The organism is Dehalobacter sp. MCB1, assembly GCF_003590275.1.
Taxonomy (GTDB): Bacteria; Bacillota; Desulfitobacteriia; order Desulfitobacteriales; family Syntrophobotulaceae; genus Dehalobacter.
Window position 1 is genome coordinate 114,654 of record NZ_LXPC01000009.1, and the last position, 57,671, is coordinate 172,324.

General features: G+C 45.1%; 57 protein-coding genes and 1 other annotated feature (2 of these 58 cut by a window edge). Of the genes, 40 read left to right on the plus strand and 17 right to left on the minus strand.

The genetic code is table 11. The features are described from left to right. The 3 genes from hydG to hydF form a co-directional block, all read left to right on the plus strand. Positions 1-658, plus strand: the 3' end of a protein-coding gene (gene hydG / locus A7K50_RS06045) for a [FeFe] hydrogenase H-cluster radical SAM maturase HydG (protein ID WP_119775061.1). 794 nt of this gene lie to the left of the window's left edge; 658 of the gene's 1,452 nt are visible here — the last part of the coding sequence; the start codon falls outside the window, past its left edge; the stop codon is at positions 656-658. Between the two features lie 9 nt (positions 659-667). Then, positions 668-1,756 (plus strand): [FeFe] hydrogenase H-cluster radical SAM maturase HydE, encoded by a 1,089-nt coding sequence (gene hydE / locus A7K50_RS06050; RefSeq protein ID WP_119775001.1) that lies wholly within the window; start codon positions 668-670, stop codon positions 1,754-1,756. Positions 1,757-2,035: 279 nt separating this feature from the next. Further along, entirely contained in the window at positions 2,036-3,283 is a 1,248-nt protein-coding gene (gene hydF / locus A7K50_RS06060; protein WP_119775002.1) for a [FeFe] hydrogenase H-cluster maturation GTPase HydF, read from the plus strand. 29 nt (positions 3,284-3,312) lie between these two features. Here hydF and A7K50_RS06065 read toward each other — a convergent pair whose 3' ends face one another. The 6 genes from A7K50_RS06065 to A7K50_RS06085 all read right to left on the minus strand — a co-directional run bounded on the left by A7K50_RS06065 (position 3,313) and on the right by A7K50_RS06085 (position 7,459). Beyond that, the gene (locus tag A7K50_RS06065; RefSeq protein ID WP_119775003.1) at positions 3,313-3,981 is read right to left on the minus strand and encodes a DUF6320 domain-containing protein; all 669 of its coding nucleotides are present in this window, start codon (positions 3,979-3,981) and stop codon (positions 3,313-3,315) included. A gap of 26 nt (positions 3,982-4,007) precedes the next feature. Next, positions 4,008-5,291, minus strand: a complete 1,284-nt coding sequence (locus A7K50_RS06070; RefSeq protein WP_119775004.1) for a hypothetical protein — start codon at positions 5,289-5,291, stop codon at positions 4,008-4,010. Between the two features lie 56 nt (positions 5,292-5,347). Further along, the gene (locus tag A7K50_RS06075) at positions 5,348-6,259 is read right to left on the minus strand and encodes an alpha/beta hydrolase (RefSeq protein ID WP_119775005.1); all 912 of its coding nucleotides are present in this window, start codon (positions 6,257-6,259) and stop codon (positions 5,348-5,350) included. Positions 6,260-6,463: 204 nt separating this feature from the next. Beyond that, complete coding sequence (locus tag A7K50_RS14160; RefSeq protein ID WP_020491167.1) at positions 6,464-6,607, minus strand: hypothetical protein; 144 nt, start codon at positions 6,605-6,607, stop codon at positions 6,464-6,466. A gap of 19 nt (positions 6,608-6,626) precedes the next feature. Next, positions 6,627-6,821, minus strand: coding sequence for a hypothetical protein (locus A7K50_RS06080; protein ID WP_015043826.1), 195 nt, complete (start codon positions 6,819-6,821; stop codon positions 6,627-6,629). Positions 6,822-7,135: 314 nt separating this feature from the next. Beyond that, entirely contained in the window at positions 7,136-7,459 is a 324-nt protein-coding gene (locus tag A7K50_RS06085; protein WP_020491165.1) for a nucleotide pyrophosphohydrolase, read from the minus strand. A 126-nt stretch (positions 7,460-7,585) separates the two neighbouring features. On the opposite strand from A7K50_RS06085, the gene cdaA reads away from it, so the two are divergent. The 5 genes from cdaA to glmS all read left to right on the plus strand — a co-directional run bounded on the left by cdaA (position 7,586) and on the right by glmS (position 15,265). Beyond that, complete coding sequence (cdaA, locus tag A7K50_RS06090; RefSeq protein WP_119775006.1) at positions 7,586-8,413, plus strand: diadenylate cyclase CdaA; 828 nt, start codon at positions 7,586-7,588, stop codon at positions 8,411-8,413. Beyond that, positions 8,400-9,647: a CdaR family protein gene (locus tag A7K50_RS06095; RefSeq protein ID WP_026156216.1), complete on the plus strand. Its 1,248-nt coding sequence runs from the start codon at positions 8,400-8,402 to the stop codon at positions 9,645-9,647. Before cdaA ends, A7K50_RS06095 begins: the two co-directional genes overlap by 14 nt. 11 nt (positions 9,648-9,658) lie before the next feature. Beyond that, on the plus strand, positions 9,659-11,266 hold the full coding sequence (locus tag A7K50_RS06100) for an FAD-dependent protein (protein ID WP_199698241.1): 1,608 nt from the start codon (positions 9,659-9,661) through the stop codon (positions 11,264-11,266). Between the two features lie 98 nt (positions 11,267-11,364). Next, entirely contained in the window at positions 11,365-12,711 is a 1,347-nt protein-coding gene (gene glmM / locus A7K50_RS06105; protein ID WP_119775007.1) for a phosphoglucosamine mutase, read from the plus strand. Positions 12,712-13,435: 724 nt separating this feature from the next. Next, positions 13,436-15,265: a glutamine--fructose-6-phosphate transaminase (isomerizing) gene (glmS, locus tag A7K50_RS06110; protein WP_119775008.1), complete on the plus strand. Its 1,830-nt coding sequence runs from the start codon at positions 13,436-13,438 to the stop codon at positions 15,263-15,265. Between the two features lie 25 nt (positions 15,266-15,290). Here the strand turns inward: glmS and A7K50_RS06115 are convergent, their stop codons facing one another. After that, positions 15,291-16,280, minus strand: a complete 990-nt coding sequence (locus A7K50_RS06115; protein WP_119775009.1) for a sigma 54-interacting transcriptional regulator — start codon at positions 16,278-16,280, stop codon at positions 15,291-15,293. 187 nt (positions 16,281-16,467) lie between these two features. On the opposite strand from A7K50_RS06115, the gene A7K50_RS06120 reads away from it, so the two are divergent. Next, positions 16,468-16,821 carry a hypothetical protein gene (locus A7K50_RS06120; RefSeq protein ID WP_119775010.1) on the plus strand — a complete coding sequence of 118 codons (354 nt, stop codon included), beginning with the start codon at positions 16,468-16,470 and terminating at the stop codon, positions 16,819-16,821. A 184-nt stretch (positions 16,822-17,005) separates the two neighbouring features. On the opposite strand, the gene yedF is transcribed toward A7K50_RS06120, so the two are convergent. The 3 genes from yedF to A7K50_RS06135 form a co-directional block, all read right to left on the minus strand. Continuing rightward, positions 17,006-17,344 (minus strand): sulfurtransferase-like selenium metabolism protein YedF, encoded by a 339-nt coding sequence (yedF, locus tag A7K50_RS06125; protein WP_119775011.1) that lies wholly within the window; start codon positions 17,342-17,344, stop codon positions 17,006-17,008. Positions 17,345-17,454: 110 nt separating this feature from the next. Continuing rightward, on the minus strand, positions 17,455-17,685 hold the full coding sequence (locus A7K50_RS06130; protein WP_083916708.1) for a DUF3343 domain-containing protein: 231 nt from the start codon (positions 17,683-17,685) through the stop codon (positions 17,455-17,457). Beyond that, a complete protein-coding gene (locus A7K50_RS06135) occupies positions 17,682-18,824 on the minus strand; it encodes an aminotransferase class V-fold PLP-dependent enzyme (RefSeq protein ID WP_119775012.1) in 1,143 nt (380 codons plus the stop codon). The genes A7K50_RS06130 and A7K50_RS06135 overlap by 4 nt, the downstream gene beginning before the upstream one ends. A gap of 327 nt (positions 18,825-19,151) precedes the next feature. Between A7K50_RS06135 and A7K50_RS06140 the strand changes: the two genes are divergently transcribed. From A7K50_RS06140 to A7K50_RS06160, 5 genes are all read left to right on the plus strand, one after another. After that, positions 19,152-20,045, plus strand: a complete 894-nt coding sequence (locus A7K50_RS06140) for an RluA family pseudouridine synthase (RefSeq protein ID WP_119775013.1) — start codon at positions 19,152-19,154, stop codon at positions 20,043-20,045. Between the two features lie 214 nt (positions 20,046-20,259). Then, positions 20,260-20,829: a LemA family protein gene (locus A7K50_RS06145; protein ID WP_119775014.1), complete on the plus strand. Its 570-nt coding sequence runs from the start codon at positions 20,260-20,262 to the stop codon at positions 20,827-20,829. A gap of 10 nt (positions 20,830-20,839) precedes the next feature. Further along, on the plus strand, positions 20,840-21,604 hold the full coding sequence (locus A7K50_RS06150) for a TPM domain-containing protein (protein WP_119775015.1): 765 nt from the start codon (positions 20,840-20,842) through the stop codon (positions 21,602-21,604). Between the two features lie 71 nt (positions 21,605-21,675). Beyond that, a complete protein-coding gene (gene cysK, locus A7K50_RS06155; protein WP_119775016.1) occupies positions 21,676-22,605 on the plus strand; it encodes a cysteine synthase A in 930 nt (309 codons plus the stop codon). Between the two features lie 66 nt (positions 22,606-22,671). After that, complete coding sequence (locus tag A7K50_RS06160; protein ID WP_119775017.1) at positions 22,672-23,955, plus strand: homocysteine synthase; 1,284 nt, start codon at positions 22,672-22,674, stop codon at positions 23,953-23,955. A 166-nt stretch (positions 23,956-24,121) separates the two neighbouring features. Here A7K50_RS06160 and A7K50_RS06165 read toward each other — a convergent pair whose 3' ends face one another. Beyond that, positions 24,122-25,042, minus strand: coding sequence for a selenium metabolism-associated LysR family transcriptional regulator (locus A7K50_RS06165; protein WP_119775018.1), 921 nt, complete (start codon positions 25,040-25,042; stop codon positions 24,122-24,124). A 230-nt stretch (positions 25,043-25,272) separates the two neighbouring features. Between A7K50_RS06165 and A7K50_RS06170 the strand changes: the two genes are divergently transcribed. The 18 genes from A7K50_RS06170 to A7K50_RS06260 all read left to right on the plus strand — a co-directional run bounded on the left by A7K50_RS06170 (position 25,273) and on the right by A7K50_RS06260 (position 42,822). After that, positions 25,273-26,037, plus strand: a complete 765-nt coding sequence (locus A7K50_RS06170; protein WP_119775019.1) for an acyl-CoA dehydratase activase — start codon at positions 25,273-25,275, stop codon at positions 26,035-26,037. 19 nt (positions 26,038-26,056) lie between these two features. Continuing rightward, positions 26,057-27,199 (plus strand): double-cubane-cluster-containing anaerobic reductase, encoded by a 1,143-nt coding sequence (locus A7K50_RS06175; protein WP_119775020.1) that lies wholly within the window; start codon positions 26,057-26,059, stop codon positions 27,197-27,199. Between the two features lie 229 nt (positions 27,200-27,428). Continuing rightward, entirely contained in the window at positions 27,429-27,695 is a 267-nt protein-coding gene (locus tag A7K50_RS06180; RefSeq protein WP_020491146.1) for a metal-sensing transcriptional repressor, read from the plus strand. 50 nt (positions 27,696-27,745) lie between these two features. Beyond that, positions 27,746-29,998, plus strand: coding sequence for a heavy metal translocating P-type ATPase (locus A7K50_RS06185; RefSeq protein ID WP_243103660.1), 2,253 nt, complete (start codon positions 27,746-27,748; stop codon positions 29,996-29,998). A 28-nt stretch (positions 29,999-30,026) separates the two neighbouring features. Continuing rightward, positions 30,027-30,242: a heavy metal-associated domain-containing protein gene (locus A7K50_RS06190; RefSeq protein WP_119775022.1), complete on the plus strand. Its 216-nt coding sequence runs from the start codon at positions 30,027-30,029 to the stop codon at positions 30,240-30,242. A gap of 3 nt (positions 30,243-30,245) precedes the next feature. After that, complete coding sequence (locus tag A7K50_RS06195; RefSeq protein ID WP_119775023.1) at positions 30,246-30,974, plus strand: tRNA threonylcarbamoyladenosine dehydratase; 729 nt, start codon at positions 30,246-30,248, stop codon at positions 30,972-30,974. Positions 30,975-31,093: 119 nt separating this feature from the next. After that, positions 31,094-31,555, plus strand: a complete 462-nt coding sequence (locus tag A7K50_RS06200; protein WP_119775024.1) for a MarR family transcriptional regulator — start codon at positions 31,094-31,096, stop codon at positions 31,553-31,555. Between the two features lie 283 nt (positions 31,556-31,838). Then, complete coding sequence (gene larE / locus A7K50_RS06205) at positions 31,839-32,654, plus strand: ATP-dependent sacrificial sulfur transferase LarE (protein WP_119775025.1); 816 nt, start codon at positions 31,839-31,841, stop codon at positions 32,652-32,654. 146 nt (positions 32,655-32,800) lie between these two features. Continuing rightward, entirely contained in the window at positions 32,801-33,754 is a 954-nt protein-coding gene (gene epsC, locus A7K50_RS06210; protein WP_119775026.1) for a serine O-acetyltransferase EpsC, read from the plus strand. A gap of 67 nt (positions 33,755-33,821) precedes the next feature. Continuing rightward, the gene (locus tag A7K50_RS06215) at positions 33,822-34,268 is read left to right on the plus strand and encodes an Rrf2 family transcriptional regulator (protein WP_119775027.1); all 447 of its coding nucleotides are present in this window, start codon (positions 33,822-33,824) and stop codon (positions 34,266-34,268) included. 274 nt (positions 34,269-34,542) lie between these two features. Beyond that, entirely contained in the window at positions 34,543-35,472 is a 930-nt protein-coding gene (cysK, locus tag A7K50_RS06225) for a cysteine synthase A (protein WP_119775028.1), read from the plus strand. A gap of 154 nt (positions 35,473-35,626) precedes the next feature. Continuing rightward, complete coding sequence (locus A7K50_RS06230) at positions 35,627-36,907, plus strand: O-acetylhomoserine aminocarboxypropyltransferase/cysteine synthase family protein (RefSeq protein WP_119775029.1); 1,281 nt, start codon at positions 35,627-35,629, stop codon at positions 36,905-36,907. 67 nt (positions 36,908-36,974) lie between these two features. Then, positions 36,975-38,051 carry a tRNA 2-thiouridine(34) synthase MnmA gene (mnmA, locus tag A7K50_RS06235; protein ID WP_119775030.1) on the plus strand — a complete coding sequence of 359 codons (1,077 nt, stop codon included), beginning with the start codon at positions 36,975-36,977 and terminating at the stop codon, positions 38,049-38,051. Positions 38,052-38,706: 655 nt separating this feature from the next. Next, entirely contained in the window at positions 38,707-39,906 is a 1,200-nt protein-coding gene (locus A7K50_RS06240) for a saccharopine dehydrogenase family protein (RefSeq protein WP_119775031.1), read from the plus strand. A 14-nt stretch (positions 39,907-39,920) separates the two neighbouring features. Further along, complete coding sequence (gene nspC / locus A7K50_RS06245; protein ID WP_119775032.1) at positions 39,921-41,114, plus strand: carboxynorspermidine decarboxylase; 1,194 nt, start codon at positions 39,921-39,923, stop codon at positions 41,112-41,114. A 104-nt stretch (positions 41,115-41,218) separates the two neighbouring features. Beyond that, entirely contained in the window at positions 41,219-42,148 is a 930-nt protein-coding gene (gene metA / locus A7K50_RS06250) for a homoserine O-succinyltransferase (RefSeq protein WP_119775033.1), read from the plus strand. A 116-nt stretch (positions 42,149-42,264) separates the two neighbouring features. Beyond that, on the plus strand, positions 42,265-42,525 hold the full coding sequence (locus A7K50_RS06255; RefSeq protein WP_199698239.1) for a GIY-YIG nuclease family protein: 261 nt from the start codon (positions 42,265-42,267) through the stop codon (positions 42,523-42,525). A gap of 129 nt (positions 42,526-42,654) precedes the next feature. Beyond that, positions 42,655-42,822 (plus strand): DUF1540 domain-containing protein, encoded by a 168-nt coding sequence (locus tag A7K50_RS06260; RefSeq protein ID WP_083916705.1) that lies wholly within the window; start codon positions 42,655-42,657, stop codon positions 42,820-42,822. Positions 42,823-42,920: 98 nt separating this feature from the next. Here A7K50_RS06260 and A7K50_RS06265 read toward each other — a convergent pair whose 3' ends face one another. Both A7K50_RS06265 and typA read right to left on the minus strand, forming a co-directional pair. Next, on the minus strand, positions 42,921-43,235 hold the full coding sequence (locus A7K50_RS06265) for a hypothetical protein (RefSeq protein WP_119775035.1): 315 nt from the start codon (positions 43,233-43,235) through the stop codon (positions 42,921-42,923). A 192-nt stretch (positions 43,236-43,427) separates the two neighbouring features. Then, the gene (gene typA / locus A7K50_RS06270) at positions 43,428-45,257 is read right to left on the minus strand and encodes a translational GTPase TypA (protein WP_020491131.1); all 1,830 of its coding nucleotides are present in this window, start codon (positions 45,255-45,257) and stop codon (positions 43,428-43,430) included. Between the two features lie 354 nt (positions 45,258-45,611). On the opposite strand from typA, the gene A7K50_RS06275 reads away from it, so the two are divergent. From A7K50_RS06275 to A7K50_RS06285, 3 genes are all read left to right on the plus strand, one after another. After that, positions 45,612-46,316 (plus strand): CHAP domain-containing protein, encoded by a 705-nt coding sequence (locus A7K50_RS06275; protein ID WP_119775036.1) that lies wholly within the window; start codon positions 45,612-45,614, stop codon positions 46,314-46,316. 288 nt (positions 46,317-46,604) lie between these two features. After that, entirely contained in the window at positions 46,605-47,246 is a 642-nt protein-coding gene (gene uppS / locus A7K50_RS06280; protein ID WP_020491129.1) for a polyprenyl diphosphate synthase, read from the plus strand. Positions 47,247-47,334: 88 nt separating this feature from the next. Continuing rightward, positions 47,335-47,596: a binding site (T-box leader), on the plus strand. A gap of 142 nt (positions 47,597-47,738) precedes the next feature. Further along, complete coding sequence (locus A7K50_RS06285; protein ID WP_119775037.1) at positions 47,739-49,232, plus strand: 2-isopropylmalate synthase; 1,494 nt, start codon at positions 47,739-47,741, stop codon at positions 49,230-49,232. A 79-nt stretch (positions 49,233-49,311) separates the two neighbouring features. Here the strand turns inward: A7K50_RS06285 and speD are convergent, their stop codons facing one another. Further along, on the minus strand, positions 49,312-50,127 hold the full coding sequence (gene speD / locus A7K50_RS06290) for an adenosylmethionine decarboxylase (protein WP_020491127.1): 816 nt from the start codon (positions 50,125-50,127) through the stop codon (positions 49,312-49,314). A gap of 216 nt (positions 50,128-50,343) precedes the next feature. Here speD and murI point away from each other — a divergent pair, with 216 nt between their 5' ends. Beyond that, the gene (gene murI / locus A7K50_RS06295) at positions 50,344-51,111 is read left to right on the plus strand and encodes a glutamate racemase (RefSeq protein ID WP_119775038.1); all 768 of its coding nucleotides are present in this window, start codon (positions 50,344-50,346) and stop codon (positions 51,109-51,111) included. A gap of 15 nt (positions 51,112-51,126) precedes the next feature. Here murI and A7K50_RS06300 read toward each other — a convergent pair whose 3' ends face one another. Together A7K50_RS06300 and crcB are read right to left on the minus strand one after the other, a co-directional pair. Beyond that, entirely contained in the window at positions 51,127-51,465 is a 339-nt protein-coding gene (locus A7K50_RS06300) for a DUF190 domain-containing protein (protein WP_020491125.1), read from the minus strand. Between the two features lie 14 nt (positions 51,466-51,479). Further along, positions 51,480-51,866, minus strand: coding sequence for a fluoride efflux transporter CrcB (gene crcB / locus A7K50_RS06305; RefSeq protein ID WP_119775064.1), 387 nt, complete (start codon positions 51,864-51,866; stop codon positions 51,480-51,482). 288 nt (positions 51,867-52,154) lie between these two features. On the opposite strand from crcB, the gene A7K50_RS06310 reads away from it, so the two are divergent. The 3 genes from A7K50_RS06310 to A7K50_RS06320 all read left to right on the plus strand — a co-directional run bounded on the left by A7K50_RS06310 (position 52,155) and on the right by A7K50_RS06320 (position 54,902). Then, positions 52,155-52,403, plus strand: a complete 249-nt coding sequence (locus tag A7K50_RS06310; RefSeq protein WP_119775039.1) for a FeoA family protein — start codon at positions 52,155-52,157, stop codon at positions 52,401-52,403. Between the two features lie 180 nt (positions 52,404-52,583). After that, positions 52,584-54,605 carry a ferrous iron transport protein B gene (feoB, locus tag A7K50_RS06315; protein WP_119775040.1) on the plus strand — a complete coding sequence of 674 codons (2,022 nt, stop codon included), beginning with the start codon at positions 52,584-52,586 and terminating at the stop codon, positions 54,603-54,605. 24 nt (positions 54,606-54,629) lie between these two features. Beyond that, a complete protein-coding gene (locus A7K50_RS06320) occupies positions 54,630-54,902 on the plus strand; it encodes a FeoC-like transcriptional regulator (protein WP_119775041.1) in 273 nt (90 codons plus the stop codon). Positions 54,903-54,908: 6 nt separating this feature from the next. On the opposite strand, the gene A7K50_RS06325 is transcribed toward A7K50_RS06320, so the two are convergent. Continuing rightward, entirely contained in the window at positions 54,909-55,634 is a 726-nt protein-coding gene (locus A7K50_RS06325) for a DUF4412 domain-containing protein (RefSeq protein ID WP_119775042.1), read from the minus strand. Positions 55,635-56,026: 392 nt separating this feature from the next. Here A7K50_RS06325 and htpG point away from each other — a divergent pair, with 392 nt between their 5' ends. Then, positions 56,027-57,671: the 5' portion of a molecular chaperone HtpG gene (htpG, locus tag A7K50_RS06330; protein ID WP_119775043.1), read on the plus strand. It continues 236 nt past the right edge of the window; the window shows 1,645 of its 1,881 coding nt (coding positions 1-1,645); the start codon lies at positions 56,027-56,029; the stop codon falls past the right edge of the window.

Sequence of the window (57,671 nt, forward strand, 5' to 3'; positions counted from 1 at the left end):
CCATACCATTTATTTGGAGGAAACATTCAACGGTGTGGGACCACACACGATTTCATTCCCCAGAATCACTCCGGCGACCGGTACGCCATTCTCCGATCACTCCGAGTATGCGGTCAGCGACAGCGACTTCAAAAAACTTGTTGCCGTCTTGCGCCTGTCCGTCCCATATACCGGCATGATTTGTACTGCACGTGAACCGGAAAAAGTGCGTAGGGAGGTAATCTCGTTTGGGGTTTCACAGATCGATGCTGGAACGCGCATTGGCGTCGGTGCTTATGCACAGTCCAAGGATGCAAACCAGCTTCCCGACAAAGAGCAGTTCTCCATTGCTGATTCGCGTGCACTGGATGATGTTGTCGGCGAAATATGCGATATGCAGTTTATCCCCTCTTTTTGCACGGCATGCTACCGTGCAGGCCGTACGGGAGAACATTTTATGAAGGTCGCAAAATCCAGGTTCGTACATAACTACTGCATACCGAATGCGATTTTCACGCTGAAGGAATACCTGCTCGACTATGCGTCGGATGAAACAAGGGCCAAAGGCGAAAAAGTTCTCAAACAGCATGTCGAGCGGTTTAAAGGCGATCCAGTCTACGACACGATACTTGAGAATTTAAAGCGGCTGGAAAACGGCGAACGTGATTTACGCCTGTAGGAGAAGTCTATGGATTTAAGTCTAAAAGACCCGGAAGGATTCTCAAAATGGATGAATTCAGCCGGAAGAAAGGAACTTTCCGAGATTATCCAGTATTTTTTTGAGGAAGCAACAGCAGAAGAATGGTCGGTGATGTCCTCTTATGCAAATGAGCTGCGGGAAAAGTATTATGGCAGAAAGGTTTACTTTCGGGGGCTGATCGAGTTTTCCAGCTTTTGCAGGAACGATTGTTTCTACTGCGGACTTTGCAGAAGCAACCGAAGTGTCAAAAGGTACCGTTTGACGCCGGAGGAAATTCTTGATTGCTGCCGGACGGGCTATGATCTGGGTTTTCGCACCTTTGTGCTGCAAAGCGGCGAGGATAAGTATTTTACAGACGCGCGGCTGTGCAACATCATATCAGGGATCAAGGAGTTTTTTTCGGATTGTGCGGTGACCCTCTCAATAGGAGAGCGAAGTTTCGCTTCCTATAAACACCTATTCGATGCTGGGGCTGACCGGTACCTTTTGCGTCATGAAACGGCCGATCAGTCCCATTACGTCAAACTACATCCGCCGGAACTCAGCTTAAAAAATCGCAAACAGTGCCTATATCATCTAAAGGAGATCGGCTATCAGGTCGGAGCCGGCTTTATGGTAGATTCCCCTTTCCAGACCTTCGATACACTGGCGGAGGATTTTCTGTTTCTGAGGGAACTGAAACCCCAAATGATCGGCATCGGTCCGTTTATTCCACAAAAAGATACAAGGTTTCGAGGTTACTGCACGCCGTCCTCCGGCCGGACTTTGACCTTGTTGTCGCTTATCCGGATTATGTTGCCGAAAACATTGCTGCCCGCTACAACAGCGCTCGGCACAGTTGACCCTCTGGGGCGTGAAAAAGGTCTGAAAGCCGGCGCCAATGTCGTTATGCCTAATCTTTCCCCGGTTAAGCACCGCAAGGATTATGACATATATGATCACAAAATTTGTATCGGTGAAGAGGCGGCCGAGTGTCTTTCTTGTCTTGCACGGCGTATTACGTCAGTCGGTTATATACCTGATTTTTCACGCGGGGACTATATAGACTTTTTGGGAAAGGATTCATCATGCGGATAGAACAAGATATGCTGGGTGAGATGCAAATCAGTGACGGCGCGTATTATGGAATTGACATTGCGAAAACTGAATGGTAGCTTCACCCTGGCAACGGTCCTAACCGGATACATCGGTTAGGATAAGGCATCAGAAGTCGCCGCCCTCTGCCGAAAAACAGGCAGACCGGTAGAGGAAATCGTCTTAGAACAACGTCTGATGGATAAACAGACGCTGGATGAAATTTTAAAACCGGAACGGCTTACGTCACCTAGAGCCGCAATGGAAAAGGAGAAAAGGGCAATGGAAAATATGAACGCAACACCTATGGCAAGCCGGTTTGCTATAGGGCTTTTCGGAAAACGGAATGCCGGGAAATCCTCTCTTATCAACGCTATCACCGGGCAGGACATTGCGATTACTTCCGATGTGCCGGGGACGACGACGGACCCCGTTTACAAAGCCATGGAGCTTTTGCCGATCGGGCCGGTCGTATTGATTGATACCGCGGGACTCGATGACGTGGACGGACTTGGAGCGCTACGTGTTGAGAAAACCTATGAAGTTCTGCGGAAATGCAACCTCGCAATTGTTGCCGTTGATGTGCAGTTAGGAATCTCGGAGTTTGAGGCGGAATTCATTGAACAACTCAAGCGAAGGAAGGTCCCGTCCGTTTGCGTACTGAATAAATGTGACAAAGGAGTGCTGGACGCGGGCGAACTTGAGAAGCTGAAAGAGCTTACCGGGATCCCGCTGATATGCGCAAGCACAATAAACGGATTTGGGATTGATGAAATAAAAAAGCAAATCATTGCAAATTCTGGATTTGAGGATGCGGAACCGGCGCTGGTCAGCGATTTGATCCACGCGGGTGACATTGCCGTACTCGTGACACCCATCGACAAGTCGGCTCCCAAAGGCAGGCTGATACTTCCTCAGCAACAGACGATCCGCGATATCATCGAAAGCGATGCGATAGCGGTCATAACAAAAGAGCACGAGCTTAAGCTAACGCTCGAACGTTTAAACACGCCCCCCACTATCGTGATTACGGATTCACAAGCCTTTCTTAAAGTGTCCGCGGACACCCCTCCTGAGATTCCCATGACATCGTTTTCAATTCTATTCGCACGGCAAAAGGCGGACCTCGCGGAAATGGTACGAGGTGTCAGGGGTATTGAGAGGCTGGCTCCTGGGGACAAGGTTCTCATTGTCGAGGGTTGTACCCATCACCGTCAGTCGGATGACATCGGTAAAGTAAAAATCCCGCGCTGGATACGCCAGATCGCGGGCGGGGGAATTGAATTTGAATGGGCAAGCGGTGCCTGTTTTCCAAAGGATATCTCCGGATATGCCGTGATCATCCACTGCGGCGGCTGTATGTTGAACCGCAGGGAAATGCAGTACCGAGTGGAAAAAGCACGGGAACGTGGCACATCAATCACCAATTATGGAATATTGATCGCATACATAATGGGCATTCTCCCAAGGGCATTAAGGCCCTTCCACGCCGCAAGTCTGGCTTTGGAAGAAACTGAGCCGGTTGAATAAGCATCCCCGTGACTCCGGCCACAACCTTGTTAAATATGCATGCGTTTGGCCAGTTCTGCCTTGATATTTTCCCCTTGAAAGATCAGGATCGCAGACAGGAATATGATGCTGATGGCAACAGAGATTACGGAAGGGTATAGTACATGAATCCAGTCAAACAAGAGGAATATTACCGGAATGATGCCGAGAAGGCCATCTAACAAAAAATAAGTGATGTAATCCCTGGCCCTGAGTTTCATAATTTTCGCCGTTACATACAGCACGAACATGGCGGAAACAAACAAAATAGGAACAACAAAGTCCAGGGACCAGCCCCGCCAGCCGGTTCCCCAGTCCCAGACAACACTAAGAAAAGATAAAATGGTTACCTGCCACATGATATTCTTGGTAATATGATGTCTTTTCTTAATGACGATAATTAAACTCAACCACATGCTGATGAGACCGAATAAAGCGAAAACGGGCCAGTTTATAGTCGAGGGAAATAACGCATAGACCATAAAACTGACGACCAGAGCAACGACAGAGACAAAAATCATAATCCGCAGGGCCAGATGCCGTTCATAGAACGGAGGAACCACCGGATAAATTTCCTGCTGACCGCAGGCACCATTGTCTCCCGGCAAAATATTTCCACATAGGGGACAATCCTTTTTATTACCGCGTATGCGGACCTGGCAGTGGCTGCAATATTGCATAAAAATGATCCTCTCTGTTTACTCAATTAAAGATTGCTTGTAATCTCAATGTCGATGCCTTTTTCCGAAAGGAACTCAAAAAAAGTTCGTTGGATTTCAGTCTCCTGGAAGGGTGAACTAAAACTCACAGACAGCCTGTCATTGTAGGAGCATATGCTGATATGAGGCATTCTGGCGCTGCTGCAAAGACTAAACTGCCGAATATAGCGTTTGAACTCTTCTGGAAGCAAGATTTGACCGATATTTGTTACCGCCGCAGTGATCCCCCTGTCAGCGATTTTGCTGGCAAAGCGTAGGGAATAATCCTTGAAAGGCAAAGGAATAATCCGGGTCAAAAGATTCTTTTCAATCGACATTAATTGATTTAAGCGTTGATTTAAGCTTTCTGCAGTAAGCTCTTTCTGAAAGTCCCCGCTTACGCCTTGAATCACGTCTTGAAAATCGGAGCTTTCTTGGCCAAAGGCATAACCAATATTCATCGTACTAAAAAAATTTCTGGTTGTTTCCGATTCAAAAAAATTCCGCAAGTTAATCGGGACGGACAAAACAACAGGATCATTCTTCGTGCGTACCGGCCTTTCTTTATGTAGGGCATAAATAAACAAGGCAGCAATAAAAACAGTCAAAGTAACATTGTATTTATGTGCTAATCCCAAAGCTGCCTTGACAGACATCGAACCTTCAATTACCTTTACTCTGTTTTCATCCAGCCTTGTTCCGCGGACATGATAAGTCCGGACCAATTTCACCTTGTTCGGGTTATCCATCAACTTCAGGATATCCAAATCCCGGCCTTCAAAATACCTGCCGAAACTGTCATCCATTTTTTCGCTGATCGAGGCGTTTGGCTTGAATTCAGGGATTTGGTCCGCAAAGGCTTCCTTATGCCGCAGACGGATATAATGATAGACCAGAGTTTTCATGAACCAGAGTGCCCCTGTACCGTCAGATAAAGCATGAAAAATTTCCACATTGATTCTGCTGTGGTAATAGGACACCCGGAAAAGCAAATTTTTTCTGTCATCAAGATAAATCGGCGCACAGACTGGGTCAGACTCCCTTTCAACTACAGGATGCAGGTCGCTGGTCTGAAAATAATACCAGAATACACCTTTCCTTAAAATGGATTTGTAAAATGGAAAATAATCCATCGTGATATTTAAGGCTTCCTGTAATATTTCAGCATCTACAGCTTCATAGAGTTCACAGGCCAGCCGGAATACTTTCGTGTCTTTATTGCCGCATGTTGCCGGAAAGATCTTAGAGGCATTATCCAGTCTTGTCCACTCAACGCTCTTTCGCTGTCTCATTCGATCACCTTTCTGATATCGTACTATGTTAACTTTAATATTAAGGTTAATAATGACTAGCCATCTAAAAAAGAATTGATCACCTTATAGCATGTAATGAGGTGCTCTGTGTTCCATGCCAGCGAGAAGAAGCCATGAACCGCGTCTTTCATTCGGTATAACCTGACGTCGTTGCCGGATTCCCTCAAACGTATTCCATAAGCCTCTCCCTCATCGCGGAGCGGATCAAATTCAGCCGTGATAATCAGTGTCTGGGGCTGATTCGATAAATCTTTGGCTAAGAGTGGTGCTACGTAAGGGTTGTTGCGGTCTTCTTCTCTTTGGACATATAGATCCATATAATCCTGAATGCGTTTGGCGGTTAATATATAATCTGTACCATTTTCCCGAATAGACGGAAATGGGGAACTGGGGCTATGATCAATGTAGGTCGCGGGATAGATCAATATTTGACGGGTAGGCAGAAATTCGCCCCTGTCTCTGGCCATCAAAGATACGGCTGCTGCCAGATTACCGCCCGCACTGTCCCCAATCAAGGTAATATCCTTGGGGCTGCATTGCAGCAGATCATGCCGTAAGAATAACTCTCTGGTAACATGATAACATTCCTCAATGCCGGCAGGGAAAGGGTTCTCCGGCGCTAAAAGATAATCTACGGAAATAACCGTATGATGGGTCTGATTTGTCATTTTGGCACAGACATGGGTGTAAGAATCAATATCTCCAGTAACCCATCCTCCGCCGTGAAAGAAGATTAGAACTCCGGAGACTTCCTGCTTTTCAGGACGAAAAATGCGCACGGGGATTTCTCTTGAGCCAACAATGATCTTATGATCCAATAAATGGTACAACGGCTTAAAATACGGATGTACAACCTTTTGGACTTTCCGGTAGATCCTATAGGTCTTCTTAATATTTACATCCGGATAGGAAAGTGCCTTTAAAAGTCTTCTTTTGAAGCGTTTCATTCAACGACCTCTCTTTCGTGCTATCCTATCCTGACTCCATTATAATCGAAAATCACAAGTATAGCGATTTGAATTCCATTGAATTCGAACCCAAAAAAAATTATTCATAAAATAAGAAAATAGGAGCAAAATAACCCAAAGAAATACCAGACAGCATGTATTATCTGGTCTTTTCTTTGGGCAACTTTTGCGGTCAGCTGGCTCTTACTTGCTTCTTTTAAAAGCCAATAAAATCAGTTCTTCATTGTTTGCTTTGTATTGAGAATTCAGGGTTGATTCAGCTTGTTTGACCTGATTTAGCTGATTCTGATCAAGTTGAGCAAAATCCATATGCATGAGATTGTCCACGGTTTTAGACCTCCTTAAATTAAAAGCGGTGTTCATATAAGTCAATCCCGCCCAATATCATATGGGCCAGACCAAACCCGATAATCCCTGCACTGATTAGGGGATATACTTCTCTTTTGCTCATACCATTTTTTTTCATATCTTTGACCCTCAAGGCAACACCGGCTGCTGTGACTGCAGTTCCTAATGCGCTTGGTATCAAGCCTTCTCGCATCGTCATTCCCTCCTAAATTAAATTCTGTCTTTATCTTTAACCAAATTAGAAAATTTTATTAGCTTTTCAAATGAAATTTTTTGACAATAATTAATAAAAAACTTTAATATTAAATAGAAAAATACCCCTGCGTCCAGGGGCATTAGATAAGTTTGCGCCAAGTCTAATTAAATATGTATCTCTTCAGCCTACTTTAGCATAATGAAATATTGATGGTCAATAGATTTTGCCAAGTACTGGATATGAATAAAAAATATTTTACTAATTACAGAAAAAGGTATAAAATGGTACTTGTTGTAAATACGCCCGATTAGTCATTCCGGCTGTTTTCTGGCCCAGCGGTTGCTATCCCGGAGACGGTATTTTTCCATCATTTCTTCAAAGGATTTTTCAAGGTCTATCTGAAGCGAATTGGCCATACATATGATGATAAACAGAATGTCGGCCATTTCCAGCGCAAGATCACCTTCCTGCTCGGACGGTTTCTTGGGTTTTTCTCCGTAATGGTGATTAACCTCCCTGGCCAGCTCACCAACTTCTTCGATCAGCCGGAGCATCATCGAAGAGGGCTGCCAGTAACCTTCTTCGAATTGGGAAATCCAATTATCGACTTCTTTTTGCCAATCTTTGATATCCATCGCAAACAGTACTCCCTTGCAGTTTATTATAAGCTCAATTTTAAGGGAATTTTTCCTGTCGGGCAAGGAATTTAGGGATTAATGTAGAATCATGATCCATTGATATATTTTTCAAGGAGTGAGACAGTGGCATATCTGCAGACATTTGCACAAGTGATTGAATGGAAAGATTTCGTAGATATTGTCGTTGTCGCGATCATTATCTATCAATTGCTTATGCTGATTAAAGGAACAAGGGCCGTCCAATTAATCAAGGGTCTTTTTGTGTTTATGGTCATTTCTTTGATTGCAAGACAGCTTGGACTTACAACGCTGAACTGGATGGTGGACAATGTCTGGACCATGTTGGTTGTTGCGCTGCCTGTCGTTTTTCAGCCTGAGTTAAGAAGGACCCTGGAACAGATTGGCAGAGGTAAGTTTATTACCATGCACCCGGCGACAACCGGACCTGAGGAATATAAGAAGCTGATCGAGGAAATTGTCAGGTGCAGTCAGGTTTTATCACAAAGTCGCATTGGCGCTCTGATCGTCCTTGAAAAAACGACCGGGATTCAGGAATATGTTGAGACCGGTGTTAAAATTGACGGAGTTGTCTCTTCAGAATTCTTGGTCAATCTGTTTATTCCAAAATCGCCGCTCCATGACGGTGCGGTGATTATCCGTGGGGATAGAGTTGCGGCCGCAGGCTGTTTTTTGCCTTTGACCCAGGATAACGGGCTGCAGAAGGATTTAGGGACCAGACATAGAGCTGCTCTAGGGCTTTCAGAGGTATCAGATGCGCTGGTTATCATTGTATCTGAAGAAACTGGTGCCATTTCTACGGCTAAAAACGGTAGGCTCACCCGCTTCCTTGATGAAAAAAGCCTGCGGGATCTTTTGAAGAATGAGATCCTGGTCGAAAAAGCTTCCGGGCACAATCTGTTCCGAAGAGGTGACAACAATGCCAATACGTGATATTCTACGGCGAAACCTTGGATATAAAGTGATTTCTCTCATCCTGGCGATTGTCTTCTGGGTGTGGCTGACCAGTCAGAGTAACGCCACACTTTTTAACAAAAATATTATTCCCGTCCAGCTGGTAGCTTACAACCAGCCCTCCAATATTGCGATCATAACGCCGATTCCGACAATTACCATTCGGATCGACAGTTCTTCTCAGGAAAGCAGCACCAACCCGGTTGCCTATGTTGACCTTAAAGACGCTGTGGCTGGAGAATCAACGTATGATGTCCAAATTAATGCACCCGAAGGTGTCAAAGTTGAAGAAATCAGCCCGAAATCAGTGACACTGAAGCTGGACCAACTCGAAGACAAGATCGTAAAGGTTGAGGCAAATGTTACAGGTGAACCGGCTTCCGGCTACGAGGCAGGAGAGATGCTGTTCACACCCTCGGTGGTGAACGTGCGCGGACCTGCCTCCATCTTGGCGAATCTGGAGAGTGTCATCGTCAACGTTGATTTCACCGGACTCACCGAAAGCAAAAGTGTCGTTAGACCTGTTACTTATGAGGATATTGAAAACAAGGGGATTTTTGCAGCTGATCCTTACTACAAGTCGCTGCAGGCCTTTCCTGATACTGTCGAAGTGATCATGCCTGTTTACCCGAAAGGGAATGCGAGCAAGACCGTGTCGCTCCGGGTAGCGACGAAGGGGACACCCGCAGATGGAATGGAAGTACGGCTCGTGACTCCGCTTCCATCGCAGATTAAGCTTGTAGGGGCAGAGAAAAAGCTTAAGGCAATTCAATATTTAAACCTTGGAACCGTTGATATCAGCGGCATCACCAGTACCAAAGCGATTGATATTTCCCTGAATTCGATTACGCTGCCGGAAGGAGTGTTCTTCAGTCAAGGGACGAAAATCAGTGTGATGGTTTATGTCGATGCCAAAGCTGTGAATGAAACCATCAAAGGGATACCTGTCGGGATCAAGAATATTCCCGACGGTCTGGCAGCAGATATCGTCTCACCCATTGATATCAAGGTCAGTGGGTATCCGGATATCCTCGCGGCGCTGCAACAGGGGGATATTTCTGCCTGGGTAGATGCCAAAGGTTTGAAGGAAGGTACTTACTCCGATACGACGGTGCTGTGGGAAGTTCCTTCCGGGGTAACCATGGTGAGCGTACCCAAAGTGCAGCTTGTTCTGAAGGCAAGCGCAGCTGCTTCTGGAGATAACAAAGAATAGAGTTGGATAGATTGAATCTGATTTGGTTGGACATAAAGCTGCCTGTGGACCAGGATGATGCGGAACTGCCGGATATTCTGGCCCGCAGATTAAAAGTGACACGCGAAAAGATCAATAATCTGCGGATACTGCGGCGTTCTGTTGACGCACGCCAAAAGCCGGAGCTTTTTTTTGTTTATACCGTTGAGTTTTCTGTGCAAATTTCCGGGCCGGAATTAAGAAAAGCAATGGCTCATTATCCACGGCTGAAAGAAAAAGTGTTTGTCCAAAAGTACCCACTAAACAACTGTCCGAATTCCAAACTTACTTCCCGGCCGATTGTGGTGGGGACAGGACCTGCCGGATATTTTGCTGCGTTGGCCCTGGCTAGGAAAGGCTACAGGCCACTGGTACTGGAACGTGGAGACAAAGTTGAAGATAGGAGCGTAGCAGTTGAACGCTTCTGGAATACAGGAACCCTCGATTCGGAGAGTAATGTCCAATTTGGGGAAGGCGGTGCCGGGACATTTTCCGATGGCAAGCTGACCACCCGGATTGATGACCGAAGAGTACGGGAAGTATTGGAGAATTTTGTGGAATTCGGAGCCAACCCCGAAATTCTGTATGCAGCTAAACCACATATAGGGACTGACATACTGAAGAAGGTCGTCGCCGCAATGCGGGCTAAAATTGAAGCTTTGGGCGGTGAGGTGCTCTTCCGGACCAAAGTGACCGGTTTGAAAACCGTCAATAATCAACTGGAGGCTGTGGAGATCGATGGTGCGGAGACGATCCCGGCAGAAACGGTGATTCTGGCAGTCGGACACAGTGCCCGAGACGTTTATCAGTTCCTGAAGGTTCTGGGCGTGCAGCTAGAAGCGAAGCCTTTTGCGGTCGGCCTGCGAATTGAGCATCGGCAGGAATATGTCAACCTGACCCAATATGGGATCCCTTTCCACCCTCGGCTAGGTCCGGCAGACTATCAGCTGACCTATAAAGATATAAGCAGCGGCCGAGGCGCTTATACGTTTTGCATGTGCCCCGGCGGACAGGTGATTGCCTCTTCTTCCGAAGACGGAGGGATTGTCACCAATGGGATGAGTAACTTTTCCAGGGAAACTACCATTGCGAACAGTGCAGTTGTTGTGACAGTCAGTCCGGAGGACTTTGCCTCTAGTGATCCATTAGCAGGGATTGACTTCCAACGGGAATGGGAGCAGAAGGCTTTCCAGGCCGGAGGAAGGAATTACTGTGTGCCCGCTCAATCCGTACAGGATTTTTTACGGAATCAGCTGACAAAAAAATTTTCGCTTGTACCGACGTACCGGCCAGGATATACATCCGTGGATCTGCATACAATTTTGCCGTATGAAATCGGCAGCGTGCTCGAGAGAGCCCTGCTGGCCTTTGATCAGAAAATGAGAGGTTTTGCCGGTGCCGAAGCTACACTTTCCGGAGTCGAATCTAGAACGAGTGCGCCTGTCAGGATCCTGCGAGATGAATCAGGCCAGTCTGTAAACCTGAAAGGTCTGTTTCCAGCAGGAGAAGGAGCTGGGTACGCCGGTGGGATCACCAGTTCGGCGGTCGACGGACTCAGGGCCGCCGAAAAGTTAATGGCGCAATATGCACCCAAAGAGTAAGATAGATCAGAGAAATGCAGCAATGTAGAGAAGAATTTAAACCAATTAAGCAGTATATATAACCTTAAGTTGGCTGGAAATGAAAGGGGAGCTGGGATTTGGCCAGACTTTTTGGAACGGATGGAGTCAGAGGAAAAGCAAATACGGAGCTTACACCGGAGCTTGCCTTCAAGCTTGGAAAAGCCGGAGCGTATGTTTTGGGAAAAGGGCAGGAAAAAGCCAAAATTGTCATTGGCAAGGATACCCGGATATCCGGAGATATGTTGGAGGCAGCACTGGCAGCGGGTATTTGTTCGATGGGAGTCGATGTACTGAAGGCCGGAGTCCTTCCAACGCCGGGCGTTGCATTTTTAACGCGGACGCTCAAATCAAGTGCCGGTGTTGTTATTTCGGCGTCGCATAACCCTTATGAGGACAACGGTATTAAATTTTTTGCCGGAAGCGGATTTAAACTTTCGGACGAGTTGGAAGATGAAATTGAAGATACATTAAAAAGGATTGATGAACTGGAATTGCCTTCAGGCAGCGAGATCGGCAGTATTGTGGAAGTCGAAAATGCGTCGGAGAAATATAGCACATTCCTGAAAAAAACCTCCGTATCACTTAAAAATCTTAAAATTGTCCTAGACTGTGCCAATGGCGCAGCCTTTGAAGTGGGCCCAAAAGTACTGGCCGATCTCGGTGCCGAGGTTATACCGCTCTACAACCAGCCTGACGGGATCAATATTAATGTCCACTGCGGTTCGACGCATCCGGAAGTGCTCGCCAAAGAAGTATTGCAGCATGGTGCTGACCTCGGGCTGGCCTGCGACGGGGATGCGGACCGGATCATCGCGGTTGATGAGAACGGCAATATTCTTGATGGGGATATGATCATGGTGATCTGTGCACAAGCTCTGAAGGAGAAAGGGAAGCTGGCCCATGATTCACTGGTCGTAACCGTGATGAGCAACATGGGACTGCATAAAGCTCTCCGCAAAGCGGGTATCCGAATCCTTGAGACCAAGGTTGGGGATCGCTACGTCATGGAGAAACTGCTGGAATCTGGTACGGTCCTCGGTGGGGAACAGTCCGGCCATCTTATTTTTCTGGAACACAATACGACGGGAGACGGATTGCTCTCGGGTCTGCAGTTGCTGTCCGTATTAAAAGAGAAAAAAGCTAAGCTGTCCGAGCTGGCCAAACAAATGAAACGATTCCCGCAGGTCCTGGTGAATACCAGTGTCGGGAGCAAAGACAAAATTATGGAGAATGAGCAAGTGAACCTGAAGATCAGAGAGATTCAGGAAAACCTGGGTGAGGACGGCAGGATCCTTGTTCGTCCGTCCGGTACGGAGTCCCTAATCCGGGTTATGCTGGAAGGACCGGACCAGCAGGAATTAACCAGGTTGGCCGAAGAAGTCGTTAAGGTGGTCAGGCTTGTCGATCAGAATGACCTTGGCTGAACGGAGTTAGAACCCTTTGACGGAAAACGTAATAGAATAAAAATGTAATAGACCGGCACCAACTAAGTTTTCTTTCAGATAATCTTCAGATAATCCATATAGAAAATAGGTCTGTACCTATTTTCTCATATGGATTATAATAGGAAAGTCAGAAGCATTGCCGGTCTATTACACTGATAGATAATTGACTATTTATAAGGAGATGGTTGAAAAATAGGCTGCAGGGATTAAAAAAATGAATAGTGGACGATTTTGACGGTTTACAGTACAAAGTTTACACTGCGGATTTTTCCGCACAGAAATGTAGCGCCAGAACCCATTCAGGGTTGACGAGGAAGAGGTTAATCGAAGTTTTCGGCGGGTGCCTCTCGGTGGCTTGTCATCGTTAGATTTGCTGTAAATCCGGAAAGCAATTTCCGGGACAAAAAGCGGATCAAACAGGAAGAAGGTTTTCTTTGCGGAATACCTTCAGTTGTTCGTGCTTTCCTGAGTCCGATTGCGAAGAAATTGGAAAAGAAGTCACGAACAGGTTAACAGGCTTGACTTGTTTTGATTGTCTCGCCTTGTTATATCTTCTCTTGCTTTATGTTGATAGGTTAGAAATCTATAGCCGTCCTTTACGGCTATTTTTTATGGCTAACAGAAATATAATGTTATAGGAACACGTCATAACCGAATGAGATGAAACTAAATTATTTGAATTTGAAACGAGGAGAACAGAAACATGTGTGGTATCGTAGGATATTTTGGAGAGAAATCGGCTGTTCCGATTCTGGTTGAAGGTCTAAAAAAGCTTGAATATAGGGGATATGATTCCTCAGGCATAGCGGTCATGGAAGAAGGCGGGATCCGGATCACCAAGAGTGTTGGGAAACTTGTCAATTTAGAGGAGAAGCTGAGCAATCGCTCTTACAATGCAAGAATTGGAATCGGCCATACCCGGTGGGCGACGCACGGCAGACCGTCTGATGTCAATGCTCACCCTCATATGGACTGCCATGGAGACTTTGCCGTTGTACATAACGGAATTATTGAGAATTATCTCGAGCTTAGAGAATGGTTAACTGCGGAGGGTCATCTTTTCCGTTCCGAAACGGATACGGAAGTACTGGCCCACCTAGTCGAACATTTTTATGAAGGAGACCTTCAGGATGCAGTCAAAAAAATGCTGGCCAAGGTAGCAGGGTCCTATGCAGTTGTCGTTCTAAGCTATAAGAATCCCAATGTTATGATTGCAGCCCGCAAAGACAGTCCATTGATTGTCGGTATCGGAGATGGAGAATATTTCGTCGCGAGCGATATCCCGGCAGTGCTTAAATACACGAGAAAGACGTACATCATGGAAGATGGAGAAATGGTGACCGTCTCGGACGAAGGTTTGAAGTTCTGTAATTTTACGACAGGCGAATGTATTGAAAAGAGTGTCTTTGAAGTCACCTGGGATGCCGTGGCAGCCGAAAAGGGCGGTTACGAGCACTTTATGCTGAAAGAGATTTTTGAACAGCCGAAGGCCCTGCGGGACACGTTGGCCGGAAGACTGAATCACGACCATGTTGTGCTGCAGGAAGTGGATCTTACCCCGAAAGAGGTTGCTTTATTTAATAAAGTAGCAATTGTTGCCTGCGGAACTGCGTATCATGCCGGACTGATCGGCAAAGGGTTGATTGAACACTGGGCTAAAATACCGGTCGAAGTCGATATTGCTTCAGAATTCCGATACAGAGCCCCTTTGATTGATGATAAAACCCTGGTCGTTGTAATCAGCCAGTCGGGAGAAACGGCCGACACCCTGGCAGCTTTGCGAGAATCCAAAAAGAAGGGAGCCAGAGTTATCGCGATCACCAATGTCGTCGGCAGCTCCGTGGCTAGGGAAGCACACGATGTGATCCACACCTGGGCAGGACCGGAAATTGCCGTGGCCTCGACGAAGGCTTATACGACCCAGATCGAAGGAATGATCCTGCTTGCACTTTATCTTACGCAGGCCAAAGGAACCATGCCAAAGGAATGGATCACAGAGATTATTTCCGAGCTCGGCAAAATCCCTGATAAAGCGGAAATTATCCTCAAAGAAGGAGCTGAACGCATTAAGACCCTAGCCAGGTACTTTGAAGAAGTGGGCAGCACATTCTTCATCGGCCGCGGTCTGGACTGGGCAGTTGCGCAGGAAGGTTCCCTGAAACTCAAAGAAATCTCGTATATTCACGCCGAAGCCTATGCTTCGGGCGAATTAAAGCATGGCACACTCGCACTGATTACGGAGGATACCCCGGTTATCGCGCTCGCAACCCAGAGAGACTTGTATGAGAAAACGGTCTCGAATGTGATCGAGGTTAAAGCCAGGGACGCCAAGGTCATCGGGTTTACGTTTAAAGGAAATACCAATTTCCACAAGTCGGTTAATGAAATATTCTATATCCCGGAAACCGCCAATGAGCTTGCTCCACTCTTAACGGTGATTCCACTGCAGCTTCTGTCCTACTATGTTTCCATCGCTAGAGGGAACGATGTCGATAAGCCCAGGAACCTGGCCAAATCAGTGACTGTTGAGTAAGATAAAAAGTATTTTGCGTCATATTTTACTTAAGGCCATACTCCTTTATTTTTCTGTACAATGTTGATTTTGACAAGCCCAGCTCTCTAGCTGCTTCGTCTTTGTTTTTATTCTTACACAAAGCATGCATAATGGCTTCTTTCTGGATATCCCTTAAAGGCAGCGGATCATTGTTTTGTGTTACACTCACGGTGGTTTGCCTGTGTTTGATTTCATTTGGAAGGTCTCCGATATTTAGTATGCCATTCTTGGCTTTAAAGACCGCATACACCATCGCATTTTTTAACTGCCTGATGTTCCCGGGCCAGGTATATTCAACGAGCGCTTTGTAGACCTCAAAACTTAATTTGGGTGGTTCACATTGTATTTCTCTACTGATCTGATCCAAAAAATGATGTGCGAGCAGGAGAATATCCTTTCCCCTGTCCCGCAGCGAGGGGATGTCGATCGCTAAAACGGATAAACGGAAATACAAATCGCTTCGAAATGTTTTTTCCTGTACCATTTGAAACAGGTTCTGATTAGTCGCGGCGATAAGTCTGAAGTTTACCGTGGTGTACTTACTGCTGTTAATCCTGACGACTCTTTTGTCCTCAAGGACACGTAATAGTACAGGCTGGACTTCCAAGGGCATATCCCCGATTTCATCCAAAAACAAAGTCCCACCATTGGCAGCCTCTATTTTACCGGGCTGACCGTTTTTGTTGGCTCCGGTAAAAGCACCCCCTTCATAACCGAACAATTCACTTTCGATTAAATTCCTAGGTATAGAAGCACAATTAAGGGCGACAAAAGGTCCCCCGGGACAGTAATCATGATGAATTGCCTGAGCGAATATCTCTTTCCCTGTCCCGCTCTCACCATTCAGCAGAACATTATATGTAGATTTGCTGATATTCCTAGCAAAATCAATGGCTTGTACAATAGGCCAACTTTTCCCGACAATGGCTTCAAAAGTATGGATGGTGTCTTGATTAAGTTGAGATTGTTTTTCAATTCTTTCTTGAGATAACATGAAAATTACGGCTCCTTTTGTTTTGTCGATTAGATACTTAGGGTCAATATTATCATTATCTGAAAATTATGTCAATTCAAATTTTACCCAAATATCATAATAATCTATCAATAAAATTTGCTTTGTCAGACACTTAAGTAATATAATTATCTGGAAAAACCTGTTACTGGGTAAGGAGGTCATCGCATTGTCAACCTATCATGCAGCAGCATGGATGGTGCCTGCAGAAAGCGGTTTAAAAAAGAAACATATTCAGAAGGTGCTCGCCCTTTTACCGGAGGACTGTGAACTGGTCCCGTTTGAGATTCATGGCAATAACTCCTCGGCTTATGGTTTTGCAACCATTGAGGTTATTGACGAAGAAGAAAACGGTCTGGAGACAATCATCGATTTGCTGGAACCGCTTGTTGAAGACTGGACGGAGGATTCTTCCGATTGCACATTAGACCTGCCGGGCGGAAAACAGATCTATATCGGCTGTGACTACCGTACAGTAATGATTAACGGAGTAGATCCGGAACAGCACAGTCATCATCATTAAAACCAACTTAAGAGTAACAAGATACAGATATGATGGAACAAAGTCAAGATCTTTAGTTAGGCTACGGAACTAATTGCTGAGCGGCTAAAGAAAAAAGGAGGAAATCTGATTCCTCCTCCTGTAGGATTTTATGTTAAAGACTTTCGCTTAAGCAATATATTCCTTCGGCATAACTGAACTGACGTTATCCGAGGGTGATTACTTTTTCAGCCTGGGCCATAATATCCATATTCAGGTACATGTTACCGATTTCGCCTACCTTGACCTGATCCTTAAGGTTGTAGAAATCCAGGCAGATGCCACAGGCGTAAAGGTTGACCCCTTTCTCGGCTAAACTCTTTAAAATGTTCAGAACCGGGGCATCTTCCGTGACCAGCTTGACGCCTTCGTGCAGAAATAAAATATGAGAGGGCAAATAGTCTCCCTCGCTCAGACTGTAGAGATAGGAATACATTAATTTTTCTCCTAGGATTTCTTCACCTTTACCGAAACCTTTACTTGTGACCAACAATACGTAACCCATAAAAAATGCTCCTTTCGATCCCCAATATTAATTATAAAAAACAAAAAGACAATAGCCATACATATTGAATTTTAAAATTTAACATGATCCCTGCGAACAAAAAATAATCATCAATTCATAGGGACAGCTTTGAGTGGAAGAATGTCATGCTGCTCCAAATACGCTTCAACGCCCTGCTGGTCGGAGCAGGCAATCTGGATCGCGAGCCCGCAGCCCTGGTTAATTGAGGGAGGGACCGGTATCAGGACAAAAGGCCAGCTACCGGAATTTAAAAGATCTTCCGCCTCAAGTGTTTGATGAACGGAACTGAAAACAAGGGCGACATGTTCCGAACTTGTCACATTGAACCTCCCAATATGGTGTTTAAAGCAGCCAATAACGCCACAATATCCGACTCTGTCTGTGAATAATTGATACTGATACGCAATGCTCCGTGATCAATAGTTCCGGCTGTTTGATGGGCTAAGGGGGCGCAATGTAGTCCGGAGCGGGTAACAATATCAAAGCGGCGATCCAACTCCAGAGCCACACTGTCAGGGGTATGATTCCGGAAAATACAGGATACCAGGCCGACTCTCGCATTGATGTCACGGGGCCCAAGAATTTGAATCTCCGGGATATGCTCCAATCCTTCAAGCAGGACAGCCATCAGTTGAAGTTCATGGCTGCGGATCTTAGAGAGGCCCTCATGCAATATGAACTCTACCGCAGCCCCGAGGGCCGCGATTCCCGGGATATTCCTTGTGCCGCTTTCCATCCCTTCCGGCCAAATATTCGGCTGTTCAAGATTCAGGGAATGAAGGCCTGTCCCTCCATAAATCAGAGGATTCAAAAAAAGCTCTGGCCTAGCATAGTATCCGCCAACCCCTTGCGGTCCCGACAGGCTCTTATGGCCGGTAAAGGCTAAAAAATCGATGTGCTGGTCTTCCACGTCAATCGGTATCACGCCAGCAGTCTGGGCAGCATCCACCATAAACAGACAATTATGCGCTTTAGCTATTTGCCCGAGTTGTTTGATCGGCAGAATCGTGCCCAGCACATTCGAAGCATGCGTAAAACAAAGCAAACGGGTATTGGGCCGAAAATTAGATTCCACAATAGCGGGATCCAAAAAACCCTCCCGGCTGCACGGAACAATTGTATAGAAAATTCCGCTCTTTTTGAGATATTCCAGCGGACGGACAACGGCATTGTGTTCAAGGGAGCTGATCAGAACATGATCCCCAGTCTGAAGAAGTCCATGAAGTCCCACATTGAGCGATTCGGTGATATTCTGTGTAAAAACAATTCTCTCAGTGCTTGCAATGCCAAATAAGCGGCTTAAAGCCTTTCTGGTATGAAGAAGCTCCCGCCCGGCGCGCAGAGAAGATTGATTGACACCGCGTCCGGCACTCCCTCCCTGACGCAGAACCCGGTCATGGGTTTCGTAGACCACCTCGGGTTTAGGCCAGGAAGTTGCGGCATTATCAAAATAAAGCAATTCCGTCTCCCCTTATCACATGGATTTAATATGACTTATTTTAGCATAGGGACATTGGATTTGCATCTTCTCCCGACAGAATCTGCTATCTCTAATTCCGATTAGTCCTACTGTCAAGTATTCAAGACATCAATTGATGCCCGAATTCAATAGTCAGTTATAATTCAATTGACGCTCAGGAAGTCAATCGATGTTCTGAACCTAATTGAATAATTATTAATCAAAGATAAACTGATACCAAACCATGATTCCCTGTTAGACATCATCAAGATCGCGGTCAGAGATGATGAAGAAAAGCATGGTCAAAGGACATGAGAGAGGGACCTTATGAAGAAATTTCAAACATTTTGGATTGCCGAAGAACATCAGGGTTTGACTGTCGAGCAGTATTTGAAAAGTATTGCACAATGTTCTGGCAGAAAAATCCAAAAGCTGACCAGAGCAGGCGGAGTACGTCTCAATAAAAGAAATGCTTATCTTCAGAAAAAGATAAAAAGCGGGGACATCTTGGATGTTCTCGTTTTGGAAGATCAGTCCTTTGGGGTTAAGCCTGAGCCGGGATTGATTGACATTTTGTTTGAAGATTCGGCACTTATTATTTTATATAAACCAGCCGGCATGTTGGTGCATCCAGCGGGGCAAACAACCGGCGGAACGCTGGCCAACTATCTAGCGGAGTACTTTCGGGGACATGGAGAGACAATTACCATCCGTCCTTTACACCGTCTGGACCGGGATACTACAGGCTGTGTGGTATTTGTCAAAGATGCACGAACCCAGTCTGAACTGGAAAAACAGTTACAGGATGGAAGACTGAAAAGAAAATATTATGCAGTGGTCGAGGGAAGAATTGAGCCGCCATCCGGTTCCGTTGACGCACCAATCGGATCGCACCCAACACTGCCGAATCGGCGGGCTGTTCGTGATCAGGGGGAGCGTGCGCTTACCCATTACAATACGATCAAGACTTTTAAGAATTATTCCCTGTTGGAGCTTACCCTTGAAACCGGAAGAACGCACCAGATCCGCGTTCATCTCTCCTCCCTTGGCCATCCTGTGCTTGGAGACAGAATGTACGGGAAGCGCTCCTCCCTGATACTCAGACAGGCCTTGCATGCCAGATCCGTCTCGTTTTGCCATCCCGTGGGCGGAAAGTTAATTGAAATACAGGCCCCTGTTCCGACTGATTTGGAAAACCTAATCAGCCATCTTTCTTTATAGTTTTTGGGGAGTGACTTTTACCACCACCAGGTTCTGTAACGGTATCTCGGCCTGTATGTGCCAATAAAAAGGGGAAGCCCCTATCTTGTCTATGATACCGGTCGTTTTGTTTCTTTATCTAAAAGGTAAAAAGGACAAAAAGGATTAAGATGTTTCAAAAATTATGTTAAGATGTTCCTAAGATCAAAAGAAAATTACTGAATGGGGGAGAAAAATGAAAAAGACAGCTATTGTATTAGGAATTATCCTGATTCTAATTATGATCATGGGAGGTTCTTTGATCGGCAGCTATAACAGCCTGGTGACTGCTGATGAAAATGTAAAAAGTAAGTGGAGCCAGGTCGAGAACCAGCTGCAGCGCAGAACGGACCTGATTCCAAATCTTGTGGCAACAGTCAAGGGATATGCTGCGCATGAAAATGAAGTATTTACCGCTATCGCGGATGCGCGTTCGAAACTGGCCGGAGCCCAGACAATCAATGAAAAAGTAGCAGCAGACGATGAACTGAGCAGTGCTTTGTCCAGATTACTGGTGATCGTTGAGAATTATCCGGATCTGAAAGCAAACCAGAACTTCATCGCCCTGCAGGATGAACTGGCCGGGACTGAGAACCGCCTGACAATCGCCCGTCAGGATTACAATGAGGCTGTTCAAACGTTTAATACTTCCATCAAGCGTTTCCCGAAAAATATTATTGCAGGGATGTTTAATTTTGAAAGCTACACTTACTACGAGGCTGAGGAAGGAGCAGAGAAGGCTCCGGTAGTAAACTTTGGCGAGTAGGAGAACAGAAATGGCAAAGAAACTCCTTTCCATATTCCTGGCTGTGTTTTTACTGACGGCAGGGGTTTGCCCTTCTCTGCTGGCATTGACACTGCCGGCCAAGCCGACAATGGATATTTATGTACAGGATTATGCCGGTATGCTGGCAGATGCAACAAAACAGGAAATTCTTAGAATTGCCGCTACTCTGGATGAAAAAACCTCAGCTCAAATTGCCGTTGTGACGGTGGATTCCCTGGAAGGCAGCACGGTTGAGGAGTATGCCAATAAACTGTTTCGGGCCTGGGGCATTGGAGATCAGGAAAAAAATAACGGTGTATTGTTCCTGATCAGCAAAGAGGACCGGAAGCGCAGAATCGAAGTGGGCTATGGTCTGGAAGGTAGGATTAATGATGCCAAAGCCGGTCGTTTCCTGGACCAGTCTACACCGTATTTCCAGGATGGGGACTACGACGGCGGCGTCTATCTGGTGTTTAATCTCCTGGTCGCTGAGATCTGCGAGGAGTATGGCATTGATGATCTAGGGGCATCGGAGGAATTAGCAGCCGAAGAATCATCAGGATTTGATTATGACTGGATTATCATCCTAATTGTGTTCATTGTCATTATTTACCTTAACAGTCGTAACAGAGGCAAGCGGAGCGGCAATTTTCGCGGCCCTTTTGGGGGAGGATTCGGAGGCGGATTTGGAGGAGGCTCTTCCGGCGGTGGTTTTGGTGGTGGCGGGTTCGGAGGGGGTTCTTCTGGGGGCGGTGGATCGTCCCGGGGGTGGTAGAGAAGTGTGCTAAAAGTGTTCGCACAAAGATCATATGAAATATTGTTAGCATGGGTAAGGGGATGCATAAAGTGGGAAAGATTTATAACGGCTTGACGGAACTTATCGGCGGCACGCCGCTGGTAAGACTTCATCATATCTCTGCTGGAATCAATGCGGAGGTAATTGCAAAGATTGAATCGTTCAATCCTGGTGGTAGCATTAAGGATAGGATTGCTTTAAATATGATTCTGGATGCCGAGAAAAAAGGCCTGATGACAAAGGACTCGGTGATTATTGAACCGACTAGCGGAAATACTGGTATTGGCCTGGCTTTTGTCGCAGCGGTCAAAGGGTACCGACTAATCCTGACCATGCCGGAAACAATGAGTGTAGAGAGGCGGAAGCTGCTTCAGGCTTACGGTGCTGAAGTCATCCTAACGTCAGGATCGGAAGGGATGACAGGTTCAATTAAAAAAGCAGCGGAGTTGGCTCAGGAAATCCCCGGATCCTTTATTCCCCAGCAGTTTGAAAATCAGGCCAACCCTCAAATCCATCGGGAGACGACGGCTGAGGAAATCTGGGCCGATACAGATGGCAAAATAGACATTCTGGTTGCCGGAGTTGGAACAGGAGGTACACTTACAGGCATAGGAGAAGTCCTGAAGGTGCGTAAGCCTGAACTAAAGGTGATCGCAGTCGAACCTCAAGGCTCTCCGGTTCTCTCAGGGGGCAGGCCGGGTCCCCACAACCTTCAGGGAATTGGAGCAGGGTTTGTTCCCGGAGTTTTAAACCTTGACCTCATTGATGAAATATTCCAGGTGACGGATCAAGAAGCGTATCAGACGGGCAGAGAACTGGTGAAAAAAGAGGGAATGCTGGTCGGGATTTCCGCCGGTGCAGCCGCTTTTGCCGCCTTGGAAGTTGCCAAACGTCCAGAAAATGAAGGAAAAATGATTGTGGTCATTCTTCCGGATACCGGTGAAAGGTATGTAAGTACTGAAATGTTTCAGGATAAATAAATATAATTGCAAACCAGAAACATATGAACATATGAGCAATCTAAAATATTTAAGGGGAGAAACAATATGAGCAAAAATAACTGGAAATTTGATACGTTGCAGGTTCATGCCGGTCAGGTGCCTGATCCGGTAACAGGTTCCAGAGCCGTGCCCATTTATCAGACGACTTCGTATGTATTTAAGGATACGGATCATGCGGCTAAATTATTCAGCCTGGAGGAATCCGGCAATATCTATACCCGGATGATGAATCCGACGACGGAGGTCCTGGAAAAGAGGATTGCAGCGCTGGAGGGCGGAGCTGCCGCGATTGCAACAGCATCCGGATCGGCCGCTGTCACGTATGCCATCTTAAATATTGCCGGCGCTGGCGATGAGATTGTATCTGCGAATACGTTGTATGGCGGAACCTATAATTTGTTTTCAACGACGCTGGCCAGACTTGGTTTAAAAACCACGTTCGTGAATCCCGATGAGCCGGAAAATTTCCAGACTGCCATCACGAAAAAAACAAAAGCCATCTATATAGAAGCCCTTGGCAATCCGGGCATCAACATTGTCGATATTGAGACTGTGGCTCAAATCGCGCATGAAAATGGTATCCCGCTGATTATCGATAGTACATTTGCATCACCTTACCTTCTCAAGCCGATCGAATTCGGCGCGGATATTGTTGTGCATTCCGCAACGAAGTTTATTGGCGGACATGGTACAACAATCGGAGGACTGATCATTGATTCCGGAAAATTTGATTGGTCGGCAAGCGGTAAATTTCCGGGGATGATCGAACCTGATCCAAGCTACCATGGCTTAAAATACTTTGAAGCACTTGGACCGTTGGCCTATATTTCCAAAATCCGGCTGCAGCTGATCCGGGATACGGGAGCAACGATCAGCCCGTTTAATTCATTCCTTTTGCTTCAGGGACTTGAGACTCTGTCTCTCCGGGTCAGACAGCATGTGGAGAACACCAGGAAAGTTGTTGATTTCCTCCAGAGTCATCCGCGTGTCTCCTGGGTCAATTACCCCGAACTTGAAGGAAACAAATACCATGACTTAGCTAAAAAATACTTTCCCAAAGGAAGTGGTTCGATTTTTACTTTTGGGATTAAGGGCGGTATCGAAGAAGGCAAAAAGTTTATCAATAACCTGGAGCTGTTCTCTTTACTCGCTAATGTCGCCGATGCTAAATCTCTTGTTATTCATCCGGCTAGCACGACTCATGCCCAACTGTCTGAGCAAGAACAGCTTGCTTCCGGCGTGACGCCGGATATGATCAGATTGTCCATCGGTATTGAGGATGCCGAAGACATTATTGCCGATCTGAAGCAGGCACTTGATAAAATCTGAGTGAGCCATAAAGTATTATGTATATGGGACGTAATCTAAGCACTCTTCGGCAAATAGCGCCTTTCTGGCGCTATTTAGCCCTGCTTCACATCCATGTTACGCTTGGGCACGGTTAGATTATATCCCGTTTATATTTTTAGAAGTGATAGATGGTTTCTAGGGTAAGTTAGTCAGGCAAAGATGCATATTGATTCGAAACAAGACCGGCTGATTTCAGGCAGAAGTGAATAAAAGTTTCTGCCCAGGGAGACAGGGTTCTTTTTTTATGGTGGGCAAAATAGAACATTCTTTTCTCGGGCAGTTCAGCAAGTTCATAGGCATTGATCTGTCTGCTTTTGACATAATCCAGAGCGGCTATGCCTGAAATGATTGAGATGCCAATCCCTTCCCTGACACTTTCTTTAAGAGCTTCGAGGTTGTCGCAGTAGCCGGCAACCTGCAAGTCGGAAAGCGTAATACCTGATGTATGCAGCATTTGAACGACATTTGCCTGGGTGCCCGAATCTGACTTCCGAAAAATAAAAGGGTAATCCACCAGTTCAGTAATGGAAATATGATTGTTTAAATGAATGCTGCTGGGTGTGATTAAGACCAGCTTTTCTTGCAGAAAAGGAATAAAAGTTAACTGATCCTCGTGGTATTGTTTACCCAGCACGCCGATTTCGACATCCCCGTTCAACAGCTTGGCTGCAACAATTTCTGAACCGCTTTGGTTAAGGACAAATTGAATTCCTTTATACTCCCCTAAGAATTTGGCCAATAAAGTCGGAATTGCATATTTAGCCGGAACACTACTGGCTGCAATATGCAGATGACCATCAATTTTTGCAGTCCAACCTTTCATTTCCCACAGTGCCCTGTCTTTTACATTGAGTATTTCCCTGGCCCATGGATATAATTTCTCCCCAAAAGGTGTTAAAACAATTTCCTTTCCAAGCCGGTCAAACAGTTTTTGACCAAAGTAGTGCTCCAGATTGCTTATATGCGTACTGACCGTCGACTGGCTTAAAAAAAGACTTTGAGCAGCCTTAGAAAAGCTGTTTTTTTCCGCCACTTGTGTAAAAATCTCCAATTGATGCAATAACATGAAATTCACTCCCTACAGATAGGATAGGCTGTTAGTCTTTGCTTTATCCGTTAGTCCGTTAACGTTAATAATTTTATATTATCGTTATTATCGATAGATATCAATCCTATTTGGAGATAAAAAGTATTTCAAGAAAGATCTGACGCTTGCTATAATAAAGTAATTTAAAAGCTTAAAGCAGAGGGAATTAATGCTTAATCAATTATTGAAAAGTATGCTGGAGGCCCGAAATGAAATGGACAGTGGGTATCGACATCGGATCCGTATCAACCAAAGCAGTTCTTTTTAATGGAGAACAGGTTGATTCAAAAATTATCCCGAGCGGCTGGAGCCCTTCCCAGGCAGGGCAGGAGGTTCTGGAGCGTCTGCTGAAGCCGCAGGAACTGACCCGTGATGATATTAGCTTGCTTGTCGGTACAGGCTATGGTCGTATTCAACAGGGAATGTTTGATAAAACGTTTAGTGAGATTACCTGCCATGCCCGCGGCGTACATTATCTGTTGCCGGAAGCCTGCGGGCTGATTGATATCGGCGGTCAGGACAGCAAGGTGATTGGCTTTGGCGAAAAGGGCAAAGTTGAAGACTTTGTGCTTAACGACAAATGCGCGGCCGGGACCGGAAGGTTTTTGCAAGTAACCGCCCAAACACTGGGTCTGGAGGTTTCGCAGTTATCCGATCTCGCCGAAGATGCCGATCCGGCTGACATCAACAGTATGTGCGCGGTATTTGCCGAATCAGAAATCATCGGTTTGCTGGCGCAGGGCATTACTATCGAAAGTATTGTCGCCGGTTTGTTAAAGTCCATAGCGAAACGTATCAGCGTGATGGCTGGGAAGATCCATTTTCAGGATACCATTGCTTTTTGCGGCGGGGTAGCTCAGAACCAGGTGCTTAAAAACCTGCTTAGTCAGGAAATAGGATGCAGGCTAGCTGTGCCGCCAAGTCCTCAGGCTGTAGGGGCTTTGGGAGCTGCAATCCTGGGCTATGAATTATAAAAGAGGAGGAACAAGAAAAATGCGAGCTCAAACAATGGCTTACTTTGACCAGCTGATCCCTAGTGGGATGGTCATGGCCAAGGAGGCCAAGGAACAAGGCAGAAATGTAGTAGGGTATTATTGTGTATTTTCCCCGATAGAACTCATCGAGGCTGCAGGGGCAGTGCCAGTTGGGCTTTGTGCAACCAAACAGGAACCGATAGCCGAGGCGGAAAAAGTGCTGCCGCGTAATCTCTGTCCACTGGTCAAATCCAGTTACGGCTTTGCTGTGAGCGGGAAATGCCCTTTTTTCCATTTCGCAGACATCGTCCTGGCCGAAACGACCTGCGACGGTAAGAAAAAAATGTACGAACTTTTGGCTGAGCATAAGCCGATGATCGTGCTGGATATTCCGAATAGCTCCAATCTGGAAGACAGACAGGCCCATTGGGTCAAACAAATTTACCGAGCCAGGGATTATTTTGAAAAGAATTTAGATGTCAAGATCAGCAAAGAAAAACTTGCTGAGGTCATCAGGACCTACAACGAGGAAAGAAAGCTTTTAATGGAACTGGTTAGTCTCAATAAATTGCATCCGACTCCGATTTCAGGTACAGACCTGCTGAAGGTGCTGTGGGGAAGAAGCTTCCAGTTCAAACGCGATGAATACACTGCAAAGGTCAAGGAACTGATTGCTGAACTAAAAGAAATGACAGCAAAAGGTGAAGGTGCCTCCCAGCCTTCCGGCAAACGGATACTCATCACAGGCTGTCCGACGGGTACCGGACAGGAAAAAGTTATGCAGGTCATTGAAGAAGCAGGCGGAGCGATTGTACTGCAGGAATCCTGCAGCGGCATTAAAGGTCTGGTTGATCTTGTTTCCGAGGAAATGGATCCGTTTGAAGCCTTGGCTGAAAAATACAGCAAGATCCCGTGCTCCTGCAGTTCGCCGAATACTGGTCGCTTTGAACTGCTGAGCAGACTGGTTCAGGAATACAAAGTGGACGGGGTAGTGGATATCACCCTGCAAGCCTGCCATACGTACAATATTGAGTCTTATTCAATCAAGGAACATTTGAAAAAGAACCATAACATTCCACTTCTGCAGATCGAAACAGACTACAGCGACGCTGACCGCCAGCAAATTAAGCTCAGAGTGGATGCATTCCTGGAAATGCTGTAGAACAGCAAGTTCTTTTCAATTACCGCTAATTAATGAAACCCACTTTCGCCTGCGAATATAGATCATCGTAGGGGAAAGTGGGTTTGTTTTTGAACCGTCAATTGAAATCTGATACAATTGAAACACTGGGCAACTCCAAGCGATGATTTTCACGATATTGACATATTATCGGCAGCATATTATGATAATGTTACCCCTCCCCATGCGGGAGGGGTAAGGAGGTGCTAAATTGAACATCCAAAAAAAGCAAGCGCTGCAGGCTCTAAAAACGGCTCAAGGTCAAATTGAAGCAACCATTAAAATGATTGAAGGAGAAAGATATTGCGTCGATGTATCCAATCAAATATTTGCAACGCAATCCCTCTTGAAAAAAGCAAATCTGCTGATCCTCAAACAGCACATGGAGCACTGTGTAACCGAAGCCTTCGAGCAAGGTAACGGCAGGGAAAAAATTGACGAGATTATCCAGATCTTAGCTAAGGTAACAAATAAATAGAACAAAATTATTTGGAGTAAATGAAGAAAGCTAGGCTGAAAGGAGGGAATATGATGGCGAAAAAGTCGCTGAAAATAGAAGGCATGACCTGCGCAGCCTGTGCAAAGGCTGTCGAAAGGGCAGTGCGGAAACTGCACGGAGTTGAAGAGGCCAGTGTCAACCTGGCTACAGAGAGACTGACCATCCGTTATGAGCCTTCCATACTGCGCGTTTCAGATTTCAAAAAGGCAGTTGCAAAAGCCGGATACAGGGCTTTGGAAGAAGATACAAAGATTGATGAAGATAAGGTGAGAAAAGAAAGAGAAAGAATGGTTCTCTGGCAGAAGTTTGTCCTGTCTGCAATCTTTACTGTTCCGCTGTTGATCGTCACGATGGGGCATATGTTTGGTAACGCGATTGGTTTTCATTTGCCGAAGATCATTGATCCGATGATGAATCCTTTGAACTTCGCGCTGGTTCAGCTGATTCTCATCCTGCCTGTTATTGTCACAGGTTATAAATTTTTTACAGTTGGCTTTAAAACGTTGTTCAAGGGAAGCCCGAATATGGACTCCCTGATTGCGATCGGCACTTCAGCAGGATTTCTTTATGGGGTGTTTGCAGTTTCCCGGATTATCATAGGAAATGCGGAATATGCTAATCATCTGTACTTTGAAGCGGCAGGGGTCATTCTGACGTTGATTACGTTGGGGAAATACCTGGAATCCGTGACGAAGGGCAAAACCTCGGAAACGATTAAAAAGTTGATGGGGCTTACACCGAAGACGGCCATCATTATCCGGGATGGAAAAGAAATTGAGATCCCGATCGAAGAGGTTGAGGCCGGTGATATTATCTTTGTGAAACCGGGAGAGAAAATGCCTGTTGACGGTAATGTCGTTGAAGGGACTACTTCCGTGGATGAATCAATGCTTACCGGTGAAAGTATACCGGTGGAAAAGAATCCAGGTGATGCGATCATCGGGGCTAGCATTAATAAAAACGGAACCATCAAATATGTAGCGACCAAAGTTGGGAAGGACACGATTCTCGCGCAGATCATCAAATTAGTTGAGGAAGCACAGGGTTCCAAAGCGCCGATTGCCAAGCTGGCCGATGTGATTTCCGGTTACTTTGTGCCGGCGGTGATGGGGATTGCTCTTCTTTCAGCTTTAGGCTGGTATTTTATCGGAGGGCAGTCTACGGTTTTCGTGCTGACCATCTTTATCTCCGTACTCGTTATTGCCTGCCCCTGTGCCCTAGGGCTGGCCACACCAACCGCGATTATGGTCGGAACAGGCAAAGGCGCCGAATACGGGGTTTTGATCAAAAGCGGGGTGGCGTTAGAAACCACACATAAAATTAATACCATCATTTTTGATAAAACCGGTACGATCACGGAAGGAAAACCCAAAGTCACAGACGTTATTACTGCTGATGGGATCAGTCAAAACGATCTTCTGCAGCTTGCCGCTTCAGCCGAAAAAGGATCGGAGCATCCGCTTGGAGAAGCAATTGTTAAGGAAGCTGAGGACAAAGGTCTGACTTTTAAGAAACCTGATACATTTAGAGCAATTCCCGGCCAAGGAATTGAAGTTCAGATTGAAGGCCGGGATGTGCTGCTTGGCAACAGAAGATTGACGGATGAAAGAGAAATAGTCCTTAGCCACTTCGAAGAAGTCTCGCAGCAATTGGCCGGAGAAGGTAAGACCCCAATGTATATTGCGATTGACAACACCATTGCGGGGATCATCGCCGTGGCCGATACGATAAAGGATAACAGCAGCAGGGCGATTGAGGTCCTCCATAAAATGGGTATCGAAGTTGCCATGATTACCGGTGACAACAGAAAAACGGCCGAGGCCATCGCGAAACTCGTTGGGATCGACAGAACGCTGGCTGAAGTCCTACCTCAGGATAAGGCAAACGAAGTGAAGAAACTTCAACAGGAAGGCAGGAAGGTCGCCATGGTTGGCGACGGCATCAACGACGCTCCAGCCCTCGCCCAGGCAGATATCGGGATAGCTATCGGTTCAGGTACGGACGTTGCGATGGAATCCGCGGATATTATTCTGATGCGAAGCGACCTGCTCGATGTTCCGGCTGCGATCCAGTTAAGCAAAAATACAATCAGAAATATTAAACAAAATTTATTTTGGGCGTTTGGTTACAATATCCTTGGTATTCCTATTGCGATGGGAATCCTGTATATCTTTGGAGGCCCCCTGCTGAATCCGGCCATCGCCGCCGCTGTTATGAGCTTCAGTTCGGTATCGGTATTGCTGAATGCACTGAGGCTAAAACGGTTCAGGCCGGTAAGATAACTCAATTAATCTACGAGGAGTGTAAAATATGAAAAAGAAAATTGCAATCGAAGGTATGAGCTGCAGCCACTGTGTCAGTCATGTAAAAGAGGCCTTAAGTGAATTCGAAGGTGTAATAGAGGTCAATGTTAATTTGGAGTCCAAGACGGCCATACTGGAATCATTAAGTGACATTGAAGATGAGGCAATTAAATCTGCGGTTGAGGATGCCGGTTACGAAGTCGTAGGAATCGAGGTTTTATAATCAATGCAAAATCAGTTCTCTCGTACGGCATTATTGATTGGTCAGGAAGGGCTGTCAAAGCTTCAGAGCAGCAAAGTGACTATTTTTGGGTTGGGCGGGGTTGGCTCCTATACGGCTGAAGCCCTGGCCAGAGCTGGTATAGGTTTCTTTAAGCTTGTGGATTTTGATGAGATTTGCCTGACAAATATTAACCGGCAGCTTCACGCCCTGCACTCGACGATTGGCAAAGCCAAGGTTGAGGTAATGAAACAAAGGATACTGGATATCAACCCCAGCGCAAAAATAGAAACCTTTCAGTTCTTTTATCAAGAGGAAGGAGCTGAAGTTTTCTTTGCCGAGAAACCGGATTATGTGGTTGATGCAATCGATACGGTAAAAAGCAAAGTAAGTCTGGCCAAAGAATGTCACCGGAGAGGAATTCCACTCATTTCGTGTATGGGAGCCGGCAATCGTTTGGATGCACTCAGTTTTCGCGTCGCCGATATATCCAAAACAAGCGGCTGCCCTTTAGCCAAAGCAGTACGCAAACTTTTGAAACAGGTAGGTATCACGCAGGGGCTTAAAGTCGTCTTTTCTCCGGAACCTGCTTTGAAGCCCTTGGAACAGGAAACGAGCTGTGAGTCCAATTGTATTTGCCCCGGCAGTATATCTTACGTTCCGTCTGTAGCCGGTCTACTGATGGCAGGGGAAGTCGTTAAGGATATTATCAAGGAAAATTTTAATCGGGATTAAAATAGCCCTATTTTGGGAATGATGATTGAAAATTGTTGGTTTCACGGTGAATATGGAGCCAAGAATGACTTGACGAACAAGAACAAGTAGTTGTATTATACAACTAAGGAGAGGTACCAATGAAAAACAACCACCAATTGCTTTGTCTGATTGCTGAAATGACCAAAGCGTCCAGATGCTGCCAGCAGGATGCGATCCTCGGCGGGTGTGTTACGTTTACCCAGTTTTATATTTTGGACCTCGTAGGAAGCTATGGCACCATGCAGCTTTCAGACTTACACCCGTTACTTGGCGTCGAAAAAAGTACCTCAACGAGACTGATTGAACCCCTCGTCCAGCAGGGGCTGATTATCAAGCAAAGGTCTGAAATTGATTGCAGGGCCATAAATCTGGTCCTGACAGGCGAAGGTCAGAAAACGAAGGCCGATTTATGGAAACGCGTTGATCTCTTTTTAAGAAAACTATCGGCGGAAATCCCGGAAGAAAAGCAAGAAGAGGTTTACGAGAACGCGTGGATATTTCTCAAAGCGGTGAAAAGAGTTCTTAATCAAACTTGCTTTGAAGTGAATATGATGCCTTAGGGGTTTCCCGGTGAGAGGAGGTGTACACAAATGTTTACAAAACATTGGATGTTGCGTGAAACCGCTCATTGCAAAGAAGGCTGCATAATTTAGTCCTGGGGAAGACGGTAAACTCCCTGGAAGAGTCCGTTAATCGGGCTCTTTTTTCAGTGTGTGCGCTTGGCAGTTATGAATCTAATCATCTGAGTCCTATTAAAACCATAGAAATTATGGTATATTAAGCTGAAGAGAATGTCATACATACAGGTTAATATACGTACAGATAACCAAAAGAGGCTTATTAATGAATTACAAAGATAAACTTGTTCTGCTGAGAAAAGAACTCAAGAATATGGACAGGGTGATGATTGCCTTTTCCGGAGGAGTGGACAGCACTTTCTTAGTGAAAGTCTCCGGAGATGTTCTTGGCAAAAATGCGATTGCCGTCACGGCCAAGTCTTTTGCTTTCCCGGAGAGAGAGCTTCGGGATGCTGTGCAGTTTTGCCGGCAGGAAGGGATTAGTCATTTGATGATTGAATCCAAAGAGCTCGATGATCCTGAATTCAGTAAAAATCCTTTCAACCGCTGTTATCTCTGTAAAAAACAATTGTTCAGCAAAATATTGGGAATAGCGGCTGAATACGGCGTAAAATATATCGTGGAAGGATCCAATGTGGATGATTTAAGCGATTATCGTCCGGGAAGGCAGGCTTTAGAAGAGTTGGGTATAAAGAGTCCGCTGCTCCAGGCAGGGCTGACGAAAGAAGAAATACGCCTTCTCTCCAAAGAATATGGCTTGGCAACCTGGGATAAACCCTCATTTGCCTGTTTGTCTTCCAGAATTCCCTATGGCCAAGAGATCAACGAAAAGAAACTAAAGATGATTGATTTGGCGGAACAGTATTTACACGATTTGGGATTCCGTCAAGTCAGGGTGCGCCACCATGGTGATATTGCCCGAATCGAGGTATCCCCGCAAGAGAATACAAAGATAGTCCAATCGAATTTAGCACAGAAGATCTATAAGACATTTGCTGATATCGGATTTACTTATACAACACTTGACCTGAAGGGTTACCGTAGCGGCAGCATGAATGAAAAGATCAATACAAGCAGTTGAAGATAAACTCTGCAAGAGCAGAATCTAATGACGAACCTAACCCATTGCCGTGTTATAGCAGCAAAGTCCGAACGGTTGGGCAGGAAGTCAATATGGGGTGGGAAGACCATCTGCTTATTCAAAATTAAGTATCCGGGGGAATCATTATGATGGAAAATGGTAATACACAACTAAATCAACTTGTTTCGCGTATTGTCTCCAGCTATCAGGAACAACCCAATTCCTACAACCAGCTGTCTTGTCAGCTTCCGAACAGGGATGCTATCATCGAGATTATTCATCTCTTGCGGCAGCTTTTATTCCCGGGGTATTTTGGCAAGCAAAACCTGACTGAAAGCACTTTGGAATATCATATTGGAAACCTGCTGATCGAGATCAACGAAAAACTGAATCAACAGGTAACCCGTGCGCTCAGGCATCAACATGACAATAAGGCATCTTACGATGATATAGAAATTCATGAAAAGACAGAAGAGATATGCTCGCATTTCTTGAGGAAAATCCCGGAAATAAGGGAATATCTGGCCCTGGATGTACAGGCTGCTTTTGACGGAGACCCGGCTGCTGATGATAAAGCGCTTGTAATTTTTGCATATCCAGGCCTTTTGGCAGTCAGTATTTACCGGCTCGCGCACGAGCTTTACCTGCTCTCTGTTCCGTTGATCCCGAGGATAATGACTGAATTTGCCCATAACGAGACTGGAATTGACATTCACGCAGGTGCCAAGATCGGCAAATATTTCTTCATTGACCATGGTACGGGCGTGGTTATTGGTGAAACTACGATTATTGGCGATAATGTTAAGATCTATCAGGGTGTAACGCTAGGAGCCCTATCCACCAGAGGCGGGCAAAGCCTTCGCAGCCAAAAGCGCCATCCGACAATTGAAGATGATGTGACTGTCTATTCCGGAGCCTCAATATTTGGCGGGGAAACGATCATCGGAAAAGGTTCGGTCATTGGCAGTAACGTGTTTATTACCCAATCTGTCCCGCCTGGAACCAGGGTAATCATCAAAAACCCAGATCTGATCTTTAAGGGGCAGGAAACGAAAAAAGATAAGATGGAACTGACAAACGAACTGAGCCTGGAGACTTGATGAAAATAGCTAAAGAGGTGCTGGTTGAGCGCGATTTAAAATTTGGAGAAAGGAAAGAAGGGTTAACTTGAAAATATCAACAAAAGGAAGATATGGTCTTCGAGCGATTCTGGATGTAGCCCTGAATGAGCACGCAGGGCCGGTAACCATTCATAGCATTTCCGAACGTCAGGATTTATCTGAACGCTATTTAGAACAACTTCTCATTACATTGAAACAGAATGGACTGATTAAGAGTATCCGTGGATTCCAAGGAGGATATATTTTAGGCAGAGAGCCCGGAAGTATTACGGCCGGTGACACGATTAGGGCTTTGGAAGGCCCGATATCTCCCGTTGAATGTGTCAATGACAATAACCCGGGTTCCTGTTCCAGAGCTGAATTGTGTGTGACTAAACTCGTTTGGGACGATTTAAAAAATGCTATGGTCAAGGTGCTGGATTCGTATACATTGGCAGACCTGATGGCTGAATATGAGAAAATGAACAATTCCTTTGATCATTATTGTATTTGATAGAATTGACTTCAAAAGTAATAATAGCGTCATATCCGGTTGAAATTTTCTCCAGCAGTGCTTTGCCGGGATGATCAGCAAATCCGGAAAAATAGACTTTCCTGCCCCATGGTTGTTTACGCAGCCATGGGGCTATTTTTTTGGCGCTCCCGCTTTGACAATCTAAATTGATTTAAATTTGAAATAGTATTGACAAATTCCTGAAATATAACTATGATGTCTTTAAACACTACTAAAACCATAGACATTATAGTATTTAAGAGGAGGTGTTGATATGAGTAAAATCTATGAAGAGCTTACCGATTTAATAGGCGGAACTCCATTGGTTAAACTAAAGAAACTTACAACCGGACTAAATGCAGAGATTGTAGCCAAGCTGGAATCCTTTAATCCGGGCGGAAGTGTCAAAGACAGGATTGCGCTGAATATGATCAAAACGGCTGAGGAAAAAGGATTGATCAATACAAATTCGGTTATCATTGAACCAACGAGCGGAAATACTGGAATTGGCCTCGCTTTTGTGACTGCTGCCAGAGGGTACCGGTTGATTCTGACCATGCCGGACACGATGAGTGTTGAAAGGCACAGCTTGCTTAAAGCCTATGGTGCTGAACTTGTATTAACCCCTGGGGCTGAGGGGATGAAAGGAGCCATCCAAAAGGCGTTGGAGCTGGCAAAGGAGACGCCAAACTCTTTTATTCCTCAGCAGTTTGAAAATCCGGCCAATCCTGAGATTCACCGCAGTACTACAGCGGAAGAGATTTGGAATGACACAAACGGTAACGTGGATATTATGATTGGCGGTGTAGGAACTGGCGGAACCATTACAGGGGTCGGTGAAATTCTTAAATCACGAAAACCTAATATAAAGGTGATTGCGGTAGAACCAAATGACTCACCTGTTTTATCGGGAGGTAAGCCTGGGCCACACAAGATACAGGGAATCGGAGCAGGATTTGTCCCTCAGGTCCTTAATCTGGGAATTGTCGATGAGATTTTTAAAGTTACGAATGAACAGGCTTTTGAAACGGGACGCAGGCTGGCCAGGGAGGAAGGACTCTTGGTTGGGATATCCTCCGGCGCCGCAGCCTATGCAGCCCTGGAAGTGGCTAAACGTCCGGAAAACGAAGGGAAACGGATTGTAGTTGTTCTTCCCGATACCGGAGAACGTTACCTGAGTACGCTGTTGTTCCAGGAGGGTTAAGATTATAAGCAAGCGTAGATGAAGATAATATTATTAATGATCTTGCAGAACGTACACGAATGAAAACTAAGCAATAACTTCGGAGGCCATAATGAGCGAAACAGAAAAAGGGACAAAAAAATAAATTACGGAAATATAATGAGGAGATGTTAATATGAGCAAAGAAAATTGGAAATTTGATACCCTGCAGGTCCATGCAGGCCAGGTTCCGGATCCGACTACCGGATCCAGAGCCGTCCCGATTTATCAGACTACATCCTATGTGTTCAGGGATGCTAAGCATGGAGCCAATTTGTTTTCCTTGGCAGAACCCGGTAATATCTACACTCGGATCATGAATCCAACATCGGATGTTCTGGAACAGAGAATTGCTGAGCTCGAAGGTGGTGTCGGGGCGCTTGCTGTAGGATCGGGTTCTGCAGCTATTACTTACGCCATTCTGAATATCGCCGGGGCCGGAGATGAGATCGTCTCTGCCAGCACACTGTATGGTGGGACACATAATCTTTTTGCGATTACGCTTCCGAAGCTGGGGATCAAGACCCATTTTGTCAATCCGGATGATCCCGCGAATTTTAAGAAAGCCATCAAGGAGAAGACCAAAGCCATTTATATTGAATCGATAGGCAATTCAGGAATCAATATCATAGATATTGAAGCAGTTGCCAAAGTAGCCCATGATAACGGAATACCGCTTATTATCGACAATACGTTTGCAACGCCATATCTTCTGAAACCTATCGAATACGGTGCAGATATTGTGGTTCATTCAGCAACCAAGTTTATTGGGGGGCATGGCACATCCATCGGCGGGCTGATCATTGACGGCGGAAAATTTGACTGGGCAGCCAGCGGCAAGTTCCCTGGATTTACAGAACCGGATCCGAGTTACAACGGATTGGTTTATGCAACATTGGGTGCACCGGCTTTTATTCTAAAAGCCAGAGTGCAGCTCTTGCGAGATACCGGCGCAGCACTGAGTCCGTTTAATTCTTTCCTGTTTATCCAGGGTCTTGAAACTTTGTCTTTGCGTGTTAAACAGCACGTGGCCAACACCTGGAAAGTTGTTGATTATTTGAAGAACCACCTCAAGGTTTCGTGGGTGAATTACCCGGGATTGAAAGACAATAAATATTTTGATTTATCGTTAAAATATTTTCCGCAAGGCCCTGGCTCTATATTTACATTTGGTATTAAAGGCGGCGCGGAAGCGGGAGTAAAATTGATCAACAATCTTGAGCTGTTCTCGCTGCTTGCCAATGTTGCAGATGCCAAGTCCCTTGTTATACATCCTGCTAGTACCACGCATGCCCAGCTCTCCGAGGAAGAACAGCGGGCTGCCGGGGTAACACCCGATATGATCCGATTGTCGATTGGAATTGAAGATGCCGATGATATCATTGCTGATCTGGAACAGGCTTTTGCCAAACTATAACGAATAACTTATGGGCAATAGCAATTCATTTCTACTAAACCAATGATCAAGCAACGGGAGAATGAATATGAAAAAAACCGTAGTGGTTGCCATGAGCGGCGGCGTCGACAGTTCAGTTGCTGCTCTGTTGTTAAAAAGAGAAGGATACCGGGTTATCGGTATCACCATGCAGATCTGGCTGCAGTCGGAGGACAAAGCCAAAGCGTGCTGCGGCCTCGAGGCAGTCAATGACGCCCGCAGAGTGGCCTGGAAGCTTAAAATTCCATATTACGTGATGAATTTCAGGAAGGAGTTTGAAGACAAGGTTATTGACAACTTCTGCAGTGAATATCTTCGAGGAAGAACGCCTAATCCATGTATCGAATGCAACAAGCATCTGAAATTTGATTCTTTGCTGCAGAAAGCCCGTGGTTTGGGGGCGGATTATATTGCAACTGGGCATTATGTCAGGAAGGAGTATGATGACAAAACACACCAGTGGGTGCTGAAAGCAGGGATTGATGAGACGAAAGACCAGAGTTACGCACTCTATCATCTGACTCAGGATCAGCTTGCCCATACTTTTTTTCCCCTGGGTGAATATCGCAAAGCGGATGTCAGGCAGATTGCTGAAGGGGAAGGACTGGCTGTCGCCAAAAAAGCAGAGAGTCAGGATATTTGTTTTGTCGAGGGAACAGCAGGCGATTTTATTGAAGGATACCGTCAATTGAAGGATGTTCAGGGGGTTATCGTTGATTCTCGGGGGATGATTCTCGGCAGACATAAGGGAATATACCGCTATACAGTCGGGCAGCATAAGGGACTCGGACTGGCGCTCGGTTTTCCTGTTTATGTTACTTCGATTGATGCTGAAACTAATACGATCAGGGTCGGATCAAAGGACGAGCTTTTCAGCTCAGGCCTGCATGTTGAGAATGTGCATTATATTTCCGGTGTGTTTCCAGAACAGATTCAAAACATCCTGGTGAAGATCAGATACAATGCGCCAAAAGTATCCGCGGTGGTTAATTCTCTGGAAAATGGGACAGCCGTAGTGATCTTTGGAGAAAAACAGCGTGCGGTGACTCCCGGACAGGCGGTCGTATTTTACGACGGAGAAAGCGTCTTAGGAGGAGGTACAATCCGAGAAACTATTAAATGCTAAAGATTTGCCCTGATGGAAGAAGTATACGAGATTCATAAGTAGCTATAAAATCGAATAGCGGAACAAAAACATATAAAATTTGAAGCTTGTTAAAACTAATTTATAAAAACTATTGAAATATCTCGAAATATTAGATATAATTTCAGTTGCGAAAAGAGGCATTAGAGCCTTTTTAGCAAAGAATTTTTTGACCGTTCTCTGCAGAAGCTATAGAGGACCAAGGCCATACGGACAGCCGGGTCAAAAGCCGAAGTTGGCAACTTTGTTGCCTTATTGATTGAGCCGGGGCGGCTCGAAACGTTATGAGTTGGCTAATTCATAGCCGTGTGCAAATCCGCTGCACATCACACTTGTGAAACGATCAATAAGAGTAGTAAAAGTAATTCCTTGCTATATAGACTCTGAAACCTCGAAAGCTGAATAAATAACTCTAAATGGAAAGGGCCTTCGCCCTTGACGTAAATAGAGCCAAATAAACAAGTTTTTCATGATCGTCGCGCTTAGGTGTGGTGTACTGCCCTGTTTTGCAGTACCGCCTCCTTAAGTGTTTTTTATTTGTCAAAATGTCTGCGAAGTTTTATGTTTCATGATCAGTAGAGGGATGAAAGTCAGGAACTTACAGCAAAAATTATTTCAGCGATTGGAGGAAAATGTTATGGGAAAAGTACTCGTTATCGGCTGCGGCGGCGTCGCCGGTGTGGCAATTCACAAGATCTGTCAGAATTCAGAGGTATTCGGAGAATTGTGTATTGCCAGCCGTACGAAATCGAAATGTGATGCTTTAGCGGAAAAACTGGGCGGAGGTAAAACCAAAATTACAACGGCCCAGGTAGATGCTGACAACGTGGAAGAACTGATCGCACTAATCAACAAAGAGAAGCCTGACGTTGTACTGAATCTGGCTTTGCCGTATCAGGACCTGCATATTATGGATGCCTGTCTGGCCACCAAGACCAGTTATGTTGATACCGCCAATTATGAGCCTGAGGATACTGCTCATTTTGAATACAAGTGGCAGTGGGAATACCGGGAGAAATTTAAAGAAGCCGGAATTACCGCACTGCTCGGTTCAGGTTTTGACCCGGGGGTCACCAGTGTATTCAGTGCGTACGCATTAAAGCACCACTTTGATGAGATACATGAAATTGATATTTTGGACTGCAATGGCGGTGACCACGGTTATCCGTTTGCGACGAACTTTAACCCTGAGATTAATATCCGCGAAGTCACGGCCAAAGGCAGCTATTGGGAAAATGGCCACTGGGTGGAGACCGAGCCGATGGAGATCAAAAGGGAGTACAATTTCAAGGGCGTCGGTGTCAAGGATATGTACCTGCTGCATCACGAGGAATTGGAAAGCCTGGCACTGAATATTAAAGGCATCAAACGCATCCGTTTCTTTATGACTTTCGGACAAAGCTACCTGACACATTTGAAATGTCTTGAGAACGTTGGTATGACGAGCATTGAGCCTATTAATTATAATGGAATGGAAATCATCCCTTTGCAGTTCTTAAAAGCTGTCTTGCCGGATCCGGCTTCCCTTGGTCCGCGTACCAAGGGCAAAACCAATATTGGCTGCATTTTCAAGGGGATTAAAGACGGCAAGGAAAAAACCTACTATTTGTATAATATCTGCGATCATGAGCAGTGCTATCGCGAAGTAGGAAGCCAAGCCATCAGCTATACCACTGGCGTGCCAGCGATGATCGGGGCGATGCTGGTCATGAACGGTATTTGGGCGAAACCTGGTGTTTATAATATGGAAGAATTTGATCCCGATCCGTTTATGGAAGCACTCAATAAGTGGGGTCTGCCCTGGGAAGAGGACTTCAATCCGGTGCTGGTACCCTGATGGGAGATGCAATAATGGACCTGTACGCAAGAGAACAGGATACTGAGGAACTGAAGGCTGTAGAAACAGAAAATGCAGAAAACTTGTTTGACTGTGTTCTGACTCCGAGCTATGTTGTTGATGAAAATCTGTTAATCTCAAATTTAAAGATTTTACAAGACGTTCAGGAACAGAGCGGAGCAAAAATTCTGCTCGCTCAGAAGGCGTTTTCAATGTTCCGGGTATACCCTTTGATTGCCCAATACTTGTGCGGAACAACAGCCAGCGGTGTGTACGAGGCGAAGCTTGGCCGCGAAAAATTTGGCAAAGAAGTGCATATTTTCAGTCCGGCTTACAGGGAGGATGAATTTGATGAGATCCTGACTGTATCCGATCATATCATATTTAATAGCTTTTCTCAGTGGGATAAGTTTGGTAAGCGGGCGCTTGCCGCAGGGGCAGAATGCGGCCTGCGGATCAACCCGGAATGTTCCACCCAGGAAGGTCATGGCATGTATGATCCCTGTGGACCCTATTCCAGACTCGGTGTGACCAGGGCAAACTTTAAGCAGGATTGGCTCAAAGGTCTTTCCGGACTGCATCTGCATACGCTGTGCGAACAAAATGCTGATGCGCTGGTGACAACGGTCGAAGCCTTTGAGGAGTCGTTCGGTCAGTTCTTGCCTGGGATGAAATGGCTGAATCTCGGTGGCGGGCACCACATTACACGTGAAGATTACGATCGGGAGCTTCTGATTCGGACCGTTAAGCGCCTCCGGGAAACCTACGGTATCGCAGTCTATCTGGAGCCTGGAGAGGCGATCGCGTTGAATGCCGGTTTTCTGGTCTCATCCGTGCTGGATACGCTGCATAACGGTATGAACATTGCTATCCTGGATGCTTCAGCTGCCTGCCATATGCCGGATGTACTGGAAGTTCCGTACCGTCCCCGGGTAGTGGGCTCAGGGCAGCCCGGAGAAAAGGAAATTACGTACCGTCTTGGGGGGCCAACCTGCCTGGCCGGCGATATCATCGGGGATTATTCGTTTGATCGAGCCTTAAATCCCGGAGACCGCCTGGTCTTCTGTGATATGGCGATTTACTCCATGGTCAAAAACAATACATTCAATGGGATACGGCTGCCGGATATTGTCCTGAATAAGGCTGACGGTACCATTGAGACTGTCCGTAGCTTTGGCTATGAGGACTTCAAAAATCGCCTGTCTTAAGGCAAGCCAGTTGAAAATGTGGTATGATCATAAAAGATAGATTATACTGTTTTATTGGAGCATGCATTTGACCAAATACTTTTGACACTTGAGGAGGAAAGCGAATGCCGATCAAAATTCCGGACGATTTACCGGCAAAAGAAATCCTGGAGAATGAAAATATATTTATTATGGGCGAAGACCGGGCACAGCACCAGGATATTCGTCCTTTAAGAATAGCACTGCTTAATTTAATGCCTACCAAAATCGTTACCGAAACACAGTATTTGCGCTTGATGAGCAACTCACCTCTGCAAATAGAGATAACACTGCTCTACACTTGGACGCATAAGCCTGCAAATACTTCGGAAGAGCATTTAAGCAGGTTCTACAGCTCTTTTGACGAAGTGAAAGACCAAAAATTTGATGGTCTGATTATCACCGGTGCACCGGTCGAAAATCTGGAATTTGAAGATGTGGACTACTGGGATGAACTCAAACAGATTATGAAGTGGAGCCTTACCAACGTCTATTCAACCATACATGTCTGCTGGGGAGCCCAGGCGGGATTATATTATCATTACGGGATTCCGAAATATCCGCTTGATAGTAAAATGTTTGGGATATTCAACCATAAGATTATCAATTGTAACAACAATAATTTTCTGCGGGGATTTGACGAAGTGTTCAATGCACCGCATTCCCGCCATACGGAAATCCGGATCGAAGACATTGAAAAGCATTCGGAACTGGAAGTCCTGGCAACATCGGATGACGCTGGTGTCTATATGGTCGCCGGCAAGCATGGCAGGCATCTTTTTGTTACCGGCCATCCCGAGTATGATGCGCTTACGCTGAAAACCGAGTATGACCGGGATGTGAATAAAGGCCTGGATATCGCGGTCCCCAATAATTACTTTCCTAATGATGATCCGAAGAGAATGCCTCAGGTCACCTGGAGAGGACATGCCAATTTACTGTTTTTAAATTGGCTGAACTACTATGTATACCAGCAGACGCCTTTTGACCTTGGACAATTGGCTGAGTCGGACTGAGTTTTAAGTTGCAGAGCCGACTGAGCCAGATTAAATTAACTTAACAGTTTTGTTAAAATTTAAATTTTGAAATTTTAGATAGCATGCGCATCCTTTTCTCTTTGGGGGCTTACGGATTGTTTTACGTTTATATTGTAGAATGCAAAGATGGGACACTGTATACAGGTTGGACTGTAGACATAGAAAAGAGGTTGACAGCCCATAACATGGGTACGGGTGCTAAATATACCCGGTCGCGGTTTCCTGTTGTCCTCAAATACCTGGAACAGGTGTCATCCAAGCCGGAAGCATTCCAAAGGGAATACAGCATCAAACAATTAACCCGGGAACAAAAATATCAGCTGATTGCCCAAAGCAAGTCGGATCAAATAACCTGATGGAATGTCAGGTTATTTTTTTACTAAAAATTAAGCATAAGCACAGAATTTACCTTTCCGGCCACAGAATATTTTCTTTTCAGCGGTCTATAATAAAACGGAAAATATTAAAACGGAGGTATTTTTGCGATGAAAGCCAAGAAGATGCAAGGACCTAACACTGGAATCAGATGTGTGGTCAATACCTGTTATTATTATATGGATGGGGACCACTGCACAGCTGAGAAAATTGAAGTGCAGCCCCGGAATGCAGCTAACTCCGAACAGACTGACTGTGCGACCTTCATCAAAGAATAACAGGAAAAATGGGGGGAATACGCTACTTTTGTTCCCCCTTTTTCTATTCTTGTTACTTTTGTTTCAATAATAATAATCCCTCTAATATTGATTACAGGCTACTGAAGTGGTATACCGGTATTCCGCTCATATCTTTGAATAAGCGGGTCAATGATTACGGCAGAGATAAGACCCAGATAAGCGGAGATAAAGCCGAAGGCCAGGAATGCAATAAGCTGCTGTAAGTTAAGCTGGAGCGAATGGTAATATAAGAAAATAGCTAAACCGCACCAAAAGCCTTGACAGAATGGACAGCCAAACAGCTTGCAGAAAAAGTAGCCTTTCTGCTTAAGGGCATCTCTGATTTTTTTAAATAAGACAAAGTCAAATAGAAAAAAACGGAGGCTTAAAGCCAGCAGAAGCTCAAAAACCATTATAGATCACCTGATTGTATAAAATTTGTCCTTTTACATTCCATATTATGGTAAAATAAAATAATATGTGCCTAGTAAATGATGACTAGGTTAAAAATCAAATAACAAAAAAGCCTAATGCAAGAATCATCTGGAAAGGGATTCAGGATTCTCGATCAGGCTTTTTCATTGTCAGGTATTCTGATTTGAGGATTAGATTCCGCTCAAATTCCTTTGTTTTTCATAACGGGTGCGGGTGTTTTTGTCTAAAAATCTTTTGCGCAGGCGAATATTGACAGGTGTCACTTCTACATATTCATCATCATTGATATATTCCAGGGCTTCTTCCAGACCAAGCAATTTTGCCGGTTCTAGCCTCAGGCTTTCATCGGCTCCGCTGGAGCGCATATTGGTCAACTGCTTTTTGCGGGCAATGTTGATATCAATATCTTGTTCGCGGTTACTTTGGCCGACAATCATTCCCTCATAGACTTTGGTTCCGGGATCAATAAACATTCTGCCGCGGTCCTGCAGCTGAAACAGTGCATAAGCAGTGGATTCTCCCGGATCTGAAGCGACTAGGACTCCCCGGCTGCGGCCCTGAATATCTCCTTTATACGGCTGATAGGAATGGAACACATGCGCCATGATCCCTTCCCCACGGGTTTCGGTCAGATAGTCCCCCCTGAAACCGATCAACCCACGTGCCGGAATCAAAAACTCCAGGCGCGTAACGCCACCAGACATGCTGACCATGTTCTGCATCTCGGCTTTGCGGGTGCCAAGCATTTCAATCACGGTACCAGTGCACGAATCAGGGATATCGCAGGTCAAATGCTCAAATGGCTCACATTTGACACCGTCAATCTCCTTCAGAATGACTTCCGGTTTCGAGACCATCAGTTCGAAGCCTTCTCTTCGCATATTCTCGATCAGGATGGACAGGTGCAGCTCTCCACGTCCTGATACCTGAAAACAGTCCATATTTTCAGTTTCTTCCACGCGGAGGCTAACGTTTGTTTCAATCTCTTTAAACAGTCTTTCCCTGAGTTTACGGGACGTGATATGTTTTCCTTCCATTCCGGCAAAAGGACCGGTATTGACCATGAAAAGCATGGTCAGAGTGGGTTCGTCAATTTCAATCATCGGAAGAGGTTCCGGATTCAGCGGATCAGCTATCGTTTCTCCGATATTGATATTAGGAATGCCGCTAATAGCCACGATATCTCCGGCATTTGCTTCAAGTACATCAACCCGGCCTAAGTTCTGGAAGGTAAATACTTTACCGACTTTGACTTTTTCGACTGATCCGTCTCTTTTAATCACTGCGACCGGAGTATTGGCAGTCAGTTTACCCCGGAAGACACGGCCGATTGCAATTTTGCCAAGGTAATCATTATAATCAAGTGTTGTTGCCAGCATTTGCAGAGGACTGTCGGGATCACATTCTGGAGCAGGAATTTCTCTCAGAATCGTTTCGAATAACGGGACCAGATCTTCAGTCATTTCCCCGGGTTCATAACCGGCATTTCCCTGACGGGCTGAGGTATAAACAATTGGAAAATCAAGCTGTTCATCACTCGCGCCAAGCTGCATAAACAACTCCAGGACTTCGTCGACAACTTCGTAGGGACGCGCTTCAGGACGGTCGATTTTGTTAATGACAACAATGGGTTTTAAATTGAGTTCCAAAGCCTTACGGAGCACAAATTTCGTCTGAGGCATAGGGCCTTCAAATGCATCAACAACGAGAAGAACGCCGTCGACCATTTTCAGAACGCGTTCGACTTCCCCGCCAAAATCGGCATGTCCAGGAGTATCAACAATATTAATCTTGATACCCTGCCAGTTTACGGAAGTATTTTTAGCCAGAATGGTAATTCCGCGTTCCTTCTCCAGATCATTGGAGTCCATGACTCTTTCTTCCACTTGTTCATTGGAGCGAAATGCTCCGCTTTGTCTGAGCATGACATCAACAAGACTTGTTTTACCATGATCGACGTGGGCAATAATTGCTAAATTTCTTAAATGGTCAGCGTACATTCAATTTCTCCTGTCGTAATCTAATTCTTTCTCTTTAACAAGTAAGCACATAAATAAGAATATTGGTATTTGCATATCTTCAATCTTAAAGAAGGAATACTTGCCAATCGTCCTGCATATGAAGAGGACGTAACCTTTAATATTATAATACGTTTAAAGTTTTTTTCAAATTAATTTATTTTTCCCGGTCATTTTTTGTTTTATTCTGAAATCTGGGTCTGTCTGTTTTTTATTGGAACTGTTTCAACATGATTCTACAATCGGCATGTTCGCGGTAAGGCTTGCGCAAATATGCGGAGAAATATATAATTTCATAGGGACGAGTCTAAAACACATCATGAAGGAGCAGACCCGATGAGGAAATCCAGGCGAACCTATCGCAGACGAAACAAGACACCGTTGCTCGCCATCTTAATCATCGTATTTGCCTTAGCAATCGTAATGGGATCCAAAATAGTTTCCAGCAATGCAACCGATCATTCACAGACAGGCTCAAGCTACGGAGCTCAAACGGCGGATCATTCCAGTGAAGCAGCGGATACTGCGCGTCTAATCCGGCAAGCTGACGTTGCTGCCGGTACAAAAATTGATGAATATAAAGGTGTGCCAGTCTATTCCAATGGCGCGAATTATATGTCCAGCCACGGCTTAAGTTATAGTGAAGACGATTATTATTACGGCTACAAGTGGCAGTGTGTGGAATTCGTCAAACGATTCTATTATGAAATCTATCATCATGAGATGCCTGACGGCGCTGGAAACGCCAAATATTTCTTTAATCCGATGCTGGCGCAGGGCGAACTGAATGAACAGAGAGGCCTTGTTCAGTACGTTAACGGAGGGAATGAAAAACCCCGGGAAGGAGACCTGCTGGTCTTCGATGAGGGGTCTTACGGTCACGTTGCAATTATCTGCGGAGTAGGCGACAACTGGATTGAAGTCATTCAGCAGAACTCCGAGGTTCCCAGGGAAAAATACAGTCTTGTTTACAAAGATGGTGCCTATACGATATCCGGAGACAGAGATCCGGCTGGATGGCTCAGAGTTAGCAGCAGGTAAACCAGTCTATCAGCAAAGATTTTAGATCTTTCAAACCATACAAGCTAGGAAAATATGAAGGCTGAGCCGATGGGAAATTTTCGGCTCGGTTATTTTAGTATATCGGAAAGTTAAGTGCTTTCTGATATATATAAGTACAGCTAAGATTAACGCCGAGGTTTGGTGTCAGCCAGGTTTTCTTTATTCGCCGCAAATAATTAGGAATAATCTACGATAATCGGAAATAATAATGGTAAATTCATAGAAAATACTAAACATTATCAGCATAGGTGTAAAGGAGTATTCAGAATGAGAATTCCCAATCATATTGGGGTTATTCCAGATGGCAACCGGCGATGGGCAGACAACAATGGATTACCAAAGGAGATGGGCTACCGGGAAGGTCTGAACCCAGGACTAAAACTTTTGAAATTATGCAGGGAAGCCGGCGTCAAAGAACTGACCTATTATGGTTTCACAGTGGATAATACCAAAAGACCAGCTACTCAAAAGAAAGCTTTTGTGCAGGCCTGCATCGATGCAATTGATATGATTGCGAGTGAGGACGTGTCCTTGTTAGTGATTGGCGATACAGAATCTAAGATGTTCCCCAAGGCACTGCTGCCATATACGCGTCGGACAAAAGTCGGTAATGGGGGCATTAGGGTCAATTTTCTCGTTAATTATGGCTGGGAATGGGATCTGGGAAATCTTCGTACTGCCGAGAAGAATAAGAGAAAGATTATTAAAGAGCTAAAATCAAATGATATCTCCAGAGTTGACTTGCTGATCCGCTGGGGAGGAAGACGCCGACTCAGCGGCTTCTTGCCTGCGCAAAGTGTTTATGCGGATTTCTATGTGCTTGATGATTACTGGCCTGATTTTAAGGAAGCGCATTTCTATGATGCTCTGAAGTGGTATAATACGCAGGATATCACTTTAGGCGGTTAGAGAGAATGTGAGTAAAAAATGAACATTCTCGGTCAATAAAGGTATTGACAAAGAAGTAATTGAACTGATATAGTATACAGAAATATATGAAAAGATGATGACAGGGAATAATAAGTCCGGAGTATTTGTGCAGAGAGCCGCAGGCTGGTGAAAAGCGGTCAAGACGAAAGACTGAACTCCCCCTTGAGTTGCCGGCTGAAACCATTCAGGTAGTAGGACCGGACGGAGTCTTCCGCCGTTAAAAGGAAGGGGATATCGGAAGATGATTTTATTGTTTTCCCGCATCCTGTTGAGTGAACGGCATATGCCGTTAACATGAGTGGTACCGCGAATTGGCCTTCGTCTCATTATTTGAGACGAAGGCTTTTTGACGTCCACGGATGGACTAATGTCGCGGTTCCACGGAGGGAAAGGAGCGACAAGTCCACGGATGGACAAAGGTTGCAGTGTAAAGGATGGCAAGGACGGCGACGTTGAAGGAGGTAATGTCTTATGCGCAGATTATATTTGTTCGACACAACATTAAGAGACGGCGAACAATCTCTCGGAATCACATTAAATGTCCGGGAAAAGTTGGAGATTGCCAAGCAGCTGGTTACACTTGGCGTGGATATTCTGGAGGCGGGCTTTCCAGCTTCATCGCCCGGGGATTTCGAATCTGTGAAAATCATTGGCAGGGAGGTTAAGGGGATCACAGTGTGTGGACTAACCCGTTGTGTGAAGAAAGATATTGACCTTTGTGCCGAGGCCCTCAAAGAAGCTGAGAACCCTAGAATTCATACCGGAATCGCCGTTTCCCCGATTCATATGGAGAAAAAACTCAGGCTAAAACCGGAACAGGTGATCCAAAAGGCTGAAGAAGCTGTCAGACATGCCAAAAAATATCTGAACGATGTCGAGTTTTATGCTGAAGACGCTTTCCGGAGTGATTATGATTTTCTGGCTAAGATATTTGAGCGCGTAATCGCAGCTGGAGCAACAGTCGTAAATATTCCGGATACTGTAGGATACGCGACTCCTTGGGAATTCGGCGAACTGGTCTCCTATATCAAAACGAATGTCCCTAATATTGACCGGGTGAAAATAAGTGTCCATTGTCATAATGATCTTGGAATGGCCACAGCAAACACCCTAGCCGGGGTTATGGCCGGGGCCGATCAAGTGGAAGGCACTATCAACGGGATAGGTGAAAGAGCCGGCAATACTGCTTTGGAAGAAGTGATTATGGCGATGTATACCCAGAAAGATCGCTACGGCATCGATTTGGCTGTAAACACCCGGGAAATTGCCGCGACCAGTAGACTGGTTTCCTCAATCACAGGGGTTCCTGTACCGAGCCATAAGGCGATAGTCGGGACAAATGCGTTTATGCATGCTTCCGGTATTCATCAAGATGGTATCCTGAAAGAGAAACAGACCTATGAGATTATTGATCCGGAGACCATCGGCGTACCGAGGAACCAGATTGTCCTAAGTGCCAGATCAGGAAGGCATGCGCTGAAACACAGGCTGGAGGAACTCGGATATAAGCTGGAAGATAGCCAGATGAATACCCTTTACGAAGAATTTCTATTGCTGGCCGATAAAAAGCAAGAAATCTACGATGAAGATTTGCATATTCTGATGGGAACGGGTATACCTGAGCAAAACAGGATCAAGGTTAAGAATATATCCGTAGCTACATCAGGGAAACAGTCGGCCACCGCTGCGGTTACTTTGGAAATACAGGGCACGGAGATAACCGATGCGGCGATCGGAAACGGTCCTGTCGATGCGGTGTTTAAAGCAATTGACCGAATTACCGGTATCGAAGTCCGGCTCGAGGATTATAGTATCAAATCTGTGAGCCGCGGTAAAGAGGCGTTGGGGAATGCAACTGTTAAAGTTTTTGCCGACGGAAATTATTATGTCGGTAAGGGAGTAAGTACCGACGTCATCGATGCCAGCGCCCATGCGTATGCTGATGCCGTCTCCAAACTAAGCTAACAGACAAGGAAAAGACGGTGTCGACTAACTACTTTTTTCGTAGTTTGCGACACCGCCTTTTCTAAGCTTCATAAAGCATTTAGAAAACATTTCTCCCGGAGAAAATCTCCTGCATCTCATGTTTGATTCTTTGTTTGACCCTTCTTCTTTTACTGGAGGATATCTCTTCTTTTTCAGCTCCGAACAAATAATGGTCAAGATCAAACTCTCTCAAAAGCATTTTGGTGTGGAAAATATTATCCTGATAGACATTGACATCAATCAGCTGATATCTGTTTCTAGTCTCTTCCGAAATAAAATTCTGAATGGAATTGATCTTATGATCAATAAAATGTTTTCTACCGTTGACATCCCGGGTAAAGCCCCGGACACGGTAATCGATAATCGCAATATCCGGCTCAAAACTCGTAATCAAGTAGTTTAAAGCCTTTAGCGGCGAGATCTGGCCGCAGGTGGAGACGTCAATATCGGCTCGGAACGTACTAATCCCCTTGTCAGGGTGGTTTTCTGGATATGTATGTACCGTAATATGACTCTTATCCAGATGGCCGACCAACGACTGCGAATCAGGACCCGGGGCCTCATTTTCAAGAATTTCCATTGGTTCACGACTCATAATTTGATTTTCAGCAACCAGCATAGTGACACTGGCACCCTGAGGATCGTAATCCTGATTGGCAATATTCAGAATATTAGCTTCAATGATTTCAGCGACAGAAGTCAGAATTTTAACCAGCCTGTCGGCATTGTATTCTTCATCAATGTATTCAATGTACTTCTTATGTTGATCCTGCGATAAAGCATAGCAGATATCATAGAAATTAAAACTCAACGTTTTCGTCAGGTTGTTAAAACCATATAATTTTAGTTTCTTATTGATAGGTTTTATGTTCATTCACTGCACCTGTACCAAATATTATTTTTTTAGCCTTTTTCTTTCAAGTTACTACTTTATTATACATATTTTTTAGCTTTTTCTATAGACACTCCAAATGTTTTTGAATAAATATTTTTAAAAACAGAACGAAAATGGTGATAATATTCTTTGTAAGATTAACAAGGTATAGGTTATAATTTATTAAGAAAAAATAAAGTTTGCGAGTTGAAAAAAATGCGCATAGGCTTCTTTGACTCCGGGGTCGGCGGAATCACCGTACTGCATGAAGCGATCAAACAGCTACCCCGGGAGGATTTTATTTATTACGCGGATATTGATCATGTGCCTTATGGGACCAAAAGCAAGGAAGAAGTCCTGAAACTGGTTTTGGATGCTGTCGATTTCATGGCTGCTGAAGGAATAAAAGTTCTGGTAGTTGCCTGCAATACGGCGACGAGTATTGCCATTAATGAGCTTCGCCAAAGGTATGATTTTCCAATCCTCGGCATGGAACCCGCGGTAAAACCAGCTGTCGAAAATAATGGTTCCAAGAGAATACTGGTCATGGCTACTCCGCTCACACTTCACGAAGAAAAGTATCAAAATTTGGTCACCAGACTGGATCAGGACCATCTTGTAGATGGCAAAGCATTTCCAGAGCTGGTCGAATATGCCGAAAATTTTTATTTTGACAGAGATGAAATCCTGAAATACCTGAATCGCAAACTTGGCACGCATCATTTGACCGAGTATGGTACTGTCGTTTTAGGATGCACACACTTTCCGTATTTTAAGCGGATTTTGCAGGAACTGTTTCCTGCTGATACGCACATCATTGATGGAAGTACCGGAACCGTCAATTATCTGAAAAAAATTCTGACTGAAAGAAAACTTTTAGCTGAGGACGGTCATGGTGAGGTCACTTTCTATTCTTCCGGCCGAAAAGAGCCTTCGGAATCCCGTTATGCCCGGTATCTCCTGCTGCTAGATCAAAATCAATAAAGCCGCTAAGAGGCTTTATTTTTTTGGCGAATATTTCATAATTTCCAGATCTTCGATGGTTATTAATCCTTCATTGACGACCTCGTCCAAAAAAAGCAGAAAGTCCTGCAGATACTCAGCGCTGTCTATTACTTCAATAACGATGGGAAGGTCATTGGAAAGGTCCAGTATCCTGGACGTTTTGATTCTCGTATTGGCGCCGAAGCCTTCAATTCCCCTAAAGACAGTCGCACCTGCCAGGCCCAGCTCTTTGGCCCTTAAGACAATCATGTGATAGAGGGATACTCCTTTATATTTGCTGGCTTCTCCAATGTAGATGCGAATGCGTCTTGCCTGACCAGATATCTTTACCATTAGAATCCCTTCCTTTATTTTAATAATAGCTGCGTCAGGCTCATTCCAAGCCAGACTGCAATCAGTCCGACGAGCAGGCTTCCCAGACCATTCAGCACAGCTACGATGATTTCTCCGCTCTTGATAAGGTTCAGGGTTTCAAGGCTTAGCGTTGAAAAGGTTGTAAATGCGCCCAGAAAACCGACAGATATAAATAAACGGGTATTCGGACTGGTCACCAGGCTTTCAACGCCCAGTACATACACAATACCCAGCACAAAACATCCCAGCATATTGACGACGAAGGTTCCCCAGGGAAAAGTATAAAAATATTTTTGATAAATCCAGGTGGAAAGTACATAGCGGGCAATAGCTCCAAGTGCGCCCCCTAAACCAATCACCAGATAAACGGAATAATTCAAGAGAAGATCAGCCTCCTGCAAAGTCAAATACTCCCTGAAAAAAGAGTTATTTAAGTATATCATTTCATTTCAGCATAGTTCAATAAAAAGCTCAATATTTAAATAGGAGCATAAGAATAATCATAAAGAAAATATGCAAAGAATGACACACAAAGAAATAACATACGAATTGACATTTTGAGCAATAAGAAGTAATATTAATAATATGAATTCGATAATCATTATCAACATTGTCATTACAATTTGAACAAAATTATAAAATTCTTAAAAAGCCATAAGGAGACTGCTATGGACGCTGCCTTTCTTACAATGGACAAGATACCCGTAAACTCGAATGCCAGAGTTGTTAATATCCACATGGATACCGTATTAAGAAAAAAACTGACAGATATGGGTGTGGTCAAAGGGACAGAATTTAAAGTAGACGGCCAGGCTCCGCTGGGGGATCCTATAAAGATTAATCTGAGGGGATATCATCTAGCAATCCGTAAAAGCGACGCCAGGAAAATTCAGGTTGAAAAGATTTGGAACAGATAATATAAAATCACCCTCTCTATTTTTGGTCACTAAATGATAATAAAAATCACTATCATATATAGTCTTTGTTGCAATGATAGACACCGCAAACATTGTTAAAACAGCAATAGGCAGCAATAAATATTGAAACAAACATTGTATAGAACGTAATCGCAAGTGCTTCAGGGGAAGGATAAACAGATGAAAAAGAATTTTACGATAGCTCTCGTTGGAAACCCAAACTGCGGGAAAACAAGTATTTTTAATGTGTTAACAGGCTCGAGGCAGCATGTTGGCAATTGGCCGGGAGTAACCGTTGAGAAAAAAGAAGGTACGGTCAGGTTCAACGGGGATGAGATCAACGTAATTGACTTACCCGGGACATATAGTTTTTCCGCCAGTTCGGAGGATGAAATGGTTGCTGTAAACTATATTTTGCAGGAAAAACCTGATGTTGTTGTGAACGTGATTGACTCAGCAAATCTGGAGAGGAATCTTTATTTTACGTTACAGCTGATTGAGATGGATACGAATGTAATGATTGCTTTGAATATGACAGATGAAGCAGAGAAAAAGAATATTTTCATCAATACAGTGAAACTTGGAGATGTTCTTGGCGTACCGGTTGTCACCACAGTGGCAACGAAAAACAAAGGGATTCGGGAGTTGCTGGAGACTTCAGCGGCAATGAAAGTAAAGCCAGGCCGGCCCGTCCAGCCAGACTATTGGCAAATGATGAACCGGGAATCTGGAGCTTTGGCTGAGGCCCTGGTTGAAGAAGGTATTACTGGTAAAGAATCGGCGAACTTGGTGGCTGTCAGGCTGCTGGAGGATGAGGCTTTTGCTCAAACGCAAATAGCAGGTTGTCCTACCCTGAAAAAATTGGCTGACAAGGTAAAGGACAGGATAACGAGCCGTTTTGGTCTTGAGCCCGGAATCTATTTGGCAGACCAGCGTTATACCTTTATTGGCCAAATCATTAGGGATTGTGTCCGCAGGGAAACGCCTCCGCAAGAAGATCTGACAGAAATGATTGACCGGGTTGTGACAAATAAATGGATCGGGATTCCTTTGTTCTTTGTAATGATGTTTTTGCTGTATCAGATCACAATGGGTCTCGGCAATAATATTCTTGGGGGTTATGTGGACAGCGTCTTCGGGATCCTGGGGCGGTATGTCTCCGGCCTGTTGCTAAACGCTCCGGTCCTGGCCCGGTCCTTTGTCAGTGATGCACTGATCGGTGGGGTAGGTTCTGTACTTGTTTTTATCCCGATGATGTTTACCATGTATTTCTTGATTTCTCTTCTCGAAGACAGCGGTTATATGGCCAGGGCAGCCTATGTCATGGACCGGCTGATGAATGTTGTCGGGCTGCACGGGAAAACGGCCGTTGCAATGATTGTCGGCAGCGGCTGCAATGTGGCCGGAATCATGTCCACCCGAACCTTGGACAGCCGGAAAGACCGTATGATCGGCATTTTAATCAGTCCGTTTATTTCCTGCAGTGCTAGGCTTCCAGTCTATGCGTTGTTTGCCGGGGCGTTCTTCAGAGGCAAAACGATCGGCATCATACCGTTGGCAGGATTGGTTATTTTTTCACTGTATCTTTTAGGAATCATAGTTGCTGTTGCAGCAGGGAAAATCCTGAGTGAAACATTGTTCAAGCAGGAAAAATCCTACTTTGTTATGGAACTCCCGCCTTATCGTCTGCCAACGCTGAAGAGTTTAATGCGGCACATGTGGGAAAAAACGGAGTCGTTTGTCAGGAAAGCAGGAACTGTGATCCTTGGGATTGTCGTTCTGATCTGGATGCTTTCTGTTTTCCCGGTCGGCGTTGAACCGGGCAGTACCGGAAGTCTCCTTGGAAAATTAGGCGCAGTCATCGCACCCGTATTATCCCCGGCTGGTTTTGGCAGTTGGCAGGCCTCTGTAGCACTTCTTGTCGGGATTGGTGCCAAGGAAGCAATCATTGCGACGTTCGGGTTGGTTTACGGGACAGGCGAAGGGATGCTCGGAGTAGTCTTAGCACAGCATTTTACGCCGCTCTCCGCCTATGCCTTTATGGTAATGACCCTACTTTATTCACCCTGTGCAGCGACAATCGGAATAATTAAAAAGGAGACCAATTCTGTTAAATGGACACTGTTTTCTGTTCTCTACTCACTGATCATTGGCTGGATCGCAGCGGTGCTGATCTTTCAGCTCGGTTCGTTGTTCATCTGAAACGAAGAAGCAGGAGGTATTGCGATGCTGATCAATTTGTTAACAGAAATTGCCGGTCAACAAGCGAACTCCTTTTCTTCGTTGGCAAAAAAATTGGATCTCGATCGAGAGATGATCAAACAAATGCTGAATGACCTGCAACGACTTGGATACCTGACTGCGGATAATGCAGCTTGCGTCAATGAACAATGTAAGGGGTGCGGGGGCTGCTGCAGCAAAGGAAACGGAGAAGCCGAAGCAACCTTGTGGACGCTGACGGCAAAGGGGAGGGTGCTTTTGGAATCCACGAACCGGTAAGGGTATCTATTTATTGCTGTCGAGATTCATCATGTCGTTAATGTCAACCACTTCCATTCCAGACGGCAGGTCGAAGACCCCATCAGGTACGGTACCTGTTCCGATTTGCAGGTTCTTGAATTCCATGGTTGACATCTGACCATCGGTTTCATATTGAGCCTTTACAACAATGCCGTATTCGGTGCTGATCCATTCCTTAACAGTTGAGCCTTCGCTGGTGAAAGTAAGGACTTTACACTCCATGCCGTTGACCGTCTCAGTTCCAGCTATGGTATACTCGGTGTCAGCTAGACCTTTGACATAATCAACAGGGGTGGTGATATCCGGACCGTCATATTCACTTAACGTCATTTTCATGGCGCTGTTCTGACCCGAGGGATAAGTAGTAAACTCCTTTTTGGACATATCAAAAATAAATGTCATCTTTTGACCGTTAAAGGTGCCCTCCATTTTCATTTTCTGGTCCTTAAACCAGGCTTTGCTTTCTGAAGTTACTCCACCGCCGACGATCACTAAATCATAAGACATTTCTTTGACCAGCTGTCCTTTTCCAATCAGACCGGATACAATTGCATTTTCATCAGGTAAAGTTTGTGTTCCTGTTTCTGCTGGGGCCGAGGTTGCTTCATTTTGGGCAGCTGATTCTTCTTTCCCGCCGCAGCCGGATAAAGCTCCAACGCAAAGAAGCAGCAAAACGAGCAAAAGCGCAAGATACCGTCGCGTCAATCTCATGATATTTTCCTCCTATACCTTCTTTTGTATTCAGATAATGGAATTTAAAGATTTAATCATTCGATAAGAATGATGTTAAGCTCTATTAGTATATAAATCTTTAAAAATGATATTTTAAATGATGTTTTGTTAAACTATATTTCGTTATATTATTTTTCGTGATGACTCGTAAAAAGTCCTCTATATACGTATCATTTTATTCCAAAAATTAGAACACCATCCTGAATACCGGAATGTTTTTTTGGTTTCAGCGCTAAGAAAGTCAGAAGAACAAGTATTTGAAGGTACAAGTATTTGAATGTTAGATTTTTTTCCATTCCATGGTATAATATGATGGTCGATTTTTGATTCGACCAAAGCACAGCCATATGAAATGATTGGGAGGGTTGGTAATGATGAATAACAATGTTGAAACGAGGGAGTTTCAGACAGAAATCACCCAGCTGCTGGATATTGTTATTAATTCTCTCTATACGGAGCGGGAGATCTTCTTAAGAGAATTAATATCCAATGCAGCTGACGCTACGGAGAAACTGCGCTACTGCAGGCTCACTGAAAATGAAACAAGCGGCGAATCCGAGCAACCGCTGGAAATTTCCATCGAAACGGATGAAGAAAAGCACACGCTTACCATTACCGATAATGGGATCGGAATGACCAAAGAAGAACTGATTGAGAATCTGGGTACGATCGCCCATTCAGGATCCAAGGAATTTATCAGACAGCTGGCCGAGGTCAAAAAGGCCGGATCCGGAAGCAATACCGATTTAAGCTTGATTGGACAGTTCGGCGTCGGATTTTATTCGGCGTTTATGGTTGCGGAGAAAGTAACGCTTTATACCCGCTCTTTCAGAACGGACTCTGAAAGCTGGATCTGGTCTTCAAATGGAGCAGGGAGCTATTTAATAGAACCAGGTGATCAAAGCAATTATGGAACCAGGATCGTTCTTCAGTTAAAAGAAAATGCCTATGATTTCAGTAAAGCCGACGAGATCAACAGGATTATCAAACAGTATTCGAGTTTTGTCCCTTATCCCGTGAAAGTCAACGGTGAAAAAGTCAATACCGTCGAAGCAATATGGACGAAAAACGCATCCGAAATCAGTGAGCAGGAATATACGGAATTCTATAAATATATCGACAATGCTTTTGACGAGCCATCTTATAGAATGCACTTTTCCTCCGATGCGCCGCTTTCCATCAAAGCACTGCTGTTTGTGCCCGGAGAAAATTATGAGCGGTTCGGCTTCAGTAAAATGGAGAGAGGCGTTAACCTATTCTGCAAAAAAGTCCTGATTCAGGAAAAATCTGAGGCCATCGTGCCGGAGTGGATGCGGTTTGTACGCGGCGTCATTGACAGTGATGACCTTCCCCTGAACATTTCCAGGGAGACCCTTCAGGATAATGCGCTTGTGGCCAAGCTGAACAGGGTAGTCACCAGCAGATTCTTAAAGTATCTCGAAGAGCAAGCCAAAGATGATCCGGCCAAATACAATCAATTTTGGGAAAAATTCAGCAGGTTTATCAAAGAAGGAGCAGCTTCGGACTATGCCCACAAGGACGCACTGGTCAGGCTCCTGCGTTTTGAATCCAACATGACGGCTGAAGGTGAGCTGATTTCACTGGAAGGCTACGTCGGAAGAATGAGAGAGGAACAAAAAGCGATCTATTATGTCAGCGGCTCCAACCGTAAAGTGATTGAGTCTGGGCCGTATCTTGAGATCTTTAAGGACAAGGGCATTGAAGTGCTCTATACCTATGAACCAATTGATGACTACATCTTAAGCGGGCTTCCTGAGTTTAAAGAAAAGAAGATTGTTGCGGCCGAACAGGACAGTCAGGATCTGCCGGATTTAGATGCTGAGCAGCCCGGTAATGCCGAAAGTGAAATTCCTGAGGATGAAGTGAAGGCCTTGTTGGATTGGTTCAAAGAAACACTCGGGGATAGGGTAACCGAGGTGCGTGCTTCCAAACGTCTTGTGGACAGTCCTGCCGTTGTGCTCAGTTCATACGGAACGCATAGCATGCAAAAAATGA

Coding starts and splice junctions, on each gene's coding strand:
- glmS (WP_119775008.1), top strand. CDS start 13,436: ATGTGTGGTATCGTAGGATATTTTGGAGAGAAATCGGCTGTTCCGATT.
- nspC (WP_119775032.1), top strand. CDS start 39,921: ATGGACCTGTACGCAAGAGAACAGGATACTGAGGAACTGAAGGCTGTA.
- A7K50_RS06145 (WP_119775014.1), top strand. CDS start 20,260: ATGAAAAAGACAGCTATTGTATTAGGAATTATCCTGATTCTAATTATG.
- cysK (WP_119775028.1), top strand. CDS start 34,543: ATGAGTAAAATCTATGAAGAGCTTACCGATTTAATAGGCGGAACTCCA.
- mnmA (WP_119775030.1), top strand. CDS start 36,975: ATGAAAAAAACCGTAGTGGTTGCCATGAGCGGCGGCGTCGACAGTTCA.
- A7K50_RS06065 (WP_119775003.1), bottom strand. CDS start 3,981: ATGCAATATTGCAGCCACTGCCAGGTCCGCATACGCGGTAATAAAAAG.
- A7K50_RS06320 (WP_119775041.1), top strand. CDS start 54,630: ATGCTGATCAATTTGTTAACAGAAATTGCCGGTCAACAAGCGAACTCC.
- A7K50_RS06195 (WP_119775023.1), top strand. CDS start 30,246: ATGCAAAATCAGTTCTCTCGTACGGCATTATTGATTGGTCAGGAAGGG.
- A7K50_RS06115 (WP_119775009.1), bottom strand. CDS start 16,280: ATGTTATCTCAAGAAAGAATTGAAAAACAATCTCAACTTAATCAAGAC.
- A7K50_RS06080 (WP_015043826.1), bottom strand. CDS start 6,821: ATGCGAGAAGGCTTGATACCAAGCGCATTAGGAACTGCAGTCACAGCA.
- uppS (WP_020491129.1), top strand. CDS start 46,605: ATGAGAATTCCCAATCATATTGGGGTTATTCCAGATGGCAACCGGCGA.
- A7K50_RS06310 (WP_119775039.1), top strand. CDS start 52,155: ATGGACGCTGCCTTTCTTACAATGGACAAGATACCCGTAAACTCGAAT.
- feoB (WP_119775040.1), top strand. CDS start 52,584: ATGAAAAAGAATTTTACGATAGCTCTCGTTGGAAACCCAAACTGCGGG.
- A7K50_RS06070 (WP_119775004.1), bottom strand. CDS start 5,291: ATGAGACAGCGAAAGAGCGTTGAGTGGACAAGACTGGATAATGCCTCT.
- A7K50_RS06075 (WP_119775005.1), bottom strand. CDS start 6,259: ATGAAACGCTTCAAAAGAAGACTTTTAAAGGCACTTTCCTATCCGGAT.
- A7K50_RS06170 (WP_119775019.1), top strand. CDS start 25,273: ATGAAATGGACAGTGGGTATCGACATCGGATCCGTATCAACCAAAGCA.
- A7K50_RS06190 (WP_119775022.1), top strand. CDS start 30,027: ATGAAAAAGAAAATTGCAATCGAAGGTATGAGCTGCAGCCACTGTGTC.
- speD (WP_020491127.1), bottom strand. CDS start 50,127: ATGAACATAAAACCTATCAATAAGAAACTAAAATTATATGGTTTTAAC.
- A7K50_RS06265 (WP_119775035.1), bottom strand. CDS start 43,235: ATGGTTTTTGAGCTTCTGCTGGCTTTAAGCCTCCGTTTTTTTCTATTT.
- A7K50_RS06140 (WP_119775013.1), top strand. CDS start 19,152: ATGAAGAAATTTCAAACATTTTGGATTGCCGAAGAACATCAGGGTTTG.
- larE (WP_119775025.1), top strand. CDS start 31,839: ATGAATTACAAAGATAAACTTGTTCTGCTGAGAAAAGAACTCAAGAAT.
- A7K50_RS06240 (WP_119775031.1), top strand. CDS start 38,707: ATGGGAAAAGTACTCGTTATCGGCTGCGGCGGCGTCGCCGGTGTGGCA.
- A7K50_RS06160 (WP_119775017.1), top strand. CDS start 22,672: ATGAGCAAAAATAACTGGAAATTTGATACGTTGCAGGTTCATGCCGGT.
- A7K50_RS06150 (WP_119775015.1), top strand. CDS start 20,840: ATGGCAAAGAAACTCCTTTCCATATTCCTGGCTGTGTTTTTACTGACG.
- A7K50_RS06325 (WP_119775042.1), bottom strand. CDS start 55,634: ATGAGATTGACGCGACGGTATCTTGCGCTTTTGCTCGTTTTGCTGCTT.
- hydF (WP_119775002.1), top strand. CDS start 2,036: ATGGAAAATATGAACGCAACACCTATGGCAAGCCGGTTTGCTATAGGG.
- A7K50_RS06165 (WP_119775018.1), bottom strand. CDS start 25,042: ATGTTATTGCATCAATTGGAGATTTTTACACAAGTGGCGGAAAAAAAC.
- typA (WP_020491131.1), bottom strand. CDS start 45,257: ATGTACGCTGACCATTTAAGAAATTTAGCAATTATTGCCCACGTCGAT.
- epsC (WP_119775026.1), top strand. CDS start 32,801: ATGATGGAAAATGGTAATACACAACTAAATCAACTTGTTTCGCGTATT.
- A7K50_RS06095 (WP_026156216.1), top strand. CDS start 8,400: ATGCCAATACGTGATATTCTACGGCGAAACCTTGGATATAAAGTGATT.
- metA (WP_119775033.1), top strand. CDS start 41,219: ATGCCGATCAAAATTCCGGACGATTTACCGGCAAAAGAAATCCTGGAG.
- A7K50_RS06285 (WP_119775037.1), top strand. CDS start 47,739: ATGCGCAGATTATATTTGTTCGACACAACATTAAGAGACGGCGAACAA.
- hydE (WP_119775001.1), top strand. CDS start 668: ATGGATTTAAGTCTAAAAGACCCGGAAGGATTCTCAAAATGGATGAAT.
- A7K50_RS06300 (WP_020491125.1), bottom strand. CDS start 51,465: ATGGTAAAGATATCTGGTCAGGCAAGACGCATTCGCATCTACATTGGA.
- A7K50_RS06085 (WP_020491165.1), bottom strand. CDS start 7,459: ATGGATATCAAAGATTGGCAAAAAGAAGTCGATAATTGGATTTCCCAA.
- A7K50_RS06175 (WP_119775020.1), top strand. CDS start 26,057: ATGCGAGCTCAAACAATGGCTTACTTTGACCAGCTGATCCCTAGTGGG.
- A7K50_RS06275 (WP_119775036.1), top strand. CDS start 45,612: ATGAGGAAATCCAGGCGAACCTATCGCAGACGAAACAAGACACCGTTG.
- murI (WP_119775038.1), top strand. CDS start 50,344: ATGCGCATAGGCTTCTTTGACTCCGGGGTCGGCGGAATCACCGTACTG.
- A7K50_RS06200 (WP_119775024.1), top strand. CDS start 31,094: ATGAAAAACAACCACCAATTGCTTTGTCTGATTGCTGAAATGACCAAA.
- yedF (WP_119775011.1), bottom strand. CDS start 17,344: ATGGGTTACGTATTGTTGGTCACAAGTAAAGGTTTCGGTAAAGGTGAA.
- A7K50_RS06230 (WP_119775029.1), top strand. CDS start 35,627: ATGAGCAAAGAAAATTGGAAATTTGATACCCTGCAGGTCCATGCAGGC.
- A7K50_RS06260 (WP_083916705.1), top strand. CDS start 42,655: ATGAAAGCCAAGAAGATGCAAGGACCTAACACTGGAATCAGATGTGTG.
- A7K50_RS06185 (WP_243103660.1), top strand. CDS start 27,746: ATGATGGCGAAAAAGTCGCTGAAAATAGAAGGCATGACCTGCGCAGCC.